The 42834-nt window shown below is 69.0% G+C and carries 40 protein-coding genes and 2 pseudogenes; 11 read left to right on the forward strand and 31 right to left on the reverse strand.

What is annotated here, in order from left to right; all coding sequences use genetic code 11:
- A partial coding sequence (locus IEY89_RS40550) for an ATP-binding SpoIIE family protein phosphatase (RefSeq protein ID WP_229695152.1) occupies nucleotides 1-1445 on the forward strand: 1445 nt, incomplete at its 5' end.
- Between the two features lie 188 nt (nucleotides 1446-1633).
- Here the strand turns inward: IEY89_RS40550 and IEY89_RS11260 are convergent.
- Nucleotides 1634-1798, reverse strand: a complete 165-nt coding sequence (locus tag IEY89_RS11260; RefSeq protein ID WP_189147185.1) for a hypothetical protein — start codon at nucleotides 1796-1798, stop codon at nucleotides 1634-1636.
- 106 nt (nucleotides 1799-1904) lie between these two features.
- On the reverse strand, nucleotides 1905-4343 hold the full coding sequence (locus IEY89_RS11265; RefSeq protein WP_189147186.1) for a transglycosylase domain-containing protein: 2439 nt from the start codon (nucleotides 4341-4343) through the stop codon (nucleotides 1905-1907).
- A gap of 255 nt (nucleotides 4344-4598) precedes the next feature.
- Here IEY89_RS11265 and IEY89_RS11270 point away from each other — a divergent pair, with 255 nt between their 5' ends.
- The 5 genes from IEY89_RS11270 to IEY89_RS11290 all read left to right on the forward strand — a co-directional run bounded on the left by IEY89_RS11270 (nucleotide 4599) and on the right by IEY89_RS11290 (nucleotide 9557).
- Nucleotides 4599-5546, forward strand: a complete 948-nt coding sequence (locus IEY89_RS11270; RefSeq protein ID WP_189147187.1) for an SPFH domain-containing protein — start codon at nucleotides 4599-4601, stop codon at nucleotides 5544-5546.
- Nucleotides 5543-5821, forward strand: a complete 279-nt coding sequence (locus IEY89_RS11275) for a type II toxin-antitoxin system antitoxin (protein ID WP_189147188.1) — start codon at nucleotides 5543-5545, stop codon at nucleotides 5819-5821. The genes IEY89_RS11270 and IEY89_RS11275 overlap by 4 nt, the downstream gene beginning before the upstream one ends.
- Before the next feature lie 183 nt (nucleotides 5822-6004).
- On the forward strand, nucleotides 6005-6532 hold the full coding sequence (locus tag IEY89_RS11280; protein ID WP_189147189.1) for a PadR family transcriptional regulator: 528 nt from the start codon (nucleotides 6005-6007) through the stop codon (nucleotides 6530-6532).
- An 8-nt stretch (nucleotides 6533-6540) separates the two neighbouring features.
- Entirely contained in the window at nucleotides 6541-7230 is a 690-nt protein-coding gene (locus tag IEY89_RS11285) for an ABC transporter ATP-binding protein (RefSeq protein ID WP_189147233.1), read from the forward strand.
- Nucleotides 7227-9557 (forward strand): ABC transporter permease, encoded by a 2331-nt coding sequence (locus tag IEY89_RS11290; RefSeq protein ID WP_189147190.1) that lies wholly within the window; start codon nucleotides 7227-7229, stop codon nucleotides 9555-9557. The genes IEY89_RS11285 and IEY89_RS11290 overlap by 4 nt, the downstream gene beginning before the upstream one ends.
- A gap of 113 nt (nucleotides 9558-9670) precedes the next feature.
- Here the strand turns inward: IEY89_RS11290 and IEY89_RS11295 are convergent, their stop codons facing one another.
- From IEY89_RS11295 to IEY89_RS11310, 4 genes are all read right to left on the reverse strand, one after another.
- Nucleotides 9671-10099 carry a hypothetical protein gene (locus IEY89_RS11295; protein WP_189147191.1) on the reverse strand — a complete coding sequence of 143 codons (429 nt, stop codon included), beginning with the start codon at nucleotides 10097-10099 and terminating at the stop codon, nucleotides 9671-9673.
- An 8-nt stretch (nucleotides 10100-10107) separates the two neighbouring features.
- Entirely contained in the window at nucleotides 10108-10506 is a 399-nt protein-coding gene (locus tag IEY89_RS11300) for a roadblock/LC7 domain-containing protein (RefSeq protein ID WP_189147192.1), read from the reverse strand.
- Between the two features lie 102 nt (nucleotides 10507-10608).
- Nucleotides 10609-11670, reverse strand: a complete 1062-nt coding sequence (locus IEY89_RS11305) for a MarR family transcriptional regulator (RefSeq protein ID WP_229695153.1) — start codon at nucleotides 11668-11670, stop codon at nucleotides 10609-10611.
- A 182-nt stretch (nucleotides 11671-11852) separates the two neighbouring features.
- Complete coding sequence (locus IEY89_RS11310) at nucleotides 11853-12806, reverse strand: hydrogen peroxide-inducible genes activator (protein WP_189147193.1); 954 nt, start codon at nucleotides 12804-12806, stop codon at nucleotides 11853-11855.
- Between the two features lie 92 nt (nucleotides 12807-12898).
- Between IEY89_RS11310 and IEY89_RS11315 the strand changes: the two genes are divergently transcribed.
- Nucleotides 12899-13432 (forward strand): alkyl hydroperoxide reductase, encoded by a 534-nt coding sequence (locus IEY89_RS11315; RefSeq protein WP_189147194.1) that lies wholly within the window; start codon nucleotides 12899-12901, stop codon nucleotides 13430-13432.
- 184 nt (nucleotides 13433-13616) lie between these two features.
- Nucleotides 13617-14555 carry a M56 family metallopeptidase gene (locus IEY89_RS11320; protein ID WP_189147195.1) on the forward strand — a complete coding sequence of 313 codons (939 nt, stop codon included), beginning with the start codon at nucleotides 13617-13619 and terminating at the stop codon, nucleotides 14553-14555.
- A gap of 581 nt (nucleotides 14556-15136) precedes the next feature.
- On the opposite strand, the gene IEY89_RS11325 is transcribed toward IEY89_RS11320, so the two are convergent.
- The 4 genes from IEY89_RS11325 to IEY89_RS11340 form a co-directional block, all read right to left on the reverse strand.
- Nucleotides 15137-16597: an AI-2E family transporter gene (locus tag IEY89_RS11325; RefSeq protein WP_189147196.1), complete on the reverse strand. Its 1461-nt coding sequence runs from the start codon at nucleotides 16595-16597 to the stop codon at nucleotides 15137-15139.
- Between the two features lie 170 nt (nucleotides 16598-16767).
- A complete protein-coding gene (locus IEY89_RS11330) occupies nucleotides 16768-17475 on the reverse strand; it encodes an aggregation-promoting factor C-terminal-like domain-containing protein (protein WP_189147197.1) in 708 nt (235 codons plus the stop codon).
- A gap of 457 nt (nucleotides 17476-17932) precedes the next feature.
- Nucleotides 17933-19258, reverse strand: a complete 1326-nt coding sequence (gene phoH2 / locus IEY89_RS11335) for an RNA 5'-3' helicase PhoH2 (protein ID WP_189147198.1) — start codon at nucleotides 19256-19258, stop codon at nucleotides 17933-17935.
- 356 nt (nucleotides 19259-19614) lie between these two features.
- The gene (locus IEY89_RS11340; RefSeq protein WP_189147199.1) at nucleotides 19615-20391 is read right to left on the reverse strand and encodes an isoprenyl transferase; all 777 of its coding nucleotides are present in this window, start codon (nucleotides 20389-20391) and stop codon (nucleotides 19615-19617) included.
- Between the two features lie 678 nt (nucleotides 20392-21069).
- On the opposite strand from IEY89_RS11340, the gene IEY89_RS11345 reads away from it, so the two are divergent.
- Nucleotides 21070-21426 (forward strand): DUF192 domain-containing protein, encoded by a 357-nt coding sequence (locus IEY89_RS11345; RefSeq protein ID WP_189147200.1) that lies wholly within the window; start codon nucleotides 21070-21072, stop codon nucleotides 21424-21426.
- 498 nt (nucleotides 21427-21924) lie between these two features.
- Here the strand turns inward: IEY89_RS11345 and IEY89_RS11350 are convergent.
- A pseudogene (locus IEY89_RS11350) lies at nucleotides 21925-22224 on the reverse strand (SAM-dependent methyltransferase); the annotation flags it as partial.
- Between the two features lies 1 nt (nucleotide 22225).
- On the opposite strand from IEY89_RS11350, the pseudogene IEY89_RS11355 reads away from it, so the two are divergent.
- Nucleotides 22226-22671 (forward strand): annotated as a pseudogene (locus IEY89_RS11355) (DinB family protein); the annotation flags it as partial.
- Nucleotides 22672-22717: 46 nt separating this feature from the next.
- Here the strand turns inward: IEY89_RS11355 and IEY89_RS11360 are convergent.
- Nucleotides 22718-23236 carry a GNAT family N-acetyltransferase gene (locus IEY89_RS11360; protein WP_229695154.1) on the reverse strand — a complete coding sequence of 173 codons (519 nt, stop codon included), beginning with the start codon at nucleotides 23234-23236 and terminating at the stop codon, nucleotides 22718-22720.
- Nucleotides 23237-23287: 51 nt separating this feature from the next.
- On the reverse strand, nucleotides 23288-23869 hold the full coding sequence (locus IEY89_RS11365; protein WP_189147202.1) for a dihydrofolate reductase family protein: 582 nt from the start codon (nucleotides 23867-23869) through the stop codon (nucleotides 23288-23290).
- Nucleotides 23870-24552: 683 nt separating this feature from the next.
- Here IEY89_RS11365 and IEY89_RS11370 point away from each other — a divergent pair.
- On the forward strand, nucleotides 24553-25302 hold the full coding sequence (locus IEY89_RS11370; RefSeq protein WP_229695155.1) for a phosphotransferase: 750 nt from the start codon (nucleotides 24553-24555) through the stop codon (nucleotides 25300-25302).
- A gap of 82 nt (nucleotides 25303-25384) precedes the next feature.
- Here the strand turns inward: IEY89_RS11370 and IEY89_RS11375 are convergent, their stop codons facing one another.
- The 18 genes from IEY89_RS11375 to IEY89_RS11455 all read right to left on the reverse strand — a co-directional run.
- Nucleotides 25385-26005 carry an OmpA family protein gene (locus IEY89_RS11375; protein ID WP_189147203.1) on the reverse strand — a complete coding sequence of 207 codons (621 nt, stop codon included), beginning with the start codon at nucleotides 26003-26005 and terminating at the stop codon, nucleotides 25385-25387.
- A gap of 2 nt (nucleotides 26006-26007) precedes the next feature.
- Nucleotides 26008-26604 (reverse strand): hypothetical protein, encoded by a 597-nt coding sequence (locus IEY89_RS11380; RefSeq protein ID WP_189147204.1) that lies wholly within the window; start codon nucleotides 26602-26604, stop codon nucleotides 26008-26010.
- 15 nt (nucleotides 26605-26619) lie between these two features.
- A complete protein-coding gene (locus IEY89_RS11385) occupies nucleotides 26620-27228 on the reverse strand; it encodes a pilus assembly protein TadG-related protein (protein WP_268240729.1) in 609 nt (202 codons plus the stop codon).
- A complete protein-coding gene (locus IEY89_RS11390) occupies nucleotides 27225-27425 on the reverse strand; it encodes a hypothetical protein (protein WP_189147240.1) in 201 nt (66 codons plus the stop codon). The genes IEY89_RS11385 and IEY89_RS11390 overlap by 4 nt, the downstream gene beginning before the upstream one ends.
- 108 nt (nucleotides 27426-27533) lie before the next feature.
- Nucleotides 27534-28328, reverse strand: coding sequence for a response regulator transcription factor (locus IEY89_RS11395; protein ID WP_189147205.1), 795 nt, complete (start codon nucleotides 28326-28328; stop codon nucleotides 27534-27536).
- Nucleotides 28315-29688, reverse strand: coding sequence for a sensor histidine kinase (locus IEY89_RS11400; protein WP_189147206.1), 1374 nt, complete (start codon nucleotides 29686-29688; stop codon nucleotides 28315-28317). The genes IEY89_RS11395 and IEY89_RS11400 overlap by 14 nt, the downstream gene beginning before the upstream one ends.
- Before the next feature lie 23 nt (nucleotides 29689-29711).
- On the reverse strand, nucleotides 29712-30602 hold the full coding sequence (locus IEY89_RS11405; protein WP_189147237.1) for a DUF5936 domain-containing protein: 891 nt from the start codon (nucleotides 30600-30602) through the stop codon (nucleotides 29712-29714).
- A 17-nt stretch (nucleotides 30603-30619) separates the two neighbouring features.
- Nucleotides 30620-31561 carry a type II secretion system F family protein gene (locus tag IEY89_RS11410; protein ID WP_189147207.1) on the reverse strand — a complete coding sequence of 314 codons (942 nt, stop codon included), beginning with the start codon at nucleotides 31559-31561 and terminating at the stop codon, nucleotides 30620-30622.
- Nucleotides 31562-31619: 58 nt separating this feature from the next.
- A complete protein-coding gene (locus tag IEY89_RS11415; protein ID WP_189147208.1) occupies nucleotides 31620-32966 on the reverse strand; it encodes a TadA family conjugal transfer-associated ATPase in 1347 nt (448 codons plus the stop codon).
- A gap of 81 nt (nucleotides 32967-33047) precedes the next feature.
- Entirely contained in the window at nucleotides 33048-33461 is a 414-nt protein-coding gene (locus tag IEY89_RS11420; RefSeq protein ID WP_189147209.1) for a TadE family protein, read from the reverse strand.
- Nucleotides 33461-35089, reverse strand: coding sequence for a CpaE/TadZ family protein (locus IEY89_RS11425; protein ID WP_189147210.1), 1629 nt, complete (start codon nucleotides 35087-35089; stop codon nucleotides 33461-33463). The genes IEY89_RS11420 and IEY89_RS11425 overlap by 1 nt, the downstream gene beginning before the upstream one ends.
- Nucleotides 35090-35196: 107 nt before the next feature.
- Entirely contained in the window at nucleotides 35197-35916 is a 720-nt protein-coding gene (gene cpaB, locus IEY89_RS11430; protein WP_189147211.1) for a Flp pilus assembly protein CpaB, read from the reverse strand.
- 51 nt (nucleotides 35917-35967) lie between these two features.
- Nucleotides 35968-36864 (reverse strand): hypothetical protein, encoded by an 897-nt coding sequence (locus tag IEY89_RS11435; RefSeq protein WP_229695156.1) that lies wholly within the window; start codon nucleotides 36862-36864, stop codon nucleotides 35968-35970.
- Nucleotides 36865-37912: 1048 nt separating this feature from the next.
- Entirely contained in the window at nucleotides 37913-38197 is a 285-nt protein-coding gene (locus IEY89_RS11440; RefSeq protein ID WP_189147212.1) for an Imm50 family immunity protein, read from the reverse strand.
- Nucleotides 38187-38357, reverse strand: a complete 171-nt coding sequence (locus tag IEY89_RS40555) for a hypothetical protein (RefSeq protein WP_229695157.1) — start codon at nucleotides 38355-38357, stop codon at nucleotides 38187-38189. Before IEY89_RS40555 ends, IEY89_RS11440 begins: the two co-directional genes overlap by 11 nt.
- Complete coding sequence (locus IEY89_RS42290; protein ID WP_506004846.1) at nucleotides 38309-38662, reverse strand: Imm50 family immunity protein; 354 nt, start codon at nucleotides 38660-38662, stop codon at nucleotides 38309-38311. The genes IEY89_RS40555 and IEY89_RS42290 overlap by 49 nt, the downstream gene beginning before the upstream one ends.
- A gap of 130 nt (nucleotides 38663-38792) precedes the next feature.
- The gene (locus IEY89_RS11450) at nucleotides 38793-39113 is read right to left on the reverse strand and encodes a hypothetical protein (RefSeq protein ID WP_229695158.1); all 321 of its coding nucleotides are present in this window, start codon (nucleotides 39111-39113) and stop codon (nucleotides 38793-38795) included.
- Nucleotides 39110-42834: RHS repeat-associated core domain-containing protein (locus tag IEY89_RS11455; protein WP_229695159.1), on the reverse strand; the 3725-nt coding region annotated here is incomplete at its 5' end. The genes IEY89_RS11455 and IEY89_RS11450, both read right to left, overlap by 4 nt.

The following is a 42834-nucleotide window of genomic DNA, read 5'->3' on the forward strand; positions in this document are numbered from 1 at the left end:
AGCCGCCGCCAGAGCTGTCCCCGGTCAGCGCCGAGCTGTGCGAGGTGCGTCCCGGCGGCGCGCTCGCCGAGGTGCTGCGCGGCGTCCGGCCCGTCTTCGCGGACGCGCCCGCAGCCCGCGCGGCCCTGCCCGAGCTGCTCGGCGAGGGCTGCGAACTGGAGGTACCGGACGGCCAGCGCGCGATCCTCGCCCCGCTGCGCGGCCGGCGCCGGGTCATCGGCGCCGCGCTCTTCCTGCGCCGCCCGGAGCGCATCCCGTTCGAGACGGACGACCTCCTCGTAGCCGCCCAGCTCGCCACCCACAGCGCCCTCGGCATCGACAAGGCGGTGCTGTACGGCCGCGAGGCCTACATCGCCGACGAGCTGCAGCGCACGATGCTGCCGGAGACCCTGCCGCGCCCCACAGGCGTACGGCTCGCGTCCCGCTATCTTCCGGCCGCCGAGACCGCCCGCGTCGGCGGTGACTGGTACGACGCGATCCCGCTGCCCGGCAGCCGCGTCGCGCTCGTCGTCGGCGACGTCATGGGGCACTCCATGACCAGCGCGGCCATCATGGGCCAGCTGCGGACGACCGCGCAGACCCTCGCCGGGCTCGACCTGCCCCCGCAGGAGGTCCTGCACCACCTCGACGAACAGGCCCAGCGGCTCGGCACGGACCGCATGGCGACCTGCCTCTACGCGGTCTACGACCCGGTATCGCACCGGATCACCATCGCCAACGCCGGCCACCCGCCGCCCGTTCTGCTGCACCTGGGCGGCCGGGCCGAGGTGCTGAAGGTGCCGTCCGGCGCGCCCATCGGGGTCGGCGGCGTCGACTTCGAGGCCGTGGAGCTGGACGCGCCGGCCGGCGCCACCCTCTTCCTCTACACGGACGGGCTCGTCGAGTCCCGGCTGCGGGACGTGTGGACCGGCATAGAGCAGTTGCGCGAGAAGCTCGCCGCGACCGCCCAGCTGACCGGGCCCGACCATCCGCCGCCCCTCGAAGCCCTGTGCGACGAGGTTCTCGACATGCTCGGCCCGGGTGACCGGGACGACGACATCGCGCTGCTCGCCGCCCGCTTCGACGGCATCGCGCCGAGCGACGTCGCGTACTGGTACCTGGACCCGGAGGACGCCGCGCCCGGCCGGGCCCGTCGGCTCGCCCGGCGCGCGCTGTCCCGGTGGGGCCTGGAGGACATGACGGACTCGGTGGAGCTGCTGGTCAGCGAGGTCGTGACGAACGCGGTGCGCTACGCGACCAAGCCGATCACCCTCCGGCTGCTGCGGACCGACGTACTGCGCTGCGAGGTCGGGGACGACGTGCCGCAGCTGCCACGCCTGCGCCAGGCCCGGGCCACGGACGAGGGCGGGCGTGGACTGCTTCTCGTCAACCGCCTGGCCCGGCGCTGGGGTGCGACCCGGCTGAGCACGGGGAAGGTGGTCTGGTTCGAACTGAACCGGGGGTGACCGCCTCGGGCCGCGGGTCCGCCCAGGACTCGGCGCGGAATCATGTGCGATATCCCGGGGCCCGTCACGTGTGGGCCCACGTCCTGCCGGAAGGGAAACCGTGCGGCAGGGCGCTGTGGTTCGCGGCGCGGAAGGTGGAGCACCGATCGACGGATCCGCTCCGGCCTACGCGCCCGGCCGGGCCGGCCCTAAGGGACCAGGGCGGCGATGACGACGCCGATCGGCAGGAACACCACCGCCGCGGCCATGAGCCGGCCCATCTTCCATGAGGTCCTGTCGCCGACCTTGACGCACAGCACGGTCACCAGGGCGACGTAGACGGCCAACGGCACGATGAGGATGCCCGCACCCATGCGCTGCTCGGCTCCTTGCGGGTAACGCGCCCGGAGCCGCCGCGAGAGCGGCTCCGGGCACTTTCCGTCCTACGTCCCACGCCCTACGGCGTGACCGGCACCTCTGTCACTGCTCGTCGCCCGGATCGGGCGGATCCAGGGTGATGCCTCCGGCCCCGCCGTCCGTCGGAGTCGCCGCCGGGGTCGACGGGGTCAGCGACGGGGTCACGGAGGGCGTCACCGACGGGGTCACGGACGGGGTCACGGAGGGCGTCACCGACGGGGTCACGGACGGCGTCCGCGACGGGGTTGCCGAGGGCGTCACCGACGGGGTCTCCGACGGGGTCGCGGACGGCGTCGGCGTCGGCTTCACGCCCGCGCCCAGCGTGGTGTCCAGGTCGAACTTGGTCACCTTGCCCATCGCGCCGAAGGTGTACTCCGCCCAGATCTTCGCCGGGTAGCCACCGCCGTTGATCCGGCCGCCGCCCGCGGCGATGAGACCCGTGGCGCCCTTCAGGGAGACCTGCTTGTTGGCCTTCGTGTCCTCGCCGAACAGACCGACCGCGGTGACCAGACCGGGCGTGTAGCCGGTGAACCAGGCCGACTTGTTCTCGTCGGACGTACCCGTCTTGCCGGCCACCTGCTGGCCCTTGCGGTTCGGCGCCTGGGCCACCGAGACCCGGGCCGTACCGTCGTCGACCACGCCCGTCAGCACCGACGTGACCGCGTCGGCGGCCTCGCGGGTGATGACCTGCTCACCGAGCGGGGAGTCGAACTCGACCGTACGGTCCTTGTGTTCGGCCGACTTGACGACGGCCGGGGTGACCTTGCGGCCGTGGTTGTCGAGGGTGGCGTAGACGGCGGCCATCTCCAGCGGGCTCGCACCCATCGTGCCGAGGGTCTGCGCGGGTACCGCCTGCAACCCCTCGGTGTCCAGGCCGAGTTCGTCCGCGACCTTCATGACCTCGGGCATCCCGACGTCGACGCCCATCTGCGCGAACACCGAGTTGATCGACTTGTTCATCGCGGTCTGGACGGTGACGTCGCCGTAGTCCGCCTTGTCCTCGTTCGGCGGGCCGAAGCCGACCTTCTTGCCGTCGGAGACGACCTGCCGGCCGCTCGTGCCGTCGTAGACGGTGTCCGGGGTGATCAGATCGCCGTCCTGCGTACGCGCCTTCTCCTCCATGGCCGCCGCGAGGATGACCGGCTTGAAGGTGGACGCGGGCTGGTAGTCACGCCGGGTCGCGTTGCTGATGTAGTGCTTGAAGTAGTCGGTGCCGCCGTACAGCGCGAGCACCCGCCCGGTCCTGGGGTCGACGGACGCCGCCCCGGCCTGGACGTTGCCGTCGACCTTGCGCTTCTTCGCGTCGAGTTTGCTGGTGAGCTGGCTCTTGACCGCCTGCTCCAGCGCGGTCTGCTTCTTCCGGTCGATGTTGAGCGTGATCGTCCAGCCGCCCTTGTCGACCAGCGCGTTCGCGCTGTTGGTGTCGTCCGCCGTGCCCTGGGCCACGAGCTGCTTGGCCAGCTCCTTCTTGGCGGCGTCGACGAGGTAGCCGGTCTGGCCCTCCAGTCCCGGGGCACCCTTCGGGTCCTTCGGCACCGGGAACTTCATGGCGTCGCGCTTGGACTTGTCGAGCCAGCCCTCCCCGACCATGTTGTCGAGGACGTAGTTCCAGCGGGCGGTGACCAGCTTCTTGCCGGTGTCGGAGGCGACCGCCCAGTCGTACTGGCTCGGCGCCTGCAGCAGCGCGGCGAGGTACGCGCCCTGCTCGACGGTGAGGTTCTTGGCGTCGACGCGGTAGTAGGCCTGCGCGGCGGCCTGGATGCCGTAGGAGTCGCGGCCGTAGTAGTTGGTGTTGATGTAGCCGGCGAGGATGTAGTCCTTGGTCTTCTGCCGGTCCACCTTCAGCGAGATGACCAGTTCCTTCAGCTTGCGCGTGATGGTCTGGTCCTGCTCCAGGTAGTAGTTCTTGACGTACTGCTGGGTGATCGTCGAACCACCCTGTTTGCCCTTGCCGGACAGCGTGTTGATCAGACCGCGGGTGGTGCCCTTGAGGTCGACGCCGGAGTCCTTGTAGAAGGACTTGTTCTCGGCGGCGACAAAGGTCAGCTGGACCTTCTTGGGCACCTCGGCCAGGTCCACGATCTCGCGGTTGACCGTGCCGGTGCGGGCGAGGACGGTGCCGTCGCCGTACTTGTAGACGTTGCTCTGCTTCACCGCGGCGGCGTTGCCCGCGGGCACGCCGATCATCAGGTACAGCACGACGAAGGCGCCCATGCCGAGCAGCAGGAAGCCGAAGAACGCGCCGAGGATCTTCTTCCAGGTGAAGAGCCGGCGCAGAAAACTCTTACCTTCTTTGCCACTCCTGGCGCTCTTGCCGCGCGCCGCCGCTCTGCTCGCCGCCCTGCCCGTGGTCACGGGCTCGGTCGCGGTCGCGATCCCGCCCTCGGTACCGGTCTCCGCGCCGGTCCCGGTCCCGGTCGACGCATCCCTGGAGGAGCGCTTGGGCGCCGCGCGGCGGCCACCGCGATGCTGCCGCGCTCGTCTCTCGTCCGCTCGTCCCATGGGTCGCTTCGCTCCGCTTCCTTCTTCGCACAGGTTCATGGCTCAGGTCAGCTCAGAAAACTAACACCGGCAGATAAGACGACGAGCTTTCGATCCCCTCTTTTCCGGACGTGACAATCAGCACCTGCCCCACTGGAACCGACCATTGAGAGCTGCGGAAGGTTGCCAAGCCCGCTAAAGTGATATCACTTAGCTAGAACACTGCTAGGCTCTTGCCGCGACAGCAACGACAGCGACGAAACGGGGGCACCATCCATGACCACGCACGACTCGACTCCGACCACCGATCCCGACGTCGACCTGCCCGACATGCCCGACCCACAGGTCCGGGAGTTTCCGGCCCACAGCATCGGGGGCGGGCTCGCCCTGCTGCTCGGGCTGGCCGGACTCGCGCTCGGCGTCGGCATGATCGTCGGCGCGACGGCCGTCTCCGGGGGCGGGGCCAAGGCCGCGCTGATCATCCTGGGCATCCTGATCGGCCTCGCCTCCTTCATCGCCATGTGCGGCCTGAACACGGTGGCGCCGGGCGAGGCGCGGGTCGTCCAGCTCTTCGGGCGGTACCGGGGGACGATCCGGCAGGACGGGCTGCGCTGGGTGAACCCGCTCACCTCTCGCACGAAGATCTCGACCCGGGTCCGTAACCACGAAACGGCCGTCCTCAAGGTCAACGACGCCTACGGCAACCCGATCGAACTCGCGGCGGTCGTGGTGTGGAAGGTCCAGGACACCGCACAGGCGACGTTCGAGGTGGACAGCTACGTGGAGTTCGTGTCCACCCAGACCGAGGCGGCCGTCCGGCACATCGCCATCGAGTACCCGTACGACGCCCATGACGAGGACGGGCTCTCGCTGCGCGGCAACGCCGAGGAGATCACCGAGAAGCTGGCCGTCGAGCTGCACGCGCGCGTGGCGGCGGCCGGCGTCCACATCATCGAGTCCCGCTTCACCCACCTCGCGTACGCTCCCGAGATCGCCTCGGCGATGCTCCAGCGGCAGCAGGCGGGGGCGGTCGTCGCGGCGCGGCGGCTGATCGTCGACGGCGCGGTGGGGATGGTCGAGGCCGCGCTCGCCCGGATCGCCGAGCAGGACATCGTGGAGCTGGACTCCGAACGGAAGGCGGCGATGGTGTCGAACCTGTTGGTGGTGCTGTGCGGCGACCGTGCGGCCCAGCCGGTCGTGAACACGGGATCCCTGTACCAGTGAGTATTTCCTCCGGGGGTCCGGCGGCTGAAGAACCCGAGCGTCCCGCGCGTCGGCCGCAGCAGCAGCGCAAGCAGGTGCTGCTGCGGCTGGACCCCGCCGTGTACGAGGCGCTGGCCCGGTGGGCGGGGGACGAGCTGCGCTCGGCGAACGCGCAGATCGAGTTCGTCTTGCGGCGGGCCCTGGCGGAGGCGGGTCGGCTTCCCGGGGAGGCGGGCCCCATCCCACGCCGCGGGCGTCCCCCTGGGGGCTCCACCCCCAGACCGCCGTCGACCTGAAGGGCCTCGCCCCAAACGCCGGACGGGCTGAAAGTGCCCGTCCGGCGCTGAAGAGGCGACGGCAAACGGTCAGCTGAGCCCCCGGTGACAGAACCGTGACAATGGGCTCCCACCTGCGCGTTCACACCCTCTATACACAGCGGGTATACATGACACGTATACCCCGTGCCTATAGTCCTCCCCATGTCCATCGGTCACACCCTTCTGGGACTCCTGGAGTCCGGCCCCCGACACGGTTACGACCTGAAGCGGGCCTTCGACGAGAAGTTCGGTCAGGATCGCCCGCTGCACTACGGGCAGGTCTACTCAACGATGTCCCGGCTGCTGAAGAACGGGCTCGTCGCGGTCGACGGGATCGAGGCCGGCGAAGGGCCCGAGCGCAAGCGGTACGCGATCACCGACGCCGGGATCACCGACGTACAGCAGTGGCTCGCGACGCCCGAGAAGCCCGAGCCCTATCTGCAGTCGACCCTCTACATCAAGGTCGTCCTCGCGCTGCTCACCCACCGCGACGCCGGTGACATCCTCGACACGCAGCGCTCGGAGCATCTGCGGATGATGCGCATCCTGACCGACCGGAAGCGCAAGGGCGACCTCGCCGACCAGCTCATCTGCGACCACGCCCTGTTCCACCTCGAAGCCGATCTGCGCTGGCTGGAACTGACCGCCGCGCGACTCGACAAGCTCGCTCTGGCGGTGACGTCCCGATGACCGGTCCCATGACCGCCCCGCCCGGTTCCCTGCTCGTCGCGAGCCGGCTGCGCAAGGCCTACGGCCCGACCAACGCCCTCGACGGCGCCGAGTTCTCGATCCACCCCGGCGAGGTCGTCGCCGTGATGGGCCCGTCCGGGTCCGGCAAGTCGACCCTGCTGCACTGTCTCGCCGGGATCGTGCCGCCCGACTCGGGGTCGATCACGTACAACGGTCGCGAGATGGCCGGCATGAGCGATGCGCAGCGGAGTCAGCTGCGGCGCACCGAGTTCGGCTTCGTGTTCCAGTTCGGGCAGCTCGTGCCCGAGCTCACCTGCGTCGAGAACGTCGCCCTTCCGCTGCGGCTCAACGGGTCCTCCCGCAAGGAGGCCGAGCGGACCGCGCTGTCCTGGATGGAGCGGCTGGAGGTCGACGACCTCAGGGGCAAGCGGCCCGGCGAGGTGTCCGGCGGCCAGGGGCAACGGGTCGCCGTCGCACGGGCGTTGGTCACCGGTCCCCGGGTGCTGTTCGCCGACGAGCCCACCGGGGCTCTCGACTCGCTCAACGGCGAGCGGGTGATGGAGCTGCTCACCGAGGCGGCCCGGTCGACCAACGCCGCCGTCGTGCTGGTCACGCACGAGGCCCGGGTGGCCGCCTACTCGGACCGCGAGATCGTCGTGCGGGACGGGAAGTCGCGGGACATGGAGCGCGTCATATGAGCGTGGGGCACTGGACGAGGGACCTCGGCCTGGGGGTCCGGTTCGCCTTCACGGGCGGGCGCGAGGGCTGGGGGCGGGTCCTGCTGACGGCCGTCGGGGTCGGGCTCGGGGTGGCGCTGCTGCTGCTGACGACCGCCATCCCGAGCGCCCTGGCGGCGCGGGGCGAGCGCGAGAGCGCCCGTACGAACATCATGTACGTCGACAAACAGATGCCGAAGGCCGACAACACGCTGATCGTGGCGAGCGTCTCCACGACCTTCCGTGAGGACGAGCTACGCGGGCGGGAGCTGGAACCCGAAGGGGTGCGGGCGCCCCTGCCGCCGGGGATCGACAGGTTTCCCGCGGTCGGCGAGATGTTCGTCTCCCCCGCGCTCGAACGGCTGCTGGAGTCCGGCGACGGCAAGCTGCTGCGGGAACGGCTGTCGGACCGGATCGTCGGCACCATCGGCGACAACGGGCTCGTCGGACCCGCCGAACTCGCCTTCTACCAGGGTGGCGAGGGGCTGGCGGACCGTTTCGCCGGGGGTACGGTGACGCGGATCAACCAGTTCGGGGATCTGCATCCGTCGTCCGAGGGGATGGACCCGGTTCTGCTCCTGCTCACCCTCGTCGTCTTCGTGGTGCTGCTGATGCCGGTCGGCGTCTTCATCGCCACGGCCGTACGGTTCGGCGGTGAGCGGCGCGACCGGCGGCTGGCCGCGCTGCGGCTGGTCGGGGCCGACGGCATGATGACCCGGCGGATCGCCGCGGGCGAGGCGTTCGCGGGCGCCGCGGTCGGGCTCGTCTTCGGCACCGTCTTCTTCCTGATCGGCCGTCAGGCCGCGGGCTATGTCGCCGTGTTCGACATGAGCGTGTTCCCCAGCGATCTGAATCCGGCTCCCGCGCTGGCCGTCCTGGTCGCGGTCGCCGTGCCGTTGGCCGCCGTGCTGGTCACCCTGTTCGCGCTGCGCGGTGTGGTGATCGAGCCGCTCGGTGTGGTGCGTACGGCCCGGCCCCCACGCCGTCGGCTGTGGTGGCGGCTGCTGCTGCCGCTGGGCGGGGTCGCGGCGCTCTCCCCCATGATCGGGCAGGGCAACGACGCCGGGCAGTTCAACGACTTCCTTGTCATCGCCGGTGTCTCGCTGCTGCTCATCGGGGTGACCGCACTCCTGCCCTGGGTCGTCGAGGCGGTGGTCGCACGGCTCGACTCCGGCGGACTTTCCTGGCAACTGGCCGTCCGGCGGCTCCAGTTGAGCAGCGGTACGGCGGCCCGCATGGTGAACGGGATCGCGGTGGCGGTGGCCGGTGCCATCGCCCTGCAGATGTTCTTCTCAGGGGTCGCCGGCGCCTACGAGACCCCGACGAAAGAGAACCTCGACCGGGCCCAGATGGAGGTCAGCATTCCCGACAACGTCCCGCTCGTCCGGGCGAGCCAGGAGCTCGCCCGGACCGAGGGCGTGCGGAAGGTCACCGTGCTGTCCTACGGTTCGGTGGGCGAGAAGGCCAAGTCCCCCGAGAAGTACGTCGAGTTGACCATCGGCGACTGCGCGGCACTGCGCGAGGTGGGCCGGCTCCCCTCGTGCCGTGACGGTGACGTCTTCACCGTGCGGGGCGTCGAGTACGCCACGGAGGCGCCCCGACTGGTCAAGCCGGGCCGGAAGTTGTGGGTCAGCCCGGGCTATTCGCAGAGCGTGAGGCCGGCGGTCGCCTGGACGGTCCCGGCGGGTGTCCAGCCGGCAGGAACCCGCGAGGACCCGTCCGGGATCGAGCGCGGCGGTGTTCTCGCCACGCCGGGCGCCCTGCCCGAGGAGGTCGTGGCGCGGGCTGCCGGACGGATCTTCATCGGCCTCGATCCCCAGGTGGCGGACGCCCGCGACCTGGTCCGCAACACGGCGGCGCGGATCGACCCCCTCACGGATCCCGCGACCTGGACGGCCACCAAACGCGTCAGGCAGTTCGACTCGATCCGCACCGGCCTGTTCGTCGGCGCCACCTGCGTCCTGCTGCTGATCGGGGTGAGCCTGCTGGTCTCCCAGCTGGAGCAGCTTCGCGAGCGCCGGAAACTGCTGTCGTCCCTGGTCGCCTTCGGTACCCGGCGGCGCACCCTGAGCCTGTCGGTGCTGTGGCAGACGGTGATCCCGATCGGACTGGGGCTGCTGCTGTCGTCGGGCGTGGGGCTGACCCTGGGCGTGGTCCTGCTGAAGATGACGAACAGGTCGTTCGGCATCGACTGGGCCGCCGTACTGACGATGACCGGCATCGGCGCGGGCGTCGCGCTGCTGGTCACGGTGCTGAGTCTGCCGCCGCTGCTGCGGCTGATGCGGCCGGACGGTCTGCGCACGGAGTAGCGCCTCCGCGCCCGCCCATCGCACGGGCCCCTCCCCCGGACCTCGGTCTCCTGGGGAGGGGCCCCGTGCGCGATCCGCTCAGGCGCCCTCGGTTCCGCGCGGATCGGGTCCTTTCAGAGGCTGTACTCCTTGACCACCCGTCGCACCTGGGCGAAGAGCATGCCCACGTTGACCGCCTTGCGGCAGACGACCACGGCGACGACGTCCTGCTGCTCGTTCAGCCGCACGAACAGGTGAGTGAGGTTCTCGCTGTTGACGAGAATCTCCTGGAAGAAGTGCTGGTCGCTCTGGACGCCCCGCCGTTCCTTGAACACGTCCTCGATCATCACGACCGTACGGCCCTGGAACAGGTCGAGGGTCGCGCCCGCCAGCAGGTCGAGCACCTCCGGCGGATGGTTGTCGACCGTCTCGTACGAGAGCAGCATCCCGGTGGCCATGTCGACCACCCCGGACGCCACGCACTCGGGGGCATCGGTACGGAGCGCCTTGACCAGGCTCATGACCTGGTCGGAGAAACCTGTGGTCATGCGTTTCGTCCCCATCCTTTCCTTCACACTCCTTCGGTCGCCACGGCGGGATCCGTCGCGGAGAGGATCGAGCCGATACGGCGCAGCGCCGGCTGGGTGGCACGGTGCAGCCGGTCCAGGTCGACGCCCTCGTCGCCGAGTACGACCATCAGCGCGGTGTCCCCGACGGCGTAGAACGCGGCGCAGCCCTGGCTGCCGTAGGTGACCGTCCGGCGCAGGGTGCCCCGGCCGGTCGCCTGGGCCGCCCGGCGGGCGAGGCCGAGCCCCGCGGCGGCGATGGCGGCCAGGCTCTCGGGGTCGATCGACGCGGCGGTGTCCGCCGCTATGAGCAGTCCGTCGGTCGCGGCGATCGCCGTGTCGGTGATTCCGTCCACTTTTTCGCGCAGGTCGCGCATTTCCATGGCCAGCGCATTGTGGTCCATGTACTCAACTCCCCTATGGGTTTCTATGGACTTCTACGGGTTTCCATAAGCTTCCAATGAGCTCCCATGAGCTTCCGATGAGCCTCTGAGTTCCGTCGGGCGTTATTTGGCGGTTCCGTTCCTCATGCGAAAGAACCCTTTCCAGCTCGTCCCGCGCTTTTCGGGGGCGAGAGATTCGGTGATGCCACTGGCACCGGGTTCGCGGCGGGGCAGTGCGGGAGCGGGGGCCCTCGGTGGCGATGCCCGCCGGGGCAGCGCTTGGGCGTCGGAGGCGAGGACGGCGGCCAGCGCGGTGACCACGGCGGGGTCGACGTACGGGGGCGGCGGGGGTGGCGGTGGCGCAGGCGGCCTGCGCTGCCGCAGCCCTTCCTCCGGCACCCGTACGACCGGCAGCGGCGCGGCCCCCTCGGCGCACTCCAGAAGCCCGGCGCCGAGCATCCGCGCCACCTCGACGGTCACCGTGTACACCCCTCGCCCCGTACGGAACGCGAGGTCACGGGCGGTCCGGCGACCGTCGGCCTGGTCCAGCAACTCCTGCTGTACGGGGGTGAGTCGCCCGTCGCTCACCGCGACCGGCGCCGAACCCGGGCTCGGCCGCTCACGGTTCGGGCGTACCGGGTGGGGCAGGGCGGCGAGGGCGGCCAGTTTGCGGTTGGCGTCCTGGAGGAGGCGGATCGGCCCCTCGCCCACCGGCACGGGGGCGAGGGGCTCGGCCCGGGGGTCGCGTTCGCAGGCGTCCACCCGGCCCGCGACGACCGCGAAGACGGCGTCCCGTAGCGCCATCATGCAGACGACCCGCAGCTGGGCGGCGCCCGCGTACCCGTGCCTGATCAGCTCGGCGCCCGGCCAGCGCGCTCCCCCGGCCTCCCGCACCAGCTCGGCCCACTCCTCACCGCTGATCCGGCGGGAGCGCAGGAGCAGCGCCTCCGGGCCCGGGGCGCCCGGGCTCTCGGCGCCGACGACGAGTCCGCGCCGGAGATGAAAGGTCCCGCCGGGGCTGCCGGCCGCGCGCAGCGCCCCGGTGAACTCCTCGCGCCCGCACTCGGCCAGGGCGTTCAGCAGCAGGTCGTAGCCGATCCGGCCAAGGGAATCCGGGGATGCGCGCGTGTATACGGATTCGGGATCCGGGGCGGATGTGGATACGGAATCGCGGATGACCGACATCACTCCCCTTGGCCTTGCTCTCATCGGCATTTCGCACATACGCCTGACGCGTAGCACTGAGGGGGTATGTGTATCAGTCCGGGCGCATATTCAGACCGGGGTCTTCCTACCTGACGGAAGTTGAAATCTCTCGCCGTTCAACGGTCTTTGTTCGACGCTCATTTGATCGAACCGTCACCTTTTCAGTCGCCCCACACCCGCACGGGCAACGGCCGCAACGCCTCCCGCAGGGCCCCCGCCAGCTCCTCGTACTCCGCGCCCCGCACGGCGCCCGCGCGCATCGCGAGGCCGATCCGGCGGGTCGGGGCCGGGGCGGCGAAGCGGCCGGTGCGGAGCTGGTCGCTGCGGCCCGTCTCGACGTCGACCGCGGTGTGCGGCAGCAGTGTCACGCCGAGGCCGCCTGCGACGAGCTGGACGAGGGTGGACAGACCGGCGGCCGTGGTGGTGACCGGGGCGTCCGCGCGCCCGGCCTCCCGGCAGATGTCGAGCGCCTGGTCGCGCAGACAGTGCCCTTCGTCCAGGAGGAGCAGGTCGAGTTCGCGCAGCGCCTCGCGCGGGAGGTCCGTCTGCCCGCCGAGGGGATGGCCGAGGGGCGTGACGAGCACGAAGTCCTCGTCGAAGAGGGGGAGTTCGAGGACGCCGGGCATCCCGGCCGGGACGGCGACCAGGAGCAGGTCGAGGCGGCCGGTGGTGAGTCCGTCGAGGAGGCCGGCGGTCTGCTCCTCGTGGACCTGGAGGTCGAGGTCCGGGTAGCGGTCGTGGACGAGGCGCAGGACGGTGGGCAGGAGGTAGGGCGCGACGGTCGGGATCACGCCGAGCCGCAGGGCCCCGGTGAAGGGCGCGCGGACGGCCTCGGCCTCCTCCATGAGCGCGGCGACCGACTCCAGCACGGCCCGGGCCCTTACGGCGAGCCGCTCACCGGCGGGCGACAGCAGCACCCTGCGGGTGGTGCGCTCCACCAGGGTGACGCCGAGGGCCTCCTCCAGGGCGGAGACGGCGCCCGAGAGCGCGGGCTGGCTCATGCCGATCGCGGCGGCGGCATCCCGGAAGTGCAGCTGCTCGGCGACGGCGACGAAGGCGCGCAGTTGGGCGAGACTGGGCCGACGGCGCCCGTCGGTGTTCTTGGGCGCGGCCATGTCCACACTCCCCTTGACTGATAGGTTTCACTGATCAACACAACCGAGTGTAGCGATTCCTTCGATCAATCAAGCAAGGGCGGTGAGTGGGTATGGGTCTCGCGGAACTGAAGTCCGCTCTGCCCGACTACGCGGCGGACCTGCGCCTCAACCTGGAATCGGTCGTCAACGGCTCCCGGCTCACCCCGCAGCGGCTGTGGGGCACCGTGCTGGTCTGCGCGATCGCGTCCCGTTCACCGCGCGTGCTGCGCGAGCTGGGGCCTGAGGCCAGGGCGCGCCTCTCCCCGGAGGCGTACACGGCCGCCCGGTCGACCGCGGCCATGATGGCGATGAGCAACGTCTTCCACCGCACCCGCCATCTGCTCTCCGACCCGGAGTACGGGCGGCTGCGCGCCGGTCTGCGGGCCAACGTGCTCGGCGATCCGGGCGTCGAGCGGACCGACGTGGAGCTGTGGTCGGTGGCGGTGTCGGCGATCAACGGGTGCGGAGCCTGTCTCGACGCACACGAGCGGGTGCTGCGGGGTGCGGGCGTCGGCCGGGAGACGGTGCAGGAGGCGTTCAGGATCGCGGCGGTCGTCCAGGCCGTCGGCACGACGCTGGACGCGGAGGCGATCCTCGCCGAGTAGCCGCCGCAGCCGCAGCCGCAGCCGCCGAGTATCTGCGGGGCAGCCGTGTGCTGCCAGGCGGGGCGGGTGACTGGACGTGGCAGGCGGTACGTCCGACAATGGGCGGACCCTCACTCCGTTCGTCGCCGCCTTCGTCGTCCCGGCCGCGAGGACCGTCCTTCTCCGACTGAGGGAGCCACCCGCAATGACCGTCGCCCTGGCGCTGATGGCCGTCGTCGCCCTGACCGCCGCCGCTGTCCTGCCGCGTGTGCTGACCCGGGCCGGCTGGCCCGACCGGGAGCCGGTGCTGGGGCTGTGGGTGTGGCAGTGCCTGGTCGCCACCGTGCTGGTGTGCTGTCTCGCCGCGCTGCTGCTGGGTACGACGGCCGCGTTCGGGACCGTCCGGGCCCACGCCTTCGCACCGGCGCCGCCCTCGGTCACCGCCGCCTACGAGCTGGGGCGACCGCCCGTCTGGCTCACCGTACTGACGCTGCTGCTGGCCTGCGGGGCGGCCTGGACGGTCGCCATGCTCGCCCGGGAACTCGCCGAGGCACGCAGACGGCGTCGGCTGCGGCGCGCGCATCTGCGGGAGCGGGCACCGGACCTGCCCGCCGGTTTCCCGGCCGCCAAGGGGCCGCTGCTGGTCCTGGAGGACGAGTATCCCGACGCCTGGCTGCTGTCCGGGCCCGCGCCCCAACTCGTCGTCACCACGGGTGCGTTGCGCCGACTGTCCGATCACGAGCTGGACGCCGTACTCGCCCATGAGCTCGGTCATGCCCGCGCCCGCCACGACTGGCTGCTGCACCTCTCGCAGGCGCTGGCCACCGGTTTTCCGCGCGTCCCGGTCTTCGCGCACTTCAGGGACCAGACGCACCGTCTGGTCGAACTGGCCGCCGACGACAGCGCGTCCCGGCGCTGCGGCCACCGCACCACCGCGCTCGCCCTGATCGAACTCAACCGACACCGGGGCGTGTTGTCCTGCGCCTGCACCCGCGGCCAGCTGGGCGACCGCGTCGAACGCCTCCTCGCGCCCCCGCCCCGCCTGGACGCCCCCTACCGCGCCGCCACTCTCCTGGCCGCCGCGCTGGCCCCACTGATCCCCCTCCTCATCGCCCTGAGCCCGGCCCTGAACGTCCTCAACTGACCTTCGGGCTACACACGTCGGCCACGCGGTACGGCAACCGCGGGCCCGCTGCGGCTGGTCACGCAGTTCCCCGCGCCCCCTCAAGGGCGCGCGGCGGAGCTGTGTCCTTCTTTGCCCCCGCCACGTGGACACGACCGACCGCACCGAACTGCGTCAGCCACGCGGTACGGCGACCGCGGGCCCGCTGCGGCTGGCCACGCAGTTCCCCGCGCCCCTTCAGAGGCGTGGCGCCGAGCTGTGGCTTTCTTTGGCTCCGCCGCGCAGACGCGGCTGACCGCAGCGAGGTGCGTCGGCCACGCGGTACGGCGACCGCCGGCCCGCTGCGGCTGGTCGCACAGTTGCCCGCGCCCCCTCAAGGGCGCGCGGCACCGAGCCGGCTCCTCCCGTGTGGACACGGCCGGCCGCATCGGAACCGTCGGTTCCGCGTTACGTTTCCGGCAAACTCCCGGGCGCGGACGTGTCGTTCGCCGGAGACTGGATCCGCCGACGACCCTGCGTGTCGGAGCCGGCCGTGCTCGTCGCCTCGGCCGGGCGGCCGGTCGACCGTCGCACCGGGTCGCCCGGCGCCGCCGACCGACCGACTACTGAGCCGGGTCGGACGGTGGCGACCCCTCTTCGGGTCGCTCGGTCCGGGCCGTCTGCTCTGGCTGCTGGGGCTGTTGTTGGGTCTCCTGCTGAGCCTTGGTCAGGGCGATGTCCACCGCTGTGGCCCCGCGTGGCTGCGGTGCGTGGCGTAGCGCGTCCGCCGCGTTGCTGTAGGCCTGGGAGTACACGCGCAGATAGCCGACGACCGTGTTCGTCACCGCGACCAGCGGTACGGCGACCACCGCGCCGCCGATCCCCGCCACCAGGCCGCCCGCCGCCACGGTCAGCACCACCGCCAGCGGGTGGACCCGCACCGCCCGGCCCAGGATGAACGGCTGCAGGACATGGCCCTCGATCTGCTGCACGGCCAGCACCACCGCGACCACCAGCACCGCCGTGAAGACGCCCTGGGTCACCAGCGCCACCACCACCGCCAGGGCGCCGGAGGCGACCGCGCCGACCAGCGGGATGAAGGAGAACAGGAAGATGAAGACGGCCAGTGGGACAGCCATCGGCACGTCCAGGAAGTAGATGCCGAGACCGATGAAGATGGCGTCGATCAGAGCCACTATCACCGTCCCCCGCACATACGCCGTCAGCGTGCGCCACGCTCGCGGGCCGGCGCCGGCGACACCGGGGCGGGCCGCCGCCGGCACCAGCTTCAGCGTCCACTCCCAGATGCGCTTGCCGTCGTAGAGGAGGAAGAGCGTCGAGAAGGCCGCCAGCAGTATGCCGGTCAGCGCCTCGACGATGACCGTGACGCCTTCCAGGCCCGCCGACGTGATCTGGTCCGTGTTGGCGCCGACCGCTTCACGAAGGTTCTCGGCGATCTCGTTGATCTGCTTGTCGGTGACGTGGAAGGGGCTGTTGAGCAGCCAGTTGCGCAGTTCGTCGATGCCGTCCTGGACCTGGTCGGAGAGCTGGTCGGTGTTCTCGATGACCTGCCAGGTCACGAACCAGCCGATCAGCCCCATCACGACGAACCCGAGGATCGCGGTGAGCGCGGTCGCGGGACCGCGCGGCATTCCCCACCGGGTGAGACGGGCGACCGCGGGCTGGAGCAGCGCGGTGATGAGCAGCGCCACCACGAAGGCGAAGACGACGAGTTGGACCGCACTGATGACCCGCATCAGCACCCAGAGCGTGCCCGCGAGCACCAGCAGCCGCCAGCCCGCCTCGGCCGCGACCCGTACGCCCCACGGGACGACGGAGGCGGGCTCGGGCCGGACGGCGAGTACACCAGGACCCGTCGGGGTGGTGGTGGTAGCCGCGCGAACAGGCTGCTCCTCCTCGTACCGGGGCTCGGGCGGCGCGGTGTGCGGCGGTGACGGAGCGCCGTACGAGCCCCCGTCGTCCCCGTGCTCCTTCTCCACCTCGGCACGGCGCGCGTCCAACCGCTCGCCCATCTCGGTGAGCCGGACCCCGACGCGGCCGAGCCACCGCGGCACTCTCGACATGATCCGCCCTCGTCCCCCGTATCTCCCTCTGCCCATTCTTCTCCCCAAAGCCTCCTGAGCCTCGGGAGCAGCGGTCCAGATCCGACCGTACATGGCCGAAGCCCCTCACCGAAGGACGGTGAGGGGCTCGGAAAGGTTGAGACAACTGAGCGCGGAAGACGCGAAAGTGCTCAGTAGTAGTTGTTGGCCTGCCAGAAGTTCCACGCGCCGCACGGGCTGTCGTAGCGATCGGCCATGTAGCTCAGGCCCCACTTGATCTGGGTGGCCGGGTTCGTCGCCCAGTCGGCACCCGCCGAGGACATCTTGGAACCCGGGAGCGCCTGCATGAGACCGAACGCGTCGGAACTGGGGTTGTCCGCCTGGTAGTTCCAGCTGGACTCGTGGTCCACGATGTTGCTGAAGCACTGGAACTGGTCCGCCGGGACGATCTGGCGCGCCATCTCCTGGACTTCGGCGACGGAGTACGAAGCCTGCACCGGGAAGCTGGACGCGTCACGCGTCGCGGAACGGCTGGCCGCCGCTTCCGCTTCCTTGCGCGCCTTGGCCTCTGCCTCGGCCTTCTCGGCTGCCTTCTCCGCGGCCTTCTGCTTGGCGACCGCGTCCTTGGCAGCCTGCTTACGGGCAGACTCCTCGGCGTCCTTCTTGGCGGTGGCGTCGGCGGCGATGGCCTGGATGTCGGCCTGCTGCGTCAGGGACGCGGTCTGCACCTCGGCCTGGGAGCCCACGGGAATGTCCGTGAGCAGCGTGGTGTCGCCTACCAGGGCCTCGGCATCGTTGGGGGTCCCGGTGTTGCCCGAGGCCACACCTGTAACTGCGCCGACAGCGGTGACCGCGGTGGCCGAGGCCACTGCGAGTCCCCGGACCGAAATCCGGCTCACACGGTTTCCTTCCAGCATCGCCCGCTTCGGTGACCCTGGCGGACGCAATCTTGCCCCCAAGTCACTGGCCTCCCAACTGCGGGGTCACGGGAGACACGGGCCCGGTGGGGAACTCCTTTGCGGGGAGCGCCACATGGTGCACGGGCGGCATACGACGACGGTATGGAGTTGAAGGCGATGCTTCGGCGGTGCCGTACTACTGGGGGTACAGATGTGTCGTATGCGGGGCCTGACAGGAGTGAGACTCTGCCGCACCCGGACGCCGAGTGGCAATTCTGAGTTGCGTGTGAAAGCTCACACCTCGTTTGTCGCAGGTGATTTGAGGAAAACCGCAGACGCGGAAGCGCCGCCCGGCTAGGCTCTTCGCCTTTGCCGGACGGCGCCTCTTTCACGAACTCCTGGGTAACCGGAAGCAATTGCCCAATTGCCCGAACGAGTCCCTATCTGCCCAACAGTGTCAGATCTGCCCGTCCTCCAGCATTTCGGTCACCAGGGCCGCGATCTGGGACCGCTCGGACCGGTTGAGGGTGACGTGCGCGAAGAGCGGGTGCCCCTTCAGCTTCTCGACGACGGCTACGACACCGTCGTACCGACCGACCCGTAGATTGTCCCGTTGTGCCACGTCATGGGTGAGAATCACCCGGGAGTTGGCTCCGATTCGGGACAGCACGGTGAGCAGGACGTTCCGCTCCAGCGACTGCGCCTCGTCCACGATCACGAACGCGTCGTGGAGCGACCGGCCGCGGATGTGGGTGAGGGGCAGCACTTCGAGCATGCCGCGCGAGGTGATCTCTTCGATGACTTCGCGGCTGGTGACCGCGGACAGCGTGTCGAAGACCGCCTGCGCCCAGGGACCCATCTTCTCGGACTCGGATCCGGGCAGATAGCCGAGTTCCTGGCCGCCGACCGCGTACAGCGGCCGGAAGACCATCACCTTCTGGTGCTGCCGCCGCTCCAGCACGGCTTCCAGACCGGCGCACAGCGCGAGCGCCGACTTGCCGGTGCCGGCGCGGCCGCCCATCGACACGATCCCGATGTCCGGATCGAGGAGGATGTCGAGCGCGATCCGCTGCTCGGCGCTCCTGCCCTTGATGCCGAACGCCTCGCGATCCCCTCGTACGAGACGGACGTTGCCCTCGGCCGTGACACGCCCCAGGGCCTTGCCGCGTTCCGACTGGATCGTCAGGCCGGTGTGCACCGGCAGTTCGGCGGCCTCCGGGACGTAGGCGTGCCCTTCCTCGAAGAGGAGGTCCACCTGTTCGCCGGGCAGGGTCAGTTCGGACATTCCGGTCCAGCCGGAGGAGCCCGTGATGGCCAGCTCCGCGCGGTACTCCTCGGCGAGGAGTCCGACGGACGAGGCCTTGATCCTGAGCGGCAGGTCCTTCGACACGACCGTGACGTCGTACCCCTCGGCCTGCAGGTTTCGGGCGACCGCGAGGATGCGGGAGTCGTTGTCCCCCAGGCGGTAGCCGCTTGGCAGCACGCTGGGGTCCGAGTGGTTGAGCTCGACACGGACGGTCCCACCCAGTTCCCCGATCGGAATCGGGGCGTCGAGTCGACCGAACCGGACGCGGAACTCGTCCAGCATGCGCAGGGCCTGCCGGGCGAAGTAGCCGAGTTCGGGATGGTGCCGTTTGGCCTCCAACTCCGTGACCACGACGATCGGCAGCACGACTTCGTGCTCGTCGAAGCGGTTCAGGGCGCCTGGATCGGCCAGCAGGACGCTGGTGTCGAGAACATAGGTGCGCCGGTCTGGCATACGGCGCTTTGTGCTGGTCACCACGGAAGGACGTACCCCCTCGGATGAGGTCGGGGAGCGACGAAGGAGATCTGGACCGGTCGACGGCCCCATTGCGCGGGCCGAGAACCGGCCCTCCGCCTGTTCGCCCGTGCTGTGACCACACGGTCGGGCTGGTGCAAAGGGCCTCCCGGGCGGACGGCCCCGTGCCGCCCGCTGAGATACGACGCCCGTGGTTCGGGTGTCGACCTGCTTGGTTTATGCCCTCGAACATGCGCCGCCATGCCACACCACAGGGCGGCGCGCTGGTGAACTCCTTGTTACTTCCGTCCCAGAGGGGGTGACTCCGATGCCGGGGGCACGCTCGGGGCGGGCCTGGCCAGACCCGGCTCGGGCCTGGTTCAGCCGCCGTAACGCCGGTGGCGGGCCGCGTAGTCGCGCAGGGCGCGCAGGAAGTCGACCTTGCGGAAGGCCGGCCAGAAGACCTCGCAGAAGTAGTACTCCGAGTGGGCCGTCTGCCAGAGCATGAACCCGGACAGCCGCTGCTCGCCGCTGGTGCGGATGACGAGGTCGGGGTCGGGCTGGTCGCTGGTGTAGAGGTGCTTGCCGATCAGGTCGATGTCGACGTTCTCGGCGAGTTCCTCCAGCGAGGCGCCCTTCTCGTGGGCGTCGAGCATCATCGAGCGCACGGCGTCGGCGATCTCCTGCCGGCCGCCGTAGCCGATGGCGACGTTGACCAGTATCCCGCCCGTCACGTGCGCGGTGGCCTCCTCGGCCTCCTTGAGCTGGGTCTGCAGCTGTCCGGGGAGCAGATCGAGGTTGCCGACATGGTGGACGCGCCAGCGGCCGTCGGCGGCGAGGGAGGTCACGACGTTCTCGATGATCTCCAGGAGGGGTGCGAGTTCCTCCGGCGGACGGTTGACGTTGTCCGTGGAGAGCAGCCAGAGGGTGACGACCTCGACATCGGTCTCGGAGCACCAGCCGAGGAACTCCTCGATCTTGTCCGCGCCGGCCCGGTGTCCCTGGGCGGTGGTGGAACCCGCCGCCTTCGCCCAGCGCCGGTTGCCGTCCACGATGACGCCGATGTGCTTGGGCACCTGGTCGTGATCGAGATGGCCCTCCACCCTGCGTGTGTAGACCCGGACCAGCAGTCGGCGCAGGTTGTCGCGCAGGTTCACGTGTTTGTCAGCCCCTCCGTACGGATCGGACAGGCGCGGCCGGGCGCAATCCCTGGCGCGATCCCTGCCCGTGTGGCGGTCCTCGGGGGTGGCGATCCCCGGAGAGGAAGCGTACCGCTGTGGGAAGGGAGGTCCTGCGCCCGGGGGAACGGGGCCCTGCGTCCGGGAGGACCACGGGCGGGCAAAGCGGACCTCGCCTCCCGGGAGGAGGGAGGGGCGGAGGCGCGGAGAAGCGCGGGAGGAGGGGGCGCCGGAGAAGAGGTCGGAGAGCGGCGGTATCCGGCTGGCTCCGACAGGGCACAAAAAACGGGCCGGTCCGTGGGGGGGGAGACGGACCGGCCCGAGGGGGGGCTTCCACCATAACCCTTCGTGAGTGATGCTGTGTACATCGGCGCGGAAAACTACTCTCCGAAGTCGCCCGGCAACGCGTGGATGGCCTCCGAAGCCCATTTCCACGGTCGGATCATGGCCGGAAATCAGCTGATTCCCAGGAAATATCGCGGGATTCGGGGAGATCCAGAGGAGCCTGACGGGTTTCACCCCCCTGGCGGATGCCCGCGCACCACCCCAGGGCCATTCGGGTACCGGACGGGTCCGGGAGCCCTGCGGGCCGGGCGTCCCTCCCGGAGGCGGCCCTGCCGCGAACGCTCGCTTGACGCCCTCGCTAACTTCGCAGCCATGGCCACGTTCACCACCACTGAGACACCGGAGCCGATTGCGCTGGAGCTCGCCGAGTCGGGACGAGCACGGCGACGCGGGCTGCTCGGCCGGGACGGAATCGAGGGCGCGCTGCTGCTGACGCCCGCGAGTTCGGTGCACACGTTCGGGATGCGGTTCGCGATCGACGTCGCCTATCTCGACGGAAAAGCGCGGGTCCGGGCGGTAAGAACCATGCGTCCGGGTCGAGTTGGACTTCCACGCCCCTGGGTGCGGTCGATCCTGGAAGCGGAGGCCGGGGCGCTGGCAAGGTGGGGCGTACGCCGGGGTGCACAGCTCACGATCCGGGCGGACGGGGCGGTTCCGAAGGACCGCTGAGCAGGCACGGAACGAAATCTGGCGCCGCGCCGGGTGAGGCGGCAAGGCACCGCGCAGGCCCCTCCTCTGCGCGGTACCGTCCGCGCGACTTTGCTCACGCGAATTACCTTTGGCCAAATTTACGCGACGCCGGGCCATGCTCGCGGACGACTGCGATAACGATGTGGAAACCTCGTGAAACCTTTTCGGGCATATGCGCACATGTCCCACAGGCGGTCAGCGTGACCCGACTCCTCCGCCGAGATCTCGCCAATATTCGGATGAGCGGGAGCGATATCCGGATGCCTGCGACAGATAAGTAACGGTATATGGCGCTTCACCGGAATTGTTCAGCGACATGAGGGGGCGGATCTCCAGCCATCTCCTCAGTCGAGGCTGCTCCCGCCGACTCGGACAGCGGTTACTCGCCAGTTCTGTCTCTGCGGCGGAAGCAGCGCCTCCGGCGGGTGGCGTCGGTGACGACCGGTCCGGTCGAGCGGGAGAGGCAGGCCGGTCGTATCAGCCGGGCGGCTTGCGGGCCTCGAAGAGCTGGCGGCTGCTGTGCGCCACGAACGGACCCTCGGCCTCGTTCCGCTCGTGCAGGGACCGGAGTTGGGGACGGTAGGCGTCGACGGTGAACCCGGGCACCATCCAGATCACCTTGCGCAGGAAGTGGACGACGGCCGCGATGTCGTAGAACTCCATCCGCAGCCGCTCGGCGCGCAGTTCGACGATCTCCAGCCCGGCGGCCTCCGCGCCGACCCGCTCACGGTCGGGGTGGCGGACCTCGTGCTGTTCGTCCGGCAGCGGTCCGAGGAAGCTCGACCAGGAGCGGGACGCGGTGCTGTGGAAGCTGGAGGGCCTGAGCGAGGACCAGGTCCGCAGGCCGATGACACCGTCAGGGACGAGTCTGCTGGGGCTGGTGAAGCATCTGGCGTCGGCGAGTACGGCTGGTTCGTCGAGACGTTCGGCCGGGAGGTGGAACCGCTCTGGTTCGACCCCTACACCGATGAGGACATGAGCACGGGCCCGGACGAGAGCAAGGCCCGGATCACCGACTTCTACACCCGCGCCCGCGCCGCCGCCGACCGCGTACTGACGGAACTCCCCCTGGACACCCTGGGCAAGCCGGCATGGCGGGACGACGAGTGCTCGCTGCGCTGGGTCCTGGTCCGCATGACGGCGGAGACCGCCCGGCACGCGGGGCACATGGACATCGTGCGGGAGTTGATCGACGGGGTGACCGGGGCGTACGAACCGGCGTGACTCACGGGCTGATTGAACGGTTCGGCCCGGTAGGCCCGGTGGGGCTTCATGGCCTCTCGGCGTCGAGGACGAGCATGACGTGCTCGTTGTCGCCGTAGCGGACCGTGCCGGTGCGACGGAAGCCGTGCTTTTCGAGGAGGCGGACGGAGGCGGTGTTCCCGGCGAAGGGATCGGCGTAGAGGGGCCGGTTGGTCTCGCGGAGCAGGAACAGCCCGAGGGCGACGCTCCCGATCCCTCTCCCCCAGTACGGCCGCCCGAGCCAGTACCCGATGAAGCGATGCCCACCGGCGCCCTGTTCACCCTCCCACCAGGCGACGATGCTGCCGGCGGGCTCGGCGTCCACGGTGACCGTCTGCACGAACACGGTGCTGTCGCCGAGGATCTTGGACTTCCAGTGCGCCATAAAGGCGTCCCGCGGCCTGGGCGTGAACCGCGACCGCCGGGCGGCTTCGGGATCGTTCTCGTACGCGAGCAGGAACTCCAGGTCGGCTTCCACGACGTCGCGAAGCTGCACGTCGTTGCCGGTTCCGCCGTGGCTCGGGGTGTCGGTCACCTTGTCGGTCATGGTGGGGAGTCTGGCAGGGGGCACTGACATTGACCGGCAAGTCCTCTTCCTCTACAGGTCGCCGCTGCCGACCCGCTCGTACCGCAGGAGTACGACGCCGTTGCCGAAGGTACGTGACTCGGTGAGCCGGAGCCGGGTGAAACTGTCCGCTTCGGGGAAGAGCGGCCTGCCGCGTCCGATCAGCACGGGATGGACGCACAGGTGAAACTCGTCGATGAGGTCGTGCCGCATGAACTCGGCGGCGAGTTCGGCACCGCCGACCACAAGGTCCCCACCGGGCTGCTCCTTGAGCGCCCGAATGTCCTCCGGGACGACCTCCCGCACGATGGTGGTGTTCCAGTCGGCGTGCTCCAACGTCCGGGAGAACACGTACTTCGGAATGTCCCGCCAGATGCCGGCGAACTCGACCATGGCTTCAGTGCTGTCGGGGCCGGGGTCGGTGTCGGCGGTGGGCCAGAAGTCGGCCATGAGTTGGTGGGTGACGCGCCCGGAGAGAATGCCGCCCATGCTCCTGACCTGCTGATTGAAATACCGGTGCAGCTCTTCGTCGACCAGATGCCAGTCGATCTCGCGATTTGGTCCCTCGAAGTATCCGTCGAGGGAGACGGACATCATCAGCACGGCTTTCCGCATGGCACACACCTCATCGACGTCTGGGGCTGCGACTGGCGCTCACGGTACTCATCAGGCGTCACCCAAGGCCCCTGTTGCGCGGGGCAGAGGCCAGCAGTGACTGGCAGTATGCCGCCCCAGTTCCTGAGCCGGCCTCCAGCGAGTGGGGTTCACCATTCCTTCCCGGAGCCGCGCGTGAACTCCTCGTGTGCGGGAGCGTGTTCCGCCTCGCACAGCAGCTTCACCTGTTTGACACCTTGGCCTCCGGCTCCTCCCCCATCCGGGAGGGCGCGCCTCTAGCCAAACCCCGATTCTTGATTCCAGTCCGATCGAAAGGAGTGCGGTCACAGCCGAACCTGGGCATCACCTCGCGTTGTCATGACCCACCCAGGCCTGATTCACCCAATCGTGTGCTCCCCCGACACCCCATACACCCGCGCCCCCGACCTCGGCAGCACCGCGCACAGACGCGTACCGCCACCCGCCACCCGGCTCCCGGCCCCCGGCTCCCGGCTCCCGGCTCCCGGCTCCCGAGAGCCCCATTCGCCCGGGCAGGTGCTCAGGACGCGGGCCGGCACGCGCAGGGTCGCGGCGCCTGGCTCGGACACGGCAGGTCCCTGCCCCTCGTCCCCGGCGCTTCCAGGTGGAGAAACCCAGTCGTCGTTGAGGTGCCCGACAAAGCCCTGGTCGGCCAGACTTCCACCGTGGGAAACGACGAGGAGCAGCCGCTGTCCGGCGGGAACATGAGCGCCGGTGTCGTTCGTGTCGGGGAAACCGTTCGCCGGCCGGCGGGGCCGTGGACTCCGGCAGTGCATGCGCTGGTCGCCCATCTCCACGAGGTGGGCTTCCGGGCGGCTCCCCGTCCCCTTGGTGTCGACGAGCAGGGGCGTGAGGTGCTGACCTTTGTGAGGGGCGAGGTGATCTGGCCCGACCGGTTCGCGTTGGTGCAGACCTCACAGGGGCTGGCTCGTGTGGCGCGTCTCGTACGGGACTTCCACGATGCCGTGGAGGGGTTCACGCCGCCGCCCGACGCCCAGTGGCAGGTGCTGATCCCCGTCGAGGGGGCTGACATCATCGCCCACCACGACCTGGCCCCCTGGAATCTCGTGGCCGACGGGGAGGACACGTGGGCCTTCATCGACTGGGACACCGCCGGTCCCGGTACTCGTCTCCGGGACGTCGCTTACGCGATGCGCGGCTTCGTCCAGTTGTCCGCTCACCCTCACTGGCAACGTGCCGACGCCGACAGCCGCCTGCGGATCTTCGCCGACGCCTATGGACTCGATGAGAGCGAACGGCGTGCGCTGGTGCCCCTGTTGGGCCGCCGTACCCGGGCCATGCACGACTTCCTGCGTGAGCGGGCCGCCGAGGGCAGCCAGCCATGGGCGACGCTCTGGGCCGAAGGCCACGGCGACGCCTGGCGGAGCGACGCCGAATACATCGAGCAGCGCTAAGACCAGTGGGTGCGTGCCCTGCTCACCGGCTGAGTTCGGCGCGGTTCGAGGTGGCGGGGGCGTGAGTCGGAGGGCTTCGTCCTCACTCCCCCTTCTGGAACGTCACCTCCACGCGCCGGTTCTTGCGCCGGCCCTGTTCCGAGGAGTTGTCGGCGATCGGGTAGTCCTCGCTGTAGCCGCGTACCTGGAAGGTGACGTCCGCGCCCAGGCTGGCGGCCAGTCGGTCGTGGACCTGCTCCGCGCGGCTCTTGGAAAGGGTCAGGCCGTGGGCGTACGAGCCAAGATTGTCGGTGAAGCCGAAGACCCTGACGTTCGTGGCTTTCTGGGCCTTGATCTCGTCGGCGATCGCCCGGATGCGGGAGTTGGCCTCCGGGTTGAGCTTTGAGCTGTTCTTCGGGAACAGGACCTCCGCCTGGAGCGCGAACGTCACGTTCTCGTTCGTCTCCACTCGGCGTTCCTCACCGCCCATGTCCTCCACGACCGACTTGATGTCCAGGACCTTGGCTGCCGCGAGTGTGGCGCCGTCGGCCAGTTTCAGGCCGGGGCTGTTCGCATCCACCTCTGGGGGTGGAGAGGTGTCGACCGAGCCCGGGGGTGCGCTGGGATCGTCGTCCGCGGCGGCGGGCGGACCCGCGAGAGAAAGGGTGGCGAGTACCGCCAAGGCTGTGAGTACGGTCGAGGTGGAGCGCCTGGTGACGGCCATGGTCACTCGCCCTCGGAGATTTCGATCGATGCCGGGGGCATCGTGCCGACTTGGAGGTTCACCTGAGTGGAGTCTTCCGGGGGAGCGGGGAACTGGGCGAACCAGTCGGTCGTCTGTCCCGTGTCCACGCCCCCTCCCTCGAACTTCGTGCACAGGCAACGCCCATCGGTGTCCCGAAGGACGAGGTACTTCTTCTTGGCCTTGCTGTCGACCAGCGCCGCTCCGGCGAGGGAGGCACCGTTCTTGCTCAACTCACGTTCGTCACCGCGCCAGTCCGCCGCGACCCAGAAATCCCCACCGCTGTTGGTGACCGTGCCGTTCACCGTCACGAAGCCACCCTGATCACGGACGGCTGAGGTGACGGCGAGTGTGATGTCGCCGTTCTTCACTTCGGCCAACGCGGGCTCGGCGGCCGGGGGCTGGGACTCCGTCTCCTCGGTCTTTCCTCCATCGGTCCTGCTCGGTGCCGATGAAGAGGCGTTCTTGTCCGTCTTGTCGCCGTCCCCTCCTCCACAGCCGGCCACCGTGACGAGCAACCCGGTCGCGATCGCCACCGCGGTCACTGCCCTACGGCTCTTCATGGTGCGCCGAAACTTCATCGGTACGACTTCCTCTCACTCGGCCAGATACACGGAGAACAGCACGGACGCGTCGGGGAAGTCGCCCGGATTGAAATCTACGGGGTCGATGTTCACGATCTGGCCGTCGCAGTCCAACTCGATCGGCAGTGTGGGATCCGCGTCGGGGTTGAAATCACAGCGTGGCTGGATGACGGCGATGGCATCGGCCTTGGCGTGCATGCCTTCCGTACCCGGAATGATCGAGGCGCCGACTGTGTCGGTGGTCTCCACGGCGACCCGGAATCCGGGGTATCCGTCCCTGACCACAGGTTCGGCGCCGCCCTGGACCGTTGAGCCGTTCTCCGAGGCGAGCGCCTGTGCTGCCGCCGTGGCCCCGCCACCCGGTGGATCCTGGCCGTTCAGCCAGTCGAGCCAGTCGTCGCCCTGTCCGATCGCACCCGTCAGGGTTTCCACCAACTCGTCCCGGGCGTCCTGTGCAGCCGCCAACGCAGCAGCGTCCGCCGCGGATTGGGCTCCGTTGCGGACGGACGCTGCTTGCGCGAACACGAAGAAGGCGACGGCGGCGAAGAGCAGAATCCCCGTCAGCCAGATGTAGATGGGCAGTGTCTGCCCACAGTCGCTCAGTGGTCGTGCGTCGGTCAGCCGCCGATGACGTCGGTGACCGCGTTCCGAATCGCCGTCGAGATCATGCCGTCCAGCCCGAGACCGTCGATCAGCGTGAAGATCCCGGCAATGATGATCATCAGGCCCGCGTACTCCACGAACCCCGCGCCCTCGTCCCGCTGCCTGCCCTGCATCCGGGAGACGACAGTCCACGTCCACCTGTTGAACCTGTCCACTGCGCCTGCCCTTCCGTCGAACGCCACTAGCGACCCGACCACCGTACGTGAAAGACCCTCTACTCCGCGTGGGCCCAAGGGCCCAACTTCCCCCCACAGTACGCCCCATCACTCCCACCTCTCCCGAGCCGTTCCCAGCCACCGGGCGATCGCTTCGCTCCGTGTCGTACTGTGCAGCTTTGCGAAGATGCGGTTGATGTGGTTCTTGACGGTCTTCTCGCTGATGAAGCAGGTGGCGGCGATCTGCTGGTTGTTCACGCCGGCTGCGATGAGATCCATAACCTCCACCTCCCTTGAACTCAGGCCGAAGTCCGGTCGGCCGCGGTCGCGGGCGGCGAGTGTCGTCGCGTGGCCGAGCCGGGCCTTTGGAGTCCGCCGCAAGAGTGCCATAACTGGTTGCAGATGCGAAGAGCTTTCGTTCGGTTCGTAGGAAACGCCGAGCGAATCCGCGACACCCGAACCCTGAGCACCCTGAACAGAGGCATGCGCCACCCTTGCCGTCCGCGCCACGACCCGCGATCCCCGTCCCACCGCCCGTACCGCTTCCGTCAACTCCTCGGTCGTGAAGCCTCCGTGGACCAGGTAGGCCGAGGCGCCCCCGCACAGCGCCTGGCTCACCACCTCCGGCTCGTTGCTGTAGGTCAGCATCATCACCGGGGCCATTAGCGCCAGTTGGGGAAGGGCCGTGAGGCCGTCCGTGCCGGGCATGCGTACGTCCAGCAGGACCACGTCAGGGTGCACTCGCTCCGCCGCCCACACGGCCTCGGTGCCGTTCGACGCCTCCGCGACCACCTCGATGTCCGGGTGGCCGCCCAGGAGTGCTGTCAGGCCTGCCCGTACCACCGGGTTGTCGTCCGCCACCAGCACCCTCAGCAGGTCCTGCCGCCGTTCATCTGTGGACATGGGATGCGGCCTCCTTCCGGGGACGGGGACGGGGTATGTGGTCGAGTCCGGGTGGCATCACGTCCACGCGGATCTCCGTGCCGCCGTTCTCACCTCGGCCCACGTGCATCACCGCCCCCAGCGATCTCGCCCGTTCCACCATGCCCAGCATGCCGAAGTGGCCTGATCTGGCTGTCTCTTCGAGGTTCAGGGGGCCGGGGAGGCCCATTCCGTCGTCCCGGATGCGGAGGGTCACGCCCTCCCCGGATGCCCTCGCCTCCAGCGTCACCCTCGTCGCGCTCGCGTGCCTGCGCGTGTTCTCCAGTGCCTCCGACACGATCGCCAGGAGGTGGTGTGCCGTCCGGTGCGGGAGCAGTACGTCAGCCCCTTCGGCGCGCGTCTGCAGAGTCGTACGGATTCCCGTGCTCCGCTCGAACTCTGCTCGCCTCTGCGCCAGTTCCGCGATCAGGTCGACGTCCGGGGACGTCAGGGCCGTGTGGTGGCGCAGGTCTGTCAGGAGGTCGCGGGACTCCGCTGCCGCTCTGCGGGCCGCCGAGGCGACCAGGGTCGCGTTGCGCCCCACCGCCTCCGGATCCGTGCCGTCCTTCGACGTCGCCGACCTCGCCAGGGCCTCCGCCGCCAGCCCCAGGCCGTGCAGGGTCTTCGTCACCGAGTCGTGCATCTCCCTTGCCAGGCGCGCCCGTTCCGACTCCACCGCATCCGCCACCGCCAGACGGGAGTTCGCCTCCGCCAGTGCCTCACTCGCCGTACCGAAGCGGAACATCAGGTTGCGCAACGTGACGCCGATGATGCCGGCGCCGACGCAGAAACCCGCTATGAGGAGCGTGCTGGTGCCTGTGCCCGGGTGGTGTTCCCAGGCTCGGTGGACCGTGAGGAGCACCATCAGTTGGAGGCCCGTGAAGACGCCCGAGCCGCGCCAGCCGTAGAGGAGGCCGGCGAGGAGGGGGGTGCACACCGTGGCGTAGGCGAGGGGGGAGGCGGGGGACGCGGTGAGGAGGAGTATCGCCGCGAACGTCAGGTCCGCCGCCATGAGGGTGGGGTGGGCCAGGAGGCGGGGGGCCAGACGGTCCCAGTCGCGGTACATGGCGTACGAGGCGGTGATGCCCAGGACCGCAGCCGCCAGGACCGCGTAACGCGGAGCCCCTTCCGCCGTGTTGGTCATCGCGAAGGGCGCGCCGAGGGCCAGCATCGTCATGCGGACCGCGAACGCCTGGCGGCACAGGGCCTGGAGCGCGTTCAGCTGGAGGCGGATGGTGGCGGGGGCCGGGGCGTCGTCGGCAAGGTAGCCGACCGTCGGGTCGTAGCCCCGGTTCCGGTTCCGGTTCCGGCCCTGTTGTCCGTCGTGACGCCTTTCCTTCATGGCTCTCATCGGCCGCACCGCCCTCAACGTCCCAGAATGGAGCCGAAGTTCGTACCCGAGCCGAGGAACATGCCCGTCGCGATGAGGATCATCGTCGCCGGGAGCATGAACACCAGGGTGACGAGGGTTGCCTTGGGGATCGTCTTCGCGGCGCGGCGACGGGATTCCTGGGCGTCCGTGCGGCGCATGTCCGCGGCGATCTGGATCAGGGTCTCGGCGATCGGGGAGCCGAGCTCCTCGCCCTGCTGGAGCGCCGAGACGAACTGGGCCACCTGCTCACTGGAGTTGCGCTTGCGGAGTTGGTCGAAGGCCTGGCGGCGGCTGACGCCCATGTCCATCTGGCGGAGTGTGATGCGGAGTTCGTCCGCCCAGGGGCCCTCGTACTTCTCCGCCACCCGGTCCAGGGACTGGCGGAAGCCCAGGCCTGCCGAGACCACGACAGCGAGCACGTCCAGGAAGTCGGGGAGTGTGCGGTCGATGACGTCCTTGCGTTCCCTTACCGCCTGCCAGATCGCCGCGTCCGCGGCCGTCACTCCGAAGGCGAACGTGATGAGCGCGAGGACCAGTTGGCCGTTGGTGAGGAAGATCAGGCCGAGGAGGATGCCGAAGGTGAAGTAGACCGCTCGGCGGGCCGCGTATCGGGTGATGGTGAGGCCGCCGGGATTGCCCGCCATGTCGATGCGCAGGCGTTTCGCGTCGACCCGGCGGGGGCCCATCAGGCGGAGGACGAGAGGCGCGAAGCGCATGCCCATGCGGTCCACCGCCGAGTCGGCCTTCGAGACCCGGGTGCCGCCCACCTCCAGGGCGAGGAGCAGGTCGGAGGGGAGTTTGGCGTCGGCTCGGATCATGCGGACGCCCAGCAGGGCGCCTGCGACGGCGATCGCCATCAACAGGGCAAGCAGCAGTGGCAGCATCCGGTCACTCACTCCCCTCAGACTTCGATCTTGCCCAGGCGGCGGATGACGAAGAAGCCGACCGTGTACAGGCCCAGGGAGAGCAGGATCAGGCTCTGGCCGAGGCCGGAACCGGTCACCTTCTCCAACGCGCCCTCGTTCGAGGAGTTGATGAGGAGGAGGGAACCGAGGCCCAGGCAAGGGACCGTGAAGGCCGTCGCGTTGACCTCCGACAGCATCGTGCGGACCTCTCGGCGCGTTTCCTTGCGGTCCTCCAGGGTCTGGGTGAGGTTGCGCAGGGAGCTGACCACCGAGCCGCCCGCCTGGTTGGCGAGGACCAACGTCGTGACCAGGACGACCAGTTCGCGGGACGGAAGGCGTTCAGCCAGCTCGCCCAGCGCGTCGTCGACCGTCCGGCCCAGGGTCAACTGGTCGGCGACCCTGGCCAGTTCCTCGCCCGCCGGGGCCTCCAGCTCCTCCGCCGCCATCGCCAGGGCTGTCCGCAGGGCGAGGCCGGCCGCCGTGGCGTTGGCCAGCAGGCGGGCCACGTCCGGGAGTTGGTTGATGAACGCCTCGATACGTTTCTGGAGCTGCCAGTTGAGGAAGATCGCCGCACCCCAGACCGTCACCAGTGCGGCGATCGGGCCGAAGAAGGGGGCCAGTGCGGTGGCCGCCAGCAGCCACAGCGCGACGCCGACAGCGGTGACGTACGTGAAGAACTCGCCCGCTGTCAGGTCCAGTCCGGTCGCCGAGAGGCGGAGGTGGATCGTGCGGCCGAGACGGGTGCGGCGCAGCCTGCGGTCGACGGCCGCGAACCGGCGTACGCGGCCGGCCGCCGTACGCAGCGCGCCGCCGCCGGAGAGGCGGTCTTCGAGTGCCTGACGCTGGGCGCGGCCGGTGGCGTACGTGTGCACGCCCGCCACGGCGAGCGTGCCGCACAGCATGGTGGCGCCCAGGGCCAGCGGGACCGAGTTGTTCATGGCTGCTCGCTCCGCGTAGTCGTACAGGTTCTTGAAATGGTGCTCGGCGTCCGCGTGTTCATCCGATCGCCTGCCTGGTGTCCAGTACGTCCAACACCTCGGCCACTCCGAATGCCGGCGGCAGCGATTCGTTCGCCAGGTACAGCTTGTCCGCGACCGGGCGGGGCACCGGGAGATGTTCGAAGTAGCCCTGGACGACACGGTCGGGGCCGGTCGGTCGGGAGACGTACCGGGAGACCGTGGCGATCCGGAACTGTTCACGGCCGTGGGACACCAGCAGGGCTATCTCGGCGATCCGGCGGGTGCCGTCGACGTGGCGGGCGAGTTGGACGACCACGTCGACCGCCGAGTTGATCTGGTCCTTCAACGCCTCGAAGGGGATCATGACTTCGGACATCGAGCCCAGGGTCTGCAGACGCATCAGCGCGTCCTCCGCCGAGTTGGCGTGGACGGTGGCCAGGGAGCCGTCGTGTCCCGTGGACATCGCCTGGAGCATGTCGAGGGTCTCACCGCCTCGGACCTCACCGACGATGATGCGGTCGGGGCGCATGCGCAGGCTGTTGCGGACCAGGTCGCGGATGGTGATCTGACCCTTGCCCTCCACGTTCGGCGGGCGGGATTCGAGGCGGATCACGTGCTCCTGCTGGAGCTGGAGTTCGGCCGAGTCCTCGATGGTGATGATGCGTTCGTGGGAGGGGACCAGGCCGGAGAGGGCGTTGAGGAGCGTCGTCTTGCCGGTGCCCGTGCCGCCGCTGACGATGACGTTGAAGCGGGCCCGGACGAACGCGGCGAGGAGCATCAGCATCTGCTCGTCCAGCGAGCCGAGGCCGATCAACTCCGGGAGTGTGTAGGCGCGGGGGAAACGGCGGATGGTGAGCGTCGGGCCGGTGAGGGAGAGCGGCGGGATGATGACGTTGACGCGTTCGCCGGTGGGCAGGCGGGCGTCGACCATCGGATTCGACTCGTCCACCCGCCTGTTGACCGTGGAGACGATCCGCTCGATGGTCTGCATCAGCTGCTCGCTCGACGCGAAGCGCATGGGAAGCTGTTCGACGCGGCCCGCCCGTTCCACGAAGATCGAGTCGGGGCCGTTGACCATGATCTCGGTGATCGACGCGTCTGCGAGGAGCGGTTCGAGGACGCCCAGACCGAGGGCTTCGTCGACAACTCGCCTGATCAGCTGGGAGCGTTCGGCGGAGGAGAGGACCGGGCCCTCACGGCTGATGATGTGGCCGAGGACGCGTTCCAGCCGGACCCGGCGTTCCGCTGCCGCGAGGCTGGACATCTCCGCGAGGTCGATCTCTTCGAGGAGCTTGGCACGGTAGACGGCGACGAGGTGGCCGTCCTCGCGCGCGGCTCCGCTGCCGTTGTCGTCGGCGGAGGCTATGCGGGAGCGCAGGCTCATGGTCTCTGTCTCAACTCCTCTCCAGTCGGCTTGCGTTGATCGGTCGGTCGGTGAACTCGGTCGGGAAACCCGGTCGATGGGTCAGCCGTCATCGTCGTTGGGCATGGTTGCTTCGCGGGTCACGGGCCATGAGTCGAAGATCGGGATGATCGCGGGGACGGTGACGGTCACGGTCGCGGTGGTCGTGTCGCCCGCACCCAGCGGCGCGCTCACCTGGGGGTCGAGCCAGTCGCTGACGGAGGCGCTGCCCGCCGTCTCCCCGTCGCCGCCGAGGGAGGCGGCCCGGGCCGCCGCGCGGGCTCCCGTGCCGGCCTGGTTGATGCCGTAGCCGATCAGGCCGAGCTGGATGCAGGCCAGGCCGATGATGATGAGGATCGGGAGGAAACCGGCGAACTCCAGGATGGAGGAACCCCGGTCGCGCCTGTCTCGCCGCAGACTGTTCGCGAACCGCTCCCGGAGACGGTTCGAAGAACGCTCGCCCCGAAGACTCCTCATCAGTCCTCGTCCCCCTCCAACGCCGCCCCAGCCTCGCCGTTCACCGTCCAGTCGACGTCGAACCCCGGGAAGAAGAGAGGTACTTGGGCACGGACCGTGGCCTTCATGACCTCACCCTCGGGAGCGCAGCTGATGGCGGCGCCGCTCCAGGCTCCGGGGAGGTTCTCGCCGCCCGCGCTCTCGCAGGCCCCCGCGTAGCCGCTCGGGTCGAGTGCGTACGCCGCGGTGGCCGCGCGAGCCGCCTCGTCCGCCGCGTTGCCGGCCAACGAGTACGTGTAGCCGTACAGCACGCACTGCCACAGGATGCTCATCACGACGAGCAACAGCGGGAACATGCCCGCGAATTCGAGGGTCACCGCCCCTCGGTCGCCGCGCTCTCCTCGTCGGCGCAGGGTCATCGCGCCCCGGTCCGACGACGACGATGACTTGCGTCGCTTGCCACCGCCCCCTTCCTGGACGACGACCAGCCCCAACTCCCCCGCCAGCGCCCACAGCGCCTGCTTGACCGTCGACCGGGCGTCCAGGTCCTGGAGGCGTCCGGCGTCCACCACGCCCTGAAGTTCCTTGAACGCGGCGGGAATCGTCGCGCGGGCGACCTTGGTGCCGGTGACCTTCTCGACGAGGGAGGGCTGGATCTCCGTACCCTTGGACTGCCGGTTGACGACGGTCAGGGTCTCCTCGGCCTTGCGGATCTGGAGGCGGTCCCAGAGGCGGACCATGCGTTTGGCGGCGCGTACGGCGACGACGTCCGGGGTGACGAGGAGCAGGGCGTGGTCGGCCATCTCGACGGCGGCGGCCGTGGCCGAGTCCATCCGGGCGCCGCAGTCGACGACCACGACGTCGTGGCGGGAGCGCAGGGCGGCGACGACCTGGCGGGTCACCCGGTCGGTGACCTCCTCGCCGCGTTCGCCCTCGGAGGGGGCGAGGAGCAGGTCGATGCCGGTGTCGTGGGTGAAGACGGCGTCCTGGAGGACGCGCGGGTTGATGTCCGTGATGGCGGCCAGGTCGGCGATCGACCTGCGGAACTGGACGTCCAGGTAGGAGGCCACGTCCCCCGACTGGAGGTCCAGGTCGATGAGGGCGACGGTGTGGCCCGACGCCCGGGCGGCCAGCGCGAGTTGGACGGCGGTGACGGTGGCGCCGACGCCGCCCTTGGCGCCGGTGACGGTGACGACCGTACCGCCCGGTCCCGCGTACAACTCCGGCGCTGTACTGCCGAGATGGCGCCGCATGCCCGACGACCAGGCCGCCGCGGCCGTGACGCGCTCCGCCAAGGCGTCGTAGCCGAGCGGCAGTTGGACGATACCGCGGGCGCCGGAGTCCATGGCGGCGGTGAGGACGCCGGTGCTGGGGTCGGCGGTGATGAGGACGACCCCGACGGCCGGGAAGCGCATCACCAGGTCACGGACGAGTTCGAGGGCCGGGACGGGCCCTATCCGCTCGTGCACGAGGACGACTTCCGGCAGCTCGTCGAGGGACTCGGCGGCCAGCCGGGCCAGGGTGTCGAGCAGCGCTGTCGAGTCGGCGACGGGCGGGGCGGGTTCGGCGTCGGGGAGCCTGCTGAGGAGGGTGCTCAGGGCGCGGGCCGACTCGATGTCGGCGGTGGCGGGGAGGACGCGGATGGTCATCGGCGCGCCCTCGGCAAGCAAACCTGCGGCTGCGACCGGCGCCGGGGCCGCGGCTGGGATCGGAGCCGGGGCTGCGGTTTCGTACGTACGGACCTCATGCCCGCCTCCTACTTGTCCTTGTCGAGGGTGTACGTACGGTCGGCGGGGCCGGGGACGGCCGTCAGTTCGCCGCCCGCGACCAGGGACAGGCGGACGTGTTCGGCGAACGACTCGGCGTATGCGACGCGTTGGGCGTCCGGTGTCTTGAGCGCGAAGGTGATCGGGACGGCCTCCGACGCCGTACGCCGGCGTTCGTTGGTCGACTGCCCCGGTTCGAGGGCCGTGAGCTTGCCGACGTCGATGACGCGCGCGTTCGTGACGAGCAGCTTGACCTCGTCGACGTTCTTCTCGCTGTCCTTGGCCTCGAAGGTGGCGTAGATGTTGACGAGCGACCCCGGGTCGATCTTTCCGGCAACACCTGTGGAGGCGTCGATCAGGATCGCGATCTCCTGCTCATCGGCGGCCAGTTCGGGCCGGTCGACGATCATGTCGGTCTGCAGGAGGGAGCCCTTCTCCAGCTGGGTCACCGCGATCTTGCCGCGGATCTGGGAGACGCGCGTGACGGCGGTCTCCGACAGCCACCGCTTCGGCATGGAGATCTTCTCGAACTGGTCGGCCGTGAGCTCCTTGTAGGGCGCGATGTCGCCCTTGAGGCGGTACGCCGTCACCTCCGGGCCGACCTTGGAGTTCACGTCGCGGATCACCGAGAGCACTCCGACGAAGGCGCCGATGGCGCACAGGGTCGACAGGACCAGCAGGATGACGCCGCGGCGCTGGCGTGAGTTCATGACGCGGACAACCTCGATCGGGGGTGGGGACGGACACGTCTTCTACGTCTCTTACGTCGTACCTCGGGGCAGTGCTCGTACTGTTGTTCCTGATGCTCCTGCCGGGGTTCCTGCCCGCCCGAGGGCCACGGGAAGCTCCGAATGCGCGGCGAGTGGGGCGGCACAGAATCCGCAGCGGTCGCCGATGAGTTCGAGGCCGCACCAGTGGCACTCCTCGCGGCGTACGGAGGAGACCAGTTGGTAGAGCACGGAGACGTCGTGCAGCCCGGCGGCGAACTCGACGATCTTCCCGGTCCCCCACCAGCGCGCGGACTCCGCGGGCAGCGGAACCGGGGCGACTCCCTGCACGCGCCAGGCGGGTGCGAGGGTCGCGGTGACCCAGTCGGAGGGCGCCTGCCCCTGCGCGACCAGCAGCCGCGTCCCGAACTCGGGCCCGGCCAGCTCCGCCTGGCCCACCCGTACGAGCTGGGCCCGCGGATTGGCCAGTACGGCGAACTGCGCGCCCGGCACCCACGACTTGGCGTGCGACTTGAGGGAGACGGGCACCCGGTCGAGCTTGGCGACGGAACCGAGGTGGGCGCCGGCGTAGATGTAGTGCGCGAGCAGCCGGGCGGAGGAGGCGAGCACGCCCGGGCTGAAGTCGCACATGGAGAGCTGCCTCAACTGCTGGGCCAGCAGGGCGAGTCCGAGGGGCGGCAGATCCACGGCGAGCAGCGCGATACGGTCGCTCTCCAGTACGGAACGCACGGTGTGCAGCCGCCGGGTGACGGCCGGGTCCGTGGCCGCCGGGTAGAGGGCGATGACGTATCCGTGCTGCTCGATGAGGGTGTGCATCCCCATGAGGGCGCCGTCGAGGGTGTCGAGGGACGGGACGGCGGCGGGCGGGGTCTGCCGGTCGTGCGGTGGGAGCACCAGGTCGGAACTGGTGACGGCTATCGCGGTCGGCACGCTGCACACCACCCCGTTCACTGCGGCGGGGTGGTCGGCCACCGCCTCAGATCGCCTCTGTGACGTCCTCTTGCATCAGCACCTTATCCACGGCATGGCCCGCTCAACACCGAATCTTCTAGATCGACTAACGGAAGGTGGAGCCCGATCAACGGAGAGTGAGACGAATATGCCACAAGTCGGGTGGCGGGGAGGGTAGTTGACGAGGGGCCCGCGCCGAAGCCGATGCACCTTTCGGGGACAGGTCTGCCACGATTCTTCACAGCTTCGACAACTTCGCGCTCAGACCTCACCTCCGGAATCGTGGCTTCCATCACGGTGTGAGCGGTTCGCGCCTGGTCCACTGCCCGGATGCTGATCAACCTGATACTCCACGTCCTCCCCTGGTGGATCCGCGAACCCCCGGTCATCGCCGTCAGCCTCCTCTTCTGTGGCCTCGCCCTCTACTGGACCGTCACGGACGGAGGGCGGGCGAGATTCGGCCACGGCGTCCTGTTCCTCGCTGTCGCGGCTCTCCGGATTCACCTCCTCGGAGGGGAGTTGAGAAAGCGACAGGCGACCACACAACTGCCGGCCTTCACTGTGACCAGTCCTTTTGCTGTTGCCACAGTGCAACCCTCCGAACCTGGCGGAGCCTTCGGCCCGACGGATAGCATCCGGTATTTGTCAGTCGTACGGGGAGTCACCTGTGAAGTGCCGTTCTCTGCGCGGCGGCAAGCCCGATGACAATGACGAGAGTGCCGGAGCCGGCACCGGGAGCGAGTCGCCCGCATTGCCGAGGGCGAGCGCCGACGCGACGACCTCCGCCGAGCGACCGAAGATCGAGCTTCCATCAGATGCACTCAACGACGCGCTCGCGTGGGTGCAGGCCTATGTCGACGCCACCATGTCCTCACCGGGACGACTCAGTCGTGGGGCGCTGAATTTCGGGGGTCGTCCCGAGCGAGATAAGCGCGCGTTCTGGTCAGACGGGCCGCAGCAGCACGGAACCTGATACCGGAAGCCTCAGAACCGAGGGCCACGTCGAAGTGTCCTCCATCGCGGACGGTCATATCGGCCATCTTGGCTTCGGAAGCCCCCAACCCGTTACCCGGAGACCGGTCACCCCCGTGAAGAACAAGTGGAACTCAAAGGCGTTGAAGTCCCTTCCCTTCCATTCATGGGGCAGGTTCACCGGGAAGGCCCTGGTGTCGAAGCCCAGGGTTACCGAGTCCTCCCGTTCATCGATGTGCACGTAGAAGAGTTCGCACGCCTCGGTCGGGGGCGGGTCGCCGTCGTACAGCTCCCCCAAGTATGCGCTGGACGCCAGAAGTTGCGACCAGTCAGCGCTCATAGAAGGTCTTCTCGTCGGCCGGGGGAAGGAAGGTGTTCCGTCGGGCGTCGATCTTGCTTACGAAGAGATGCGGTCCGTTGTCCGATCCGTCGGCCTGGATGCGGAACGCGCTCACATGGCTGACGCGCACGGACTCGCTGCAGTCGAATCGGAGAGCCACCCCTCGACCGTCTGCGATGACCCGCATACGCCTCTCCCCGCCGCCCCACGAGGACATCTCGACGCAGCCGACTGACGGTGGGGCCCAATCGGTGAGGGAGATGTTCTCCACTGCCAGGAACTGAGTTGACACTGCACCGTGTCCATCCCCGCATCGGTCCATCCCTGCGGTGCCGAACCAGGAAAAGAGGGCAGGTCGACCCGGAGGGTTACCGTGGGCCCGCGCCAGTTCAGATTGACCGACCTGATCCTTACGTCGGCGAGGTCCGGGACATCGGCCGTAGAGCGAATTGAGCGCTTCCGGATTCACGAGAAAACTCTCAACGGTCATAGTAGTGATGCTCCTCAGCACCCGGGATCTGCCGTTGCGGGTGTCCACACGTCATACCCGACCTTCGCCCGTAGAGCTGCTACGCAGCAGCGGGAGCTGCTGCTGTCACACGGGGATCGTCCACACATGCGAGTCCGTGGGAGGAGCCGGCCTCACTTCCCACTCGGAGAGATCCTCGCCGGGCGCACCGTACGGCAACTGGCCGTCCCGTGGCTCGAAGTACAGACCGTAGGCCCAGTAGTCCGGCATCTCATGACACATGAGGTCGGGGTACGGCTCGATCCGAGCACCCTCGTACGTCGAATTGATCCTGGCCACGGCTTCGGCTCGGGAGATTCCGAACCGGCTGACCATCTCCTCGGCGATCTCGCGGAAATAGTCGAGCATCTCCTCGTCGAGTTCGATGAGAAACTCCTCGGTCTTCACGATGGCCCCACTCTCCGTACGAATGAACTGTCAAACAACTGGGCTGCACGATCGGTGAAGATCGCGATTTGATGTCCGTCAAACACACCAGGTTTACCTTTGAGGAACGCAGGGACATTTCTCAGCATGGGGCCTTCGACCATGTCGTATCCGTGCATGTCCCCACCACTTCGATGATGCCTGATGAAGTCGGCGAGTTCATCACTCGGGCCGTTGAAGATCCGGCTGTTCAGATTGTCCAGCTCGCTCCGAGGTACCCGGAAGTGCAGAACCGCAGGAACATCGTTGTACTTGCTCCCCAGTCTCTTCGCCCAGTCGACGGCCTGCTGCGGACTGTTGGTGACATAGAAACCGTACGAACCGAAGTCCATCTTCCGGGGCTTGAACTGGGGGTCGATCCCGTGAGCGAGAATGTTGTCCGCGCCGGTTCCGGTCGTCCCGTGGTAGAGGTCCACCATGCAGGGCGCTTTCAGGCCCAGTGGGTCCTTCCACTGCAGCGGATTCTTCACGTACGCGTAGTGGTTGGGCGCCGGCGTCCGGCCCAACGGATCGGGGCTCAGATATCGCGCCGTACTGGGCTCGTAATAGCGATGAAGGTTGTAGTGCAGCCCGGTTTCGTCGTCGAAGTACTGGCCGGGGAAACGTAGTGGACAGTCGACGCGCGGCGTGTCGGCCCGCACTGTGGGAACGCCCCAGAGCGTGGACGACGGCGCCCAGACGACTGCTCCGTCGGGGGCGACGAGTTCCGTCGGCGTCCCGATGAGGTCGGTGACGATGGCGTAGAAGCGTTCGTCGATTTCGTCCTGTGACGTGTCCGGCCCCATGGGGCCGGTGGCGCGTACCCGCTGGCCGATCGGGGCCGGCCCGTCCCCCCAGTCCCACGACAGGCTGTGGGTTCCGTCCGTCTGCTCGGCGAGGTTGTCGCCGTCCCAGAAGAAGGAGACCTGCTCGGCCACGGTCGTCCCGTCGTCCTCCAGCAACTGCTTGGCGACACGTCGGCCCACCGGGTCGTAGACGTAGTGCCACCGGCGACCGTCAGGGGTCAGGACATCGGTGAGCTGGTCCTCGGAGTTCCAGGCGTAACACCAGACGCGCACGCCACCTGACAGCAGTTTTGTGATCCGCTCCACTACGCGGCCCTGTCCGTCGTGGCGGTAGCGCGTTCGGCCAGCCCTCCCGATCAGAGTGCCGGAGTACGTACGCTCACCGGGGCCGGTCTCCTCGTCGTTCACCGGTGCTGATGTGCTGAACTCGGTGAGGTTGCCGAGGTCGTCGAACCGGTAGTTCTCGTCCCGGCCGTCGCTGCCGCCGCTCGCGGCCGTCACCCTCCCGGCCGCGTCGAACAAGAAGGTCCGCTCACCGAGACGTGAGTCCGTGACCGAGGAGAGCATGCCGTCGGGACGGTGCTGGAACGTGCGCCGCCGGACGTCGCCGGACTCCGTGACGAGCCGCTGTGTGGTGCGCAGCCGATCCGCGTCCCATTCATGGGTCAGACGCACGGTGTCCCCGAGCGCCCGTTCGATCTCGCGGCCGGTGATGTCGTACTGGAACGTGACGTCGTGCCGCCCGGATCGCTGCACGACGGAGCGCCGTTCGGCGTCGTAGCTCCATCGGGTGATCGCGCCGCTCGGTGTACGGCGCGCGAGGCGCCGTCCGATGAGGTCGTACTCTGAGCGCACCTCCCGTCCGTTCCACGACTCCGCGAGTACCCGGCCCATGGCGTCGTGCTCCGTGCAAAGCTCCACTTCCGCGCCACGTGCCTTTACGAGCCTGCCGAGCACGTCGTACTCGTACGTCGTGGTGGTGCCGTCGGCCTCCATCGCGATGACGTTGCCGATGGCGTCGTACTGGAACCCGGTGACCTGGTCCGCGCCGTTGGTCCGCTCGACCAACTGCCCGGCAGCGTCGTAACGGTAGGTCAAGGTCCGGCCGTTGAAGTCCGTTTCGGAGATCACCCGGCCTACCCCGTCATAGGTGTAACTCCACTCCTGGTCCACCGCGTTGATGACGCTCCGCAGCCTCAGCTCGGTGTCGTACCGGAAGCGTTCCAGTGTCCCGTCCTCGCTCTCCCGCAGCGTGCAGAGATCGAAGTGGGTGTTCTCGAAACGGGTGTGGCGGCCGTTCGACGACGTGTAGTCCAGTGGGTTGCCCTCGGCGTCGTAGGACCAGTCTTCCGTGGTCCCGTTCGGCGAGTGGCGCCACGCGATCCGACCCTCGGTGGTCCATCCGACACGGGTTACGGCACCGAAGGAGTCGGCGAGTTCGACGATCCGGCCGAACGCGTCGCGTACGACTGAGTTCCGCGCCCCCAGGGCGTCGACCGTGGCGACCACGAGCCCTGCGGCGTCGTTGGTCAACGTCTGCTGTCGGTGGCCAAGCGCGTCGGTGATACCGGTGAGACCGCCATGCTCGTCGAACGTGAAGCTCGTCGTGGCACCGAGCGCGTCGACGACCGCCACACGGTTGCCGCGCTCGTCGTAGACCGACTCCCAGGTGTTGCCGTCCGGCTGGGTCACCTTTGTGACCTGCCCGAACTCGTTGTACCTCTTGGCCACGACGCAGCCGTCCGGACGGACTACCTCCGTGGTGTTGCCGATATCGTCGTGGCCGAAGCGGGTGGTACGGCCCAGGGGATCGGTCAGGGACACCAGCCGACCGTGATCGTCCCAGTCCCGGATCGTGGTGTGTCCCAGCGGATCGGTCTCGGTGACAGGGCGGAGATCCCCGTCGAAGATGTAGGTGATCCGCTGTCCGAGGGAATCCGTCGCAACAGTGGTGCGTGTCTCGTCGTCATAGGCGTAGGAGTACGCGAGCACACCGCTGTCACCGCCCGTACGGACGCACCGGCCGACTTCGTCGTAGGCGTAGCGGTACCAGTCGCCGTTCCGGCTTCTCCAGCCGGTGAGCCGCTGCTGGTCGCCGTAGCTGTAGCTCTGGGGCACTGCGGACGAGTCCGTGACACCGACCAGACGGCCCTCTGCGTCGTACTCGTACGTCATGAGGCAGGGCCGGTCCGGAGCACTGAGAAGCGTCAGGGACGTCACGCGGCCGGACGAGGCGGTTACCCCGAGCCGGTAGCCGCCGTGGTGAACCAGCTCGCTCGGGGAGCCGTCCTCCGCGTATCGAATGTCGATCGCATTGTCGTTGCGATCCCGGAGGCCCACCAGCGGGCGTTCCGCAGCGGAGCCGCCAGGCACTCGACGGAAAAGAAGCGTCGTACCAATCTGGGGCTGGTGGACGGTGACTTCTCCGTCCGGAGTGCCGTCCCAGCGCAGAGGCCAGTTGGGGCCGAAGACCGGCCATATCGGCTCACCTGGCTCCGGAACCGCGTAATACAGCATGGTGCCGTCGGCGCCGACGAATCGGAGACCGTCGTCGTCGATGACGATCCGTTGGTCGAGCGTAGACGTCCAGTCGGCGCCGAACCAACGCCCCGATCGCACCCCGGTGCGGTGGCTACGCTCGATGGCCAGAGGCAGCACGCCTGGCAGAGTGACGTCGGTGATCGACATCACCATCTGGCCTGTGGCCATGTCGATCGGGTCGCCGCAGGTGAAGAGGGTTTTCATCTGACGGCCCAGGTTCTTCATACCTGGAGCGAGCCCCTTGACGCCCATGGCCATACCCTTGAGACCGGTTTTGCCGAACGTCTTCAGCCCCTTGGCGAGTCCGCCGAGGGTGGTCAGCCCCTTCATCCCCGGGATGCAGTCGAGCGCGGCCA

Source organism: Streptomyces lacrimifluminis (assembly GCF_014646095.1).
Lineage (GTDB): Bacteria > Actinomycetota > Actinomycetes > Streptomycetales > Streptomycetaceae > Streptomyces > Streptomyces lacrimifluminis.

What these genes read in the sequence shown, in the direction of transcription:
- IEY89_RS11365 (WP_189147202.1), bottom strand. Translation starts at nt 23,869, where the DNA reads ATGCGGAAAGCCGTGCTGATGATGTCCGTCTCCCTCGACGGATACTTC.
- IEY89_RS11280 (WP_189147189.1), top strand. Translation starts at nt 6,005, where the DNA reads ATGTCCATCGGTCACACCCTTCTGGGACTCCTGGAGTCCGGCCCCCGA.
- IEY89_RS11290 (WP_189147190.1), top strand. Translation starts at nt 7,227, where the DNA reads ATGAGCGTGGGGCACTGGACGAGGGACCTCGGCCTGGGGGTCCGGTTC.
- IEY89_RS11375 (WP_189147203.1), bottom strand. Translation starts at nt 26,005, where the DNA reads ATGGCCGTCACCAGGCGCTCCACCTCGACCGTACTCACAGCCTTGGCG.
- cpaB (WP_189147211.1), bottom strand. Translation starts at nt 35,916, where the DNA reads ATGAACTCACGCCAGCGCCGCGGCGTCATCCTGCTGGTCCTGTCGACC.
- IEY89_RS11295 (WP_189147191.1), bottom strand. Translation starts at nt 10,099, where the DNA reads ATGGGGACGAAACGCATGACCACAGGTTTCTCCGACCAGGTCATGAGC.
- IEY89_RS11270 (WP_189147187.1), top strand. Translation starts at nt 4,599, where the DNA reads ATGACCACGCACGACTCGACTCCGACCACCGATCCCGACGTCGACCTG.
- IEY89_RS11325 (WP_189147196.1), bottom strand. Translation starts at nt 16,597, where the DNA reads ATGTCGAGAGTGCCGCGGTGGCTCGGCCGCGTCGGGGTCCGGCTCACC.
- IEY89_RS11405 (WP_189147237.1), bottom strand. Translation starts at nt 30,602, where the DNA reads ATGCTGCCACTGCTGCTTGCCCTGTTGATGGCGATCGCCGTCGCAGGC.
- IEY89_RS11415 (WP_189147208.1), bottom strand. Translation starts at nt 32,966, where the DNA reads ATGAGCCTGCGCTCCCGCATAGCCTCCGCCGACGACAACGGCAGCGGA.
- IEY89_RS11345 (WP_189147200.1), top strand. Translation starts at nt 21,070, where the DNA reads ATGGCCACGTTCACCACCACTGAGACACCGGAGCCGATTGCGCTGGAG.
- IEY89_RS11420 (WP_189147209.1), bottom strand. Translation starts at nt 33,461, where the DNA reads ATGAGGAGTCTTCGGGGCGAGCGTTCTTCGAACCGTCTCCGGGAGCGG.
- IEY89_RS11440 (WP_189147212.1), bottom strand. Translation starts at nt 38,197, where the DNA reads ATGAGCGCTGACTGGTCGCAACTTCTGGCGTCCAGCGCATACTTGGGG.
- IEY89_RS11380 (WP_189147204.1), bottom strand. Translation starts at nt 26,604, where the DNA reads ATGAAGTTTCGGCGCACCATGAAGAGCCGTAGGGCAGTGACCGCGGTG.
- IEY89_RS11425 (WP_189147210.1), bottom strand. Translation starts at nt 35,089, where the DNA reads ATGACCATCCGCGTCCTCCCCGCCACCGCCGACATCGAGTCGGCCCGC.
- IEY89_RS11265 (WP_189147186.1), bottom strand. Translation starts at nt 4,343, where the DNA reads ATGGGACGAGCGGACGAGAGACGAGCGCGGCAGCATCGCGGTGGCCGC.
- IEY89_RS11310 (WP_189147193.1), bottom strand. Translation starts at nt 12,806, where the DNA reads ATGGCCGCGCCCAAGAACACCGACGGGCGCCGTCGGCCCAGTCTCGCC.
- IEY89_RS11285 (WP_189147233.1), top strand. Translation starts at nt 6,541, where the DNA reads ATGACCGCCCCGCCCGGTTCCCTGCTCGTCGCGAGCCGGCTGCGCAAG.
- IEY89_RS11315 (WP_189147194.1), top strand. Translation starts at nt 12,899, where the DNA reads ATGGGTCTCGCGGAACTGAAGTCCGCTCTGCCCGACTACGCGGCGGAC.
- IEY89_RS11360 (WP_229695154.1), bottom strand. Translation starts at nt 23,236, where the DNA reads ATGACCGACAAGGTGACCGACACCCCGAGCCACGGCGGAACCGGCAAC.
- IEY89_RS11320 (WP_189147195.1), top strand. Translation starts at nt 13,617, where the DNA reads ATGACCGTCGCCCTGGCGCTGATGGCCGTCGTCGCCCTGACCGCCGCC.
- IEY89_RS11410 (WP_189147207.1), bottom strand. Translation starts at nt 31,561, where the DNA reads ATGAACAACTCGGTCCCGCTGGCCCTGGGCGCCACCATGCTGTGCGGC.
- IEY89_RS11300 (WP_189147192.1), bottom strand. Translation starts at nt 10,506, where the DNA reads ATGGACCACAATGCGCTGGCCATGGAAATGCGCGACCTGCGCGAAAAA.
- IEY89_RS11305 (WP_229695153.1), bottom strand. Translation starts at nt 11,670, where the DNA reads ATGTCGGTCATCCGCGATTCCGTATCCACATCCGCCCCGGATCCCGAA.
- IEY89_RS11400 (WP_189147206.1), bottom strand. Translation starts at nt 29,688, where the DNA reads ATGAAGGAAAGGCGTCACGACGGACAACAGGGCCGGAACCGGAACCGG.
- IEY89_RS11395 (WP_189147205.1), bottom strand. Translation starts at nt 28,328, where the DNA reads ATGTCCACAGATGAACGGCGGCAGGACCTGCTGAGGGTGCTGGTGGCG.
- IEY89_RS11260 (WP_189147185.1), bottom strand. Translation starts at nt 1,798, where the DNA reads ATGGGTGCGGGCATCCTCATCGTGCCGTTGGCCGTCTACGTCGCCCTG.